At 38.4% G+C, this 57,671-nt stretch carries 61 protein-coding genes and 5 tRNA genes (2 of these 66 only partly in view); 9 read left to right on the forward strand and 57 right to left on the reverse strand.

Annotation, left to right across the window (positions count from 1 at the left end; all coding sequences use genetic code 11):
* The 13 genes from MKY06_RS22990 to MKY06_RS23050 form a co-directional block, all read right to left on the reverse strand.
* Window positions 1–6 carry the beginning of a DUF4912 domain-containing protein gene (locus MKY06_RS22990; protein WP_025601556.1) on the reverse strand. The gene continues 489 nt to the left of window position 1, outside the view, so 6 of the gene's 495 nt are visible here — the first part of the coding sequence; the start codon lies at window positions 4–6; its stop codon lies beyond the left edge, outside the window.
* Window positions 7–199: 193 nt separating this feature from the next.
* Window positions 200–859, reverse strand: a complete 660-nt coding sequence (gene phoU / locus MKY06_RS22995) for a phosphate signaling complex protein PhoU (protein ID WP_013059193.1) — start codon at window positions 857–859, stop codon at window positions 200–202.
* Between the two features lie 22 nt (window positions 860–881).
* A complete protein-coding gene (gene pstB, locus MKY06_RS23000; protein ID WP_370506071.1) occupies window positions 882–1,679 on the reverse strand; it encodes a phosphate ABC transporter ATP-binding protein PstB in 798 nt (265 codons plus the stop codon).
* Window positions 1,680–2,046: 367 nt separating this feature from the next.
* Window positions 2,047–2,169: a hypothetical protein gene (locus MKY06_RS23005; RefSeq protein WP_013059195.1), complete on the reverse strand. Its 123-nt coding sequence runs from the start codon at window positions 2,167–2,169 to the stop codon at window positions 2,047–2,049.
* Between the two features lie 143 nt (window positions 2,170–2,312).
* Window positions 2,313–4,490: a peptidoglycan D,D-transpeptidase FtsI family protein gene (locus MKY06_RS23010; RefSeq protein ID WP_025601560.1), complete on the reverse strand. Its 2,178-nt coding sequence runs from the start codon at window positions 4,488–4,490 to the stop codon at window positions 2,313–2,315.
* A gap of 161 nt (window positions 4,491–4,651) precedes the next feature.
* Window positions 4,652–5,929 (reverse strand): MFS transporter, encoded by a 1,278-nt coding sequence (locus MKY06_RS23015; protein WP_025601562.1) that lies wholly within the window; start codon window positions 5,927–5,929, stop codon window positions 4,652–4,654.
* A 129-nt stretch (window positions 5,930–6,058) separates the two neighbouring features.
* Window positions 6,059–6,667, reverse strand: coding sequence for a superoxide dismutase SodA (sodA, locus tag MKY06_RS23020; RefSeq protein WP_013059198.1), 609 nt, complete (start codon window positions 6,665–6,667; stop codon window positions 6,059–6,061).
* Window positions 6,668–6,864: 197 nt separating this feature from the next.
* Window positions 6,865–6,957 (reverse strand) — tRNA-Ser (locus MKY06_RS23025).
* Between the two features lie 11 nt (window positions 6,958–6,968).
* A tRNA-Ile gene (locus tag MKY06_RS23030) sits at window positions 6,969–7,045 on the reverse strand.
* A gap of 3 nt (window positions 7,046–7,048) precedes the next feature.
* Window positions 7,049–7,123: transfer RNA gene (locus MKY06_RS23035), tRNA-Asn, on the reverse strand.
* A 40-nt stretch (window positions 7,124–7,163) separates the two neighbouring features.
* Window positions 7,164–7,237 (reverse strand) — tRNA-Met (locus tag MKY06_RS23040).
* 1 nt (window position 7,238) lies between these two features.
* A tRNA-Asn gene (locus MKY06_RS23045) sits at window positions 7,239–7,313 on the reverse strand.
* Window positions 7,314–7,375: 62 nt separating this feature from the next.
* Window positions 7,376–7,861 carry a DUF456 domain-containing protein gene (locus MKY06_RS23050; protein WP_013059199.1) on the reverse strand — a complete coding sequence of 162 codons (486 nt, stop codon included), beginning with the start codon at window positions 7,859–7,861 and terminating at the stop codon, window positions 7,376–7,378.
* Window positions 7,862–8,208: 347 nt separating this feature from the next.
* Between MKY06_RS23050 and MKY06_RS23055 the strand changes: the two genes are divergently transcribed.
* Window positions 8,209–9,000: a DUF1189 domain-containing protein gene (locus tag MKY06_RS23055; RefSeq protein ID WP_029320189.1), complete on the forward strand. Its 792-nt coding sequence runs from the start codon at window positions 8,209–8,211 to the stop codon at window positions 8,998–9,000.
* Window positions 9,001–9,147: 147 nt separating this feature from the next.
* Here MKY06_RS23055 and MKY06_RS23060 read toward each other — a convergent pair whose 3' ends face one another.
* A complete protein-coding gene (locus MKY06_RS23060) occupies window positions 9,148–10,359 on the reverse strand; it encodes an MFS transporter (protein WP_029320187.1) in 1,212 nt (403 codons plus the stop codon).
* A gap of 76 nt (window positions 10,360–10,435) precedes the next feature.
* On the opposite strand from MKY06_RS23060, the gene MKY06_RS23065 reads away from it, so the two are divergent.
* Window positions 10,436–10,768 carry a hypothetical protein gene (locus tag MKY06_RS23065; RefSeq protein ID WP_013059203.1) on the forward strand — a complete coding sequence of 111 codons (333 nt, stop codon included), beginning with the start codon at window positions 10,436–10,438 and terminating at the stop codon, window positions 10,766–10,768.
* 151 nt (window positions 10,769–10,919) lie between these two features.
* Window positions 10,920–12,023: a flavodoxin-dependent (E)-4-hydroxy-3-methylbut-2-enyl-diphosphate synthase gene (gene ispG / locus MKY06_RS23070; protein ID WP_201763664.1), complete on the forward strand. Its 1,104-nt coding sequence runs from the start codon at window positions 10,920–10,922 to the stop codon at window positions 12,021–12,023.
* A gap of 38 nt (window positions 12,024–12,061) precedes the next feature.
* Here the strand turns inward: ispG and MKY06_RS23075 are convergent, their stop codons facing one another.
* The gene (locus MKY06_RS23075; protein WP_013059205.1) at window positions 12,062–12,427 is read right to left on the reverse strand and encodes a hypothetical protein; all 366 of its coding nucleotides are present in this window, start codon (window positions 12,425–12,427) and stop codon (window positions 12,062–12,064) included.
* Window positions 12,428–12,686: 259 nt separating this feature from the next.
* On the opposite strand from MKY06_RS23075, the gene MKY06_RS23080 reads away from it, so the two are divergent.
* Window positions 12,687–13,262, forward strand: coding sequence for a 5' nucleotidase, NT5C type (locus tag MKY06_RS23080; protein WP_013085038.1), 576 nt, complete (start codon window positions 12,687–12,689; stop codon window positions 13,260–13,262).
* 30 nt (window positions 13,263–13,292) lie between these two features.
* Here MKY06_RS23080 and MKY06_RS23085 read toward each other — a convergent pair whose 3' ends face one another.
* Genes MKY06_RS23085 through MKY06_RS23095 form a run of 3 tightly spaced genes read right to left on the reverse strand, consistent with a single transcriptional unit; the run spans window position 13,293 to window position 15,321 of the window.
* Window positions 13,293–13,706, reverse strand: coding sequence for a Fur family transcriptional regulator (locus tag MKY06_RS23085; RefSeq protein WP_013059207.1), 414 nt, complete (start codon window positions 13,704–13,706; stop codon window positions 13,293–13,295).
* Window positions 13,703–14,545 carry a metal ABC transporter permease gene (locus MKY06_RS23090; protein WP_013059208.1) on the reverse strand — a complete coding sequence of 281 codons (843 nt, stop codon included), beginning with the start codon at window positions 14,543–14,545 and terminating at the stop codon, window positions 13,703–13,705. The genes MKY06_RS23085 and MKY06_RS23090 overlap by 4 nt, the downstream gene beginning before the upstream one ends.
* Window positions 14,542–15,321 (reverse strand): metal ABC transporter ATP-binding protein, encoded by a 780-nt coding sequence (locus MKY06_RS23095; protein ID WP_013059209.1) that lies wholly within the window; start codon window positions 15,319–15,321, stop codon window positions 14,542–14,544. Before MKY06_RS23095 ends, MKY06_RS23090 begins: the two co-directional genes overlap by 4 nt.
* A 273-nt stretch (window positions 15,322–15,594) precedes the next feature.
* Between MKY06_RS23095 and MKY06_RS23100 the strand changes: the two genes are divergently transcribed.
* Window positions 15,595–15,846, forward strand: coding sequence for a DUF2624 domain-containing protein (locus tag MKY06_RS23100; RefSeq protein WP_013059210.1), 252 nt, complete (start codon window positions 15,595–15,597; stop codon window positions 15,844–15,846).
* Window positions 15,847–15,895: 49 nt separating this feature from the next.
* Here the strand turns inward: MKY06_RS23100 and MKY06_RS23105 are convergent, their stop codons facing one another.
* Entirely contained in the window at window positions 15,896–16,783 is an 888-nt protein-coding gene (locus MKY06_RS23105) for a deoxyribonuclease IV (RefSeq protein ID WP_029320182.1), read from the reverse strand.
* A gap of 28 nt (window positions 16,784–16,811) precedes the next feature.
* Window positions 16,812–18,131 carry a DEAD/DEAH box helicase gene (locus MKY06_RS23110; protein ID WP_013059212.1) on the reverse strand — a complete coding sequence of 440 codons (1,320 nt, stop codon included), beginning with the start codon at window positions 18,129–18,131 and terminating at the stop codon, window positions 16,812–16,814.
* Between the two features lie 176 nt (window positions 18,132–18,307).
* Between MKY06_RS23110 and MKY06_RS23115 the strand changes: the two genes are divergently transcribed.
* Both MKY06_RS23115 and MKY06_RS23120 read left to right on the forward strand, forming a co-directional pair.
* A complete protein-coding gene (locus MKY06_RS23115) occupies window positions 18,308–19,021 on the forward strand; it encodes a YqfQ family protein (RefSeq protein ID WP_223272395.1) in 714 nt (237 codons plus the stop codon).
* A gap of 128 nt (window positions 19,022–19,149) precedes the next feature.
* Complete coding sequence (locus MKY06_RS23120; protein ID WP_013059214.1) at window positions 19,150–20,100, forward strand: 4-hydroxy-3-methylbut-2-enyl diphosphate reductase; 951 nt, start codon at window positions 19,150–19,152, stop codon at window positions 20,098–20,100.
* Between the two features lie 47 nt (window positions 20,101–20,147).
* On the opposite strand, the gene MKY06_RS23125 is transcribed toward MKY06_RS23120, so the two are convergent.
* From MKY06_RS23125 to gpr, 35 genes are all read right to left on the reverse strand, one after another.
* The gene (locus tag MKY06_RS23125; RefSeq protein ID WP_029320177.1) at window positions 20,148–21,269 is read right to left on the reverse strand and encodes a Nif3-like dinuclear metal center hexameric protein; all 1,122 of its coding nucleotides are present in this window, start codon (window positions 21,267–21,269) and stop codon (window positions 20,148–20,150) included.
* Window positions 21,266–21,970, reverse strand: a complete 705-nt coding sequence (locus tag MKY06_RS23130) for a tRNA (adenine(22)-N(1))-methyltransferase (protein WP_029320175.1) — start codon at window positions 21,968–21,970, stop codon at window positions 21,266–21,268. Before MKY06_RS23130 ends, MKY06_RS23125 begins: the two co-directional genes overlap by 4 nt.
* Before the next feature lie 169 nt (window positions 21,971–22,139).
* Window positions 22,140–22,499 (reverse strand): cytochrome c550, encoded by a 360-nt coding sequence (gene cccA, locus MKY06_RS23135; protein ID WP_013059217.1) that lies wholly within the window; start codon window positions 22,497–22,499, stop codon window positions 22,140–22,142.
* Between the two features lie 131 nt (window positions 22,500–22,630).
* The gene (locus MKY06_RS23140; protein ID WP_098449476.1) at window positions 22,631–23,770 is read right to left on the reverse strand and encodes an acyl-CoA dehydrogenase family protein; all 1,140 of its coding nucleotides are present in this window, start codon (window positions 23,768–23,770) and stop codon (window positions 22,631–22,633) included.
* Between the two features lie 382 nt (window positions 23,771–24,152).
* Window positions 24,153–25,286, reverse strand: coding sequence for an RNA polymerase sigma factor RpoD (rpoD, locus tag MKY06_RS23145; protein WP_013059219.1), 1,134 nt, complete (start codon window positions 25,284–25,286; stop codon window positions 24,153–24,155).
* 65 nt (window positions 25,287–25,351) lie between these two features.
* The gene (dnaG, locus tag MKY06_RS23150) at window positions 25,352–27,160 is read right to left on the reverse strand and encodes a DNA primase (RefSeq protein WP_016765586.1); all 1,809 of its coding nucleotides are present in this window, start codon (window positions 27,158–27,160) and stop codon (window positions 25,352–25,354) included.
* 41 nt (window positions 27,161–27,201) lie between these two features.
* A complete protein-coding gene (locus MKY06_RS23155; protein WP_082888776.1) occupies window positions 27,202–27,672 on the reverse strand; it encodes a YaiI/YqxD family protein in 471 nt (156 codons plus the stop codon).
* Window positions 27,673–27,983: 311 nt separating this feature from the next.
* Window positions 27,984–28,787, reverse strand: a complete 804-nt coding sequence (locus tag MKY06_RS23160; protein ID WP_013059222.1) for a pyruvate, water dikinase regulatory protein — start codon at window positions 28,785–28,787, stop codon at window positions 27,984–27,986.
* Between the two features lie 33 nt (window positions 28,788–28,820).
* Window positions 28,821–29,459 carry a helix-turn-helix transcriptional regulator gene (locus MKY06_RS23165; protein WP_025750542.1) on the reverse strand — a complete coding sequence of 213 codons (639 nt, stop codon included), beginning with the start codon at window positions 29,457–29,459 and terminating at the stop codon, window positions 28,821–28,823.
* Window positions 29,460–29,717: 258 nt separating this feature from the next.
* On the reverse strand, window positions 29,718–30,482 hold the full coding sequence (recO, locus tag MKY06_RS23170; RefSeq protein ID WP_289919374.1) for a DNA repair protein RecO: 765 nt from the start codon (window positions 30,480–30,482) through the stop codon (window positions 29,718–29,720).
* Between the two features lie 27 nt (window positions 30,483–30,509).
* On the reverse strand, window positions 30,510–30,653 hold the full coding sequence (locus MKY06_RS23175) for a YqzL family protein (RefSeq protein ID WP_014458193.1): 144 nt from the start codon (window positions 30,651–30,653) through the stop codon (window positions 30,510–30,512).
* A 155-nt stretch (window positions 30,654–30,808) separates the two neighbouring features.
* A complete protein-coding gene (gene era, locus MKY06_RS23180; RefSeq protein ID WP_013059225.1) occupies window positions 30,809–31,714 on the reverse strand; it encodes a GTPase Era in 906 nt (301 codons plus the stop codon).
* The gene (locus MKY06_RS23185; protein ID WP_013059226.1) at window positions 31,707–32,105 is read right to left on the reverse strand and encodes a cytidine deaminase; all 399 of its coding nucleotides are present in this window, start codon (window positions 32,103–32,105) and stop codon (window positions 31,707–31,709) included. Before MKY06_RS23185 ends, era begins: the two co-directional genes overlap by 8 nt.
* Window positions 32,106–32,196: 91 nt before the next feature.
* Window positions 32,197–32,568, reverse strand: coding sequence for a diacylglycerol kinase family protein (locus tag MKY06_RS23190; protein WP_029320167.1), 372 nt, complete (start codon window positions 32,566–32,568; stop codon window positions 32,197–32,199).
* The gene (gene ybeY / locus MKY06_RS23195; protein WP_029320165.1) at window positions 32,552–33,022 is read right to left on the reverse strand and encodes an rRNA maturation RNase YbeY; all 471 of its coding nucleotides are present in this window, start codon (window positions 33,020–33,022) and stop codon (window positions 32,552–32,554) included. Before ybeY ends, MKY06_RS23190 begins: the two co-directional genes overlap by 17 nt.
* Entirely contained in the window at window positions 33,019–35,127 is a 2,109-nt protein-coding gene (locus MKY06_RS23200) for an HD family phosphohydrolase (RefSeq protein ID WP_035335158.1), read from the reverse strand. The genes ybeY and MKY06_RS23200 overlap by 4 nt, the downstream gene beginning before the upstream one ends.
* Before the next feature lie 63 nt (window positions 35,128–35,190).
* Window positions 35,191–36,165, reverse strand: coding sequence for a PhoH family protein (locus MKY06_RS23205; RefSeq protein WP_013059230.1), 975 nt, complete (start codon window positions 36,163–36,165; stop codon window positions 35,191–35,193).
* A 3-nt stretch (window positions 36,166–36,168) separates the two neighbouring features.
* Window positions 36,169–37,356, reverse strand: coding sequence for a sporulation protein YqfD (gene yqfD, locus MKY06_RS23210; RefSeq protein WP_013059231.1), 1,188 nt, complete (start codon window positions 37,354–37,356; stop codon window positions 36,169–36,171).
* A gap of 16 nt (window positions 37,357–37,372) precedes the next feature.
* Complete coding sequence (yqfC, locus tag MKY06_RS23215; RefSeq protein ID WP_013059232.1) at window positions 37,373–37,657, reverse strand: sporulation protein YqfC; 285 nt, start codon at window positions 37,655–37,657, stop codon at window positions 37,373–37,375.
* Window positions 37,658–37,716: 59 nt separating this feature from the next.
* Window positions 37,717–38,178 carry a hypothetical protein gene (locus tag MKY06_RS23220; protein WP_013059233.1) on the reverse strand — a complete coding sequence of 154 codons (462 nt, stop codon included), beginning with the start codon at window positions 38,176–38,178 and terminating at the stop codon, window positions 37,717–37,719.
* A 31-nt stretch (window positions 38,179–38,209) separates the two neighbouring features.
* Window positions 38,210–39,193, reverse strand: coding sequence for a flotillin-like protein FloA (gene floA / locus MKY06_RS23225; RefSeq protein ID WP_013059234.1), 984 nt, complete (start codon window positions 39,191–39,193; stop codon window positions 38,210–38,212).
* On the reverse strand, window positions 39,193–40,524 hold the full coding sequence (locus MKY06_RS23230; protein ID WP_057274040.1) for an NfeD family protein: 1,332 nt from the start codon (window positions 40,522–40,524) through the stop codon (window positions 39,193–39,195). Before MKY06_RS23230 ends, floA begins: the two co-directional genes overlap by 1 nt.
* A 178-nt stretch (window positions 40,525–40,702) precedes the next feature.
* The gene (locus tag MKY06_RS23235) at window positions 40,703–41,146 is read right to left on the reverse strand and encodes a GatB/YqeY domain-containing protein (RefSeq protein WP_013059236.1); all 444 of its coding nucleotides are present in this window, start codon (window positions 41,144–41,146) and stop codon (window positions 40,703–40,705) included.
* Between the two features lie 15 nt (window positions 41,147–41,161).
* Complete coding sequence (gene rpsU / locus MKY06_RS23240; RefSeq protein ID WP_013059237.1) at window positions 41,162–41,335, reverse strand: 30S ribosomal protein S21; 174 nt, start codon at window positions 41,333–41,335, stop codon at window positions 41,162–41,164.
* A 226-nt stretch (window positions 41,336–41,561) separates the two neighbouring features.
* The gene (gene mtaB / locus MKY06_RS23245; protein WP_013059238.1) at window positions 41,562–42,920 is read right to left on the reverse strand and encodes a tRNA (N(6)-L-threonylcarbamoyladenosine(37)-C(2))-methylthiotransferase MtaB; all 1,359 of its coding nucleotides are present in this window, start codon (window positions 42,918–42,920) and stop codon (window positions 41,562–41,564) included.
* Window positions 42,921–42,925: 5 nt separating this feature from the next.
* Complete coding sequence (locus tag MKY06_RS23250) at window positions 42,926–43,678, reverse strand: 16S rRNA (uracil(1498)-N(3))-methyltransferase (RefSeq protein ID WP_289919402.1); 753 nt, start codon at window positions 43,676–43,678, stop codon at window positions 42,926–42,928.
* Window positions 43,679–43,697: 19 nt separating this feature from the next.
* The gene (gene prmA, locus MKY06_RS23255) at window positions 43,698–44,639 is read right to left on the reverse strand and encodes a 50S ribosomal protein L11 methyltransferase (protein ID WP_013059240.1); all 942 of its coding nucleotides are present in this window, start codon (window positions 44,637–44,639) and stop codon (window positions 43,698–43,700) included.
* 117 nt (window positions 44,640–44,756) lie between these two features.
* Entirely contained in the window at window positions 44,757–45,887 is a 1,131-nt protein-coding gene (gene dnaJ, locus MKY06_RS23260; RefSeq protein WP_013059241.1) for a molecular chaperone DnaJ, read from the reverse strand.
* A 235-nt stretch (window positions 45,888–46,122) separates the two neighbouring features.
* The gene (gene dnaK / locus MKY06_RS23265; protein WP_013059242.1) at window positions 46,123–47,940 is read right to left on the reverse strand and encodes a molecular chaperone DnaK; all 1,818 of its coding nucleotides are present in this window, start codon (window positions 47,938–47,940) and stop codon (window positions 46,123–46,125) included.
* Between the two features lie 30 nt (window positions 47,941–47,970).
* Window positions 47,971–48,531 carry a nucleotide exchange factor GrpE gene (gene grpE / locus MKY06_RS23270; RefSeq protein ID WP_013059243.1) on the reverse strand — a complete coding sequence of 187 codons (561 nt, stop codon included), beginning with the start codon at window positions 48,529–48,531 and terminating at the stop codon, window positions 47,971–47,973.
* A 105-nt stretch (window positions 48,532–48,636) separates the two neighbouring features.
* Complete coding sequence (hrcA, locus tag MKY06_RS23275) at window positions 48,637–49,665, reverse strand: heat-inducible transcriptional repressor HrcA (RefSeq protein ID WP_013059244.1); 1,029 nt, start codon at window positions 49,663–49,665, stop codon at window positions 48,637–48,639.
* 91 nt (window positions 49,666–49,756) lie between these two features.
* Window positions 49,757–50,896, reverse strand: a complete 1,140-nt coding sequence (gene hemW / locus MKY06_RS23280) for a radical SAM family heme chaperone HemW (protein ID WP_013059245.1) — start codon at window positions 50,894–50,896, stop codon at window positions 49,757–49,759.
* Window positions 50,897–51,071: 175 nt separating this feature from the next.
* Entirely contained in the window at window positions 51,072–52,895 is a 1,824-nt protein-coding gene (gene lepA, locus MKY06_RS23285; RefSeq protein WP_013059246.1) for a translation elongation factor 4, read from the reverse strand.
* A 128-nt stretch (window positions 52,896–53,023) separates the two neighbouring features.
* Window positions 53,024–53,359 carry a DUF3679 domain-containing protein gene (locus MKY06_RS23290; RefSeq protein WP_014458177.1) on the reverse strand — a complete coding sequence of 112 codons (336 nt, stop codon included), beginning with the start codon at window positions 53,357–53,359 and terminating at the stop codon, window positions 53,024–53,026.
* 84 nt (window positions 53,360–53,443) lie between these two features.
* On the reverse strand, window positions 53,444–54,556 hold the full coding sequence (gpr, locus tag MKY06_RS23295) for a GPR endopeptidase (RefSeq protein ID WP_013059248.1): 1,113 nt from the start codon (window positions 54,554–54,556) through the stop codon (window positions 53,444–53,446).
* Window positions 54,557–54,812: 256 nt separating this feature from the next.
* Here gpr and rpsT point away from each other — a divergent pair, with 256 nt between their 5' ends.
* Complete coding sequence (gene rpsT, locus MKY06_RS23300; protein ID WP_013059249.1) at window positions 54,813–55,079, forward strand: 30S ribosomal protein S20; 267 nt, start codon at window positions 54,813–54,815, stop codon at window positions 55,077–55,079.
* A gap of 34 nt (window positions 55,080–55,113) precedes the next feature.
* On the opposite strand, the gene holA is transcribed toward rpsT, so the two are convergent.
* Window positions 55,114–56,130: a DNA polymerase III subunit delta gene (holA, locus tag MKY06_RS23305; protein WP_013059250.1), complete on the reverse strand. Its 1,017-nt coding sequence runs from the start codon at window positions 56,128–56,130 to the stop codon at window positions 55,114–55,116.
* 326 nt (window positions 56,131–56,456) lie between these two features.
* Here holA and MKY06_RS23310 point away from each other — a divergent pair, with 326 nt between their 5' ends.
* Window positions 56,457–56,591, forward strand: a complete 135-nt coding sequence (locus MKY06_RS23310) for a YqzM family protein (protein ID WP_013059251.1) — start codon at window positions 56,457–56,459, stop codon at window positions 56,589–56,591.
* 57 nt (window positions 56,592–56,648) lie between these two features.
* Here MKY06_RS23310 and MKY06_RS23315 read toward each other — a convergent pair whose 3' ends face one another.
* Window positions 56,649–57,671, reverse strand: partial view of a DNA internalization-related competence protein ComEC/Rec2 gene (locus MKY06_RS23315; RefSeq protein WP_098476289.1) — the 3' portion only. It continues 1,269 nt past the right edge of the window; the window shows 1,023 of its 2,292 coding nt (coding positions 1,270–2,292); the start codon falls outside the window, past its right edge; it ends in the stop codon at window positions 56,649–56,651.

Genomic DNA, 57,671 nt, shown 5'->3' on the forward strand with positions numbered 1-57,671 from the left:
AGCCACTGTTTTATCACTTCGTTTCTTAGAATGTTTTTTCTACATATAAATGCCGTATAAACTTATTAACATCTTACCATTCAGAAAAAGTTGCCACAATAAACGCAATTTGTCGATTTGTGTTAAAAATTCAGGTTAACATAGTAATTATAATTTACTAACAAAAAAACCTCTTCGCTTATTAGAAGAGGTTTTTCTACTATTCGTTTAAGTCGTAGCGTTTGCCTTTTACAAGGTAAAATACGCTTTCTGCTACGTTAGTGGTATGATCAGCCATACGCTCTAAATAGCGGGCTACAAATAAAAGCTGCGTAATTTGGTTCATAGCCTCCTGCTTTTCTTTAGCAAGACTTAAAAGTTCTTTGATTGTTATTCCGTAAAGTTCATCCACTTGATCGTCCATTTCCGCTACTTTTTTAGCCAGCACAAGATCTTCCTCGTGATAAGCTTTTAACGAAAGGCTCAACATTTCAATCGAAATATCGTGCATTTTCTTTACGTGTTCTAACGGCTTAATTAATTCTTCGTTTCCAATTCGTATAGCTGATTTTGCTACGTTAACCGCAAAATCTGCCATACGCTCAACATCCGAAGCAATTTTAATTGCCACAATGATACGTCTTAAATCGATAGCCACCGGCTGCTGCTTTGCGATCAGTAAGATAGCTAGGTCATTAATTTCTTCTTCTAAGTCATCCACGTATGAATCGCCGTCGATAATTTCTAGCGCCAGCTCAACGTTGCTTGTTTGCAACGCTTCAATTGATTTTGATAGCGCCTCATGCGTTAAGCGCCCTATTTCTAATAATTTTTCACGTAATATCTTTAAATCACCATGAAACTTTTCGCGTACAACCACTCATCCCATCTCCTTGTATGTCTTAACCGAAACGACCTGTAATATAATCTTCTGTGCGTTTATCAGATGGCATTGAGAAGATTTTATCTGTTTCTGCGTACTCTACCACTTCTCCATTTAAGAAAAATGCTGTTTTATCTGAAATACGTGCCGCTTGCTGCATATTGTGGGTAACAATAATAATGCTGAAGTCTTTCTTTAATTCTTGTACTAACTCTTCTACTTTTAATGTTGAAATTGGATCGAGCGCAGAAGTAGGCTCATCCATTAAAATAACGTCAGGTTCAATTGCCAAGCAGCGCGCAATACAGATACGCTGCTGTTGTCCACCTGACAACCCATTTGCATTTTGATTCAAACGATCTTTAACTTCGTCCCAAATAGCTGCTCCTCGTAAACTTTTTTCAACAATTTCATCTAGTTTTTTCTTGTTGCGAACGCCATGAATTCTTGGACCGTACGCAATATTATCATAAATAGATTTCGGGAACGGATTTGGCTTTTGGAAAACCATTCCTACTTGCGTGCGCAGCTCTTCCACGTGGTACGATTTATCAAAAATATTTTTCCCTCTATACTCAATCTCACCTGATGTACGGACAATTGGAGTCATTTCTACCATACGATTTAACGTTTTAATATATGTTGATTTTCCGCAGCCTGATGGACCGATGATCGCGGTAACTTCGTTAGCATGAATGTCTAAATCAATATTTTTCAAGGCATGTGTGTTGCCATACCATAAATTCAAACCTTTTGTTTTATATACAATTTCTTTTGTTTGCGGAGTATTTACTTTTTCTTTGTTAGTCAATTCCATTGTTATTGCCATTGGATAATCCTCCTTCATCGTCTTTAACCGTTTTGAGCACAATAAAAGTCTCTCTATGTCTATTTAATATCTATTGTTTACTATCAGTGTAAATAAATACGAGAAGCCGAAACGCTTCCCCTTATTTTGATCATTTCTATTAATCCTTACACTTACAGAATAATAGCCGACTATTAATTGTGTTTTAACTCAATGTAAAGCTTTTGTAAACGAAGGTCTATCTGCGTGTTTTTTAGGTAAAAAACTAGTTCTTACGACCCTTAAATTCAATAAAAAACCATATATGTAAAGATTTTTAACAAAAAAAGAAGAGGTAGAGACATAACTAAATCAACTCAATCTAAAGATGGATAAATTAGATAAATAAGCCAGTATGAATTACTTCCGACACCACTGTTGATTTTCGTGCAAGACTTCGCTTTCCACGAACGGCCGGTGAGTCTCCTCGTCGCTTCGCTTTTCCTGCAGGAGTCTTCACCTTGCCCTCCAATCAACCGCTAAAAGCACCTACATACACGAAATCTACGTTCACCCTACAAATAAAAAATCTGAACAAAGTTGATTCTTAACCAACTTTGTTCGGATCTTAACTTCAATTAATATGTTTTTGTTCCAGCCTCTTTAATTGGCGTCGTTTGCAATGACAGCCTGTTGATTCTCTTCTTGGTCTTTTACTTCTTGTTCACCTTTTTTCTTTAAATCAAAATACGTATCGAGCGCAGAACGAGCAAGCTCTTTTGTAATGGTATTTGGTGCACTTGGCACAAATGCCGATGGTACCACCACAGCTACTGCAATTTCAGGATTATTTGCCGGAGCAAAGGCCACAAAGTTTGAATTATTAACTTTAATAGGGTCCCCTCCGCTTGGGTTTTTCTCATAGGCTTGTGCCGTTCCTGATTTACCAGCAGGATTATAGTTCGCTGTATGGAAAGCTGCATACCCTGTACCGCCTTGTTCTTGCGTAACGCGCTTAAAGCCACTTTGAACATCTTTAATGTATTCTTCTTTCATCGTGATACGATTTAACACATCAGGCTCAAATGAATGCTGCGTACCGCCAATTTCATCGGTTTTAATCGTTGGTTTTCGGATTTCTTTTACTAGCTGCGGCTTAATGCGATACCCTCCATTAGCTATTGCAGAAGTATATTGAACAAGCTGCAGCGGCGTGTACGTATCATACTGACCAATTCCTAAATCAAGCGCCGTACCTGGAACATCGCTTCCACCTTGGACACCTGTTGATTCGTTATCAAGGTCTATGCCTGTTGATACGCCTAAGCCGAACTGACTGTAGTAAGAACGCAGTTCGCTGAATGTATCAGGTTTAATCGGTAAAGTCATGTTTTTATGATACTGTAACCCAGCCATAGCCATTACCGTTTTAAACATAAATACGTTGGATGAATATTTTAACGCAGATGAATACGTTAAGGGTCCTAGCCCTTCAGCCTCAGCTGATTTTTTAACCGGTGTTCCTTTAATTTTTAACGGTTCATCAACGAACACTGTGTTTGGCTTAATAGCTCCTGAATCTAAGCCGGCTAAAACCGTTGCTCCTTTTACAACAGAGCCCATTGTATAAGATGTTGAAATATTTCCCAATGAAAAATCTTCTATTTTAGGCGCTCCAGTCTTCTTATCAATGGTGTATTTTTTACCTGCCATTGTTAAAATTTCTCCTGTGTGAGGATCCATCATAATAACAAAAGCACGGTCTAAAAATTGCGTTCCTTTCATTTGCTTTTTAGCTAAAAGCTGGTCCGTAATTTGTTTTTCTACTGCTTTTTGAAGCTCCATATCAATAGTTAAAACCAAATCACTGCCGCGTTCACCTTTAGACACTTGAATTGTATCAAGGAGATTTCCTTTTTTATCTGTTACATATTGAACTTTTTCTTTTTGACCGCTGAGCTGGGCTTCGTATTGCTTCTCTAAATAGCTCGTCCCAACTTGGTCATTTCGGCTATAGCCTCTTGACAAGTAATACTGTACTTTATCTTTGGGCAGTCCTTCGTTGGCAGATGATACATTTCCAAGCAAAGTACGGAGAGTACTGTTTTCTGGGTATGAGCGATCCCAATACGTTGTTGTATCAACACCTGGAAGTTCATCTAAGTGCTCACTTACAACGGCATACTCTTCATTTGTCACACCGCTCTTAACAATTTGCGGGGTGTTAGAGTAACCTGCCTCCATTTGGCGCTTAATAGCGAGAACTTCTAAATCACTCTTTAGACTTTCTAAATCTTTTTTAGAGATGCGGTCTAACTGATGTTGATACAGTTCGTCATCAGTCATTTCACCATCTTGAACTTTTTTGCGATCAGCTTGCGTAATTTTCTGTTCCGCTTCTTTAGGGTGAAGCATAATCCAATAATCCTTCATATCGCGTTCTGTAATTTTTACCACATTTTTAGCATCTTTATTCTTTTTATTTTCTGGAATATCAATCACATTTGTGGTGTAAGGAACATCGATCATAGTGGCTAACTTTTTAGCGATGCGCAGCCTTTCTTCAGCTGTATTTCCTTGAAAACGAGTATATGTAATCGTATTTAAAGAGGTATTATCTACAATTACGCGGTTATAACGATCGTACATTTTCCCTCGAGGAACAGGCGTACTGACCGTAACGTCCTGTGTTTTTTCGACTTCTCGTTCGTAATTCTCACCGTACACAATTTGAACAAGTCCCAACCGCAAAATTAATACGGAAAATAGGGCAAATACGGTCAAGAAAAGTAAGTTCACACGAAAAGGCACGTGACTTTTTCTTCTTTTTTTCTTTTTCATACCAACACCTACACTTTATAAAACATATATACCATAACACCATAAAATCAGACATTTAGCAAATAAATAGACACCTGGCAGGTGCCTATTTACACAACGTATTTATTCTAAAAGAAAAGCGAAGCATTTTCCATAGTACAAATGAAGGAGCTGACAACACTCTAAGCTGGAGACTCTCCGTCTCCTTCATTTAATACCGGAGGAGTAACAGTCGTTTCTTTTTTGTGCAGAGGCTGTGAGATATGTCTCACACAAAAATAAATGATCGTATGCCCTGCTCCAACAATAGCTAATAAAATGGGAATACTTTTTGCTTCATCAAAAATTAGTACAGCTATTAAAAATAAAGATATGGAAACGACGCGCCCGATATTCAGAAATACTTCTCTGACAACAATGTATTCAATTCTTTTTGAAACAACGTCTTTTGCTCGTCCAATCACATCGTACGTTAGAGAAATGAATGGAACCAACAAAATAGGATAGGCAATGGCAATACAAACAGCATATATAATTAACTTTGGATACGATAAGTTAAAGATAAGCAAAAAGACTGCTCCATAGAGAAGGAGGCCTCCTGTGAAGATAAACCGAAGGCGATTTTTTTGCTTAATAAACCTTGAGGCAACATAGTATCCTACAAACGCAACCGCTGAATTCACCAGTCCATATGTTCCTAAAGCTAATTCACTTCCCGTCGTAATAAATACCATGACGGATACAACAAAAATGAACGTACCTTCACGCAACCCTTGAAAGAAATGAGCCTGCAATATTCGATTCCAGTCTTTATTGACTTTTCGTTCAGCCCATACTTCTTTAAATTTGTATACTCCTTCCGCTGCGCGTCTTGTAATAAAAAAACTAAGCACAACGGCACCGATAAACAATAGCAGCGATACACCAAACACAATTTTATACCCAAGTGATTCATACAAAGCGGAAATAACAAAGCCCGCTCCTAAAGGACCAATCATCCCTGCAAAAGAGTTTAAGATCCCTAAAAATCCGTTGAAAAAGTCTCTTGTATCAGGTTCTGTAATTTCAAAAGTTAGCACATTAAAAGCTAGCCAATAAAAGCCGTATCCTATACCCAGCAGTCCACCAAGCAATACTAAATACTCGGCTGCGTTAGCTCCACTGACTAATACAGCGATATAAAAAACAGCTAAAAAAGATACACCTAACCTTAAAACCACAACCCGGTCAATTCGTTTGGCCCATTTACCTGCTAAAATAAACGTAAGCGGCTGAAGCACCACTACCGCTAAATTATAAATAGCGAGATCCGAAAATTCGCCTGATTGTTTCCACAGATAAATGTTAACAAACGAATTGGAAATTGAAATAGCCAAGGCATAAAGACCGCCTATAATTAAAAGCAAAAGTAAATCTTTACTAACTTCTACATCTCCAACTACTTTTTTTAATAAAGGCATATCAAAAAACTCCTTTTCTCTTCTACACCTAGTGTGTGAAAAAGAAAAGGAGATATGTAAAAGAATTGGAAAACAAAAAAGCCAGTAAAGGTAATAATTACTTTACTGGCTCTTAAATACGTCTTCAGCTTATTTTGCAGCGTCGTAACGCTTAGCAACTTCGTCCCATTTTACAACATTAAAGAATGCTGAAATGTAATCTGGACGGCGGTTTTGGTAATTTAAGTAGTAAGCGTGCTCCCAAACGTCTAGACCAAGAATTGGCGTTTTGCCTTCCATTAATGGGCTATCTTGGTTTGGTGTGCTTGTTACTTCTAATTCGCCGTTGTTTACAACTAACCAAGCCCAGCCAGAACCGAAGCGAGTTTTAGCTGCATTTGCAAATTCTTCTTTGAATTGATCAAAGCTGCCGAATTTGCTAGCGATAGCGTCTGCTAATTCACCAGTTGGAGCACCGCCGCCGTTAGGGCAAAGGATTGTCCAAAATAATGAGTGGTTCGCATGACCGCCACCGTTATTGCGTACTGCTGTACGGATATCTTCAGGAACAGCATCTAAGTTTGAAATTAACTCTTCAATACTTTTGCTTTCTAAATCCGCTTTGCCTTCAACAGCAGCGTTTAGATTTGTAACATATGTGTTGTGATGTTTTGTGTGGTGAATATTCATTGTTTCTTTGTCGATATGTGGTTCCAGTGCATCGTATGCATAAGGTAGTTCTGGTAATTTGTAAGCCATGAATAATTCCTCCTTCAAAATATGTAAGCATTTTGGCGCAAAAGCACCATATACGTTTAGATTAGCAAATTTACCCTACTGTTTCAAATAAAAAGTTCCTAATCCATGATTTATATTTACCTAATTCCCATTCGCTATTCTTTTAAACATAAAAAAAGCTTCTTTTTCTCAAAAGAAGCTTTGAATAGACAATAGTATGGCGGAGGAAGAGGGATTCGAACCCCCGCGGGCTTTAACACCCCTGTCGGTTTTCAAGACCGATCCCTTCAGCCGGACTTGGGTATTCCTCCAACCCTATAAATGGTGGACCCTGCAGGACTCGAACCTGCGACCGGACGGTTATGAGCCGTCTGCTCTAACCAGCTGAGCTAAGGGTCCACATGGCTCCACAGGTAGGACTCGAACCTACGACCGATCGGTTAACAGCCGATAGCTCTACCACTGAGCTACTGTGGAACAATATGAATTATGTATGTCACAAACGCAAATTGGAAAATAGCGGCGGAGGGGATCGAACCCCCGACCTCACGGGTATGAACCGTACGCTCTAGCCAGCTGAGCTACACCGCCATGGCTCCACAGGTAGGACTCGAACCTACGACCGATCGGTTAACAGCCGATAGCTCTACCACTGAGCTACTGTGGAACAATATAACATTTACTAGCGACATTAAAAATTTAACATGTTTCTAGCCTAAAGTCAATATATTATTTTAAAACAGCGTATAAAAAATAGGCAATCATCAGCAGTTGAATAAATCCTTTTGAAATAGCGCCACTAAAAAAGCCAATAACCGAACCTACTCCAATTTTTACTGCGTTGCTAATTGTGGTCCGATGAACAATCAGTTCTCCTACAATCGCTCCGATAAACGGCCCTAAAATAATTCCAAATCCCGGAATGACAAACGGACCCACAAGTAGCCCAACTGTACTTCCCCAAACACCTGCTTTAGTGCCTCCGAATTTTTTCACACCAATAATATTAGCTATATAGTCTGCTAAAAAAAGTGCGACAACTAACAATCCTTGTATCACCCAAAATAACCAGCTATAGGAGCTAAAATCATAAAATAAACCGTATATAACAAATCCTAGAGCTACAAATAGCACGCTTGGGATGATAGGATAAACCAACCCAACAAACGATACAACAAAGCTAATGATAATTAATGCCCAACATAAAATAGCCATGCCCGCACCTATCCTTTTTATTATTACTATTTATCATACAATAATCACTCCTATAAAGAAAGACCTTGCACGACGAGTCCTTCCTTTATTTTACTTTCGAATACCTCTTCAAATAATGATTTTCGAGTGTACCTCTGCAATATTAACAGCACGGTCCTCAAGCTGCCCGTAATATCCTCAAAAACAATGACGGCAAAACCTGTACATATACGCATAAGATGTGCTTGTGACAAAACGCTCCACCGCATCATTGTAATTGGTAACGGTTTCTAAAATCTATTGTAAACCTTAAATTTTCGCTATAAAATAAGGTATAATCAGAATCTTCAATAAGAGGAGGCTTTACAATGAGCATGCTGAAAAAGATGGCATGGAGTTTTACTTCCTTCAAAAAAATAAGGTCGCTTCGCTTTGAGCATACGAATAAAACAATTGGCTTTGTGCTGTTTTTAACATTTATTTCTTTGCTGCCTACATTTTTCTTTATGACTTTGACGATTGTAAACGGCTATCATATCGCTACTACAGATCTTCCGAAATCTGTTCCTTCTTTTTCTATTTCAAACTCACAGCTTACGTCAAGTCAACCTTTCACAAAAAAAGCAAACGGTACCGCTTTTATCTTAAACCCCTCACAGTCTATTGAACGGTTTCATTCCCCTGCTCATGCAATTGGTTTTTTAAAGGATGGAATTTACATCACGACTAATTCACAAACACAAACGTATTCATATGAGTTGCTAAACTGGCATCATAAAGATAAAAATGAACTGCTAAACTTGCTTCACGAACAAAAATTTTCTTTATACATACTTGTCCCTATCGCTATGCTTTTACTGTACGTATTAACATCTGGACTAAACTTCCTTTCTATTACCTGCCTTGCTTATCTTGGAAAACTGATTGGACTCATTACTAAAAAGCAGCTTCCTTTCAAGCAGCTATGGGCACTGAGCGCTTATAGTACGGTAGCCTTCACGCTGCTTTATACGCTTTTTGAAGCTTTTTCTTTGTCTCTAGCACTACATAGCTCTCTTTACTGGATAGGAACATTCTTCATTTACTTGTTGCTCGTCACAAGGGTTCCTATAAGAAAAAAGGTAAAACCTAATAAAGATGCTGGGACAAACATATTTTAGTTGAAGGAAAATCCAAACGAGGAATCTAGATTCTTGATAGAGAATCCAACTCGTTCGGATTTTTTTATTGATATGGTGAACGCAGGTTTCATGTATGCGGCTGCTTCTAGGTGGTGATTGGAGTGATTTAGTTAAGTCTCAGCCTCTTTATTTCGGTACAACTTTTCTTCTTCCCATTGCAGAAGAAAGAATTTTCAACTGATACAAAACCCACAAACCTCCTGCTGTGAGCAGAATAAAGCTATAAACAAACATCAGCCTTTCAGCATGCATCCACACTTCAAAAACAACAGGTCCCAACGCTACTCCTAAAAATCTCACCGTTCCATAAATGGATACAATAAACCCTCTTTCTTCGTCTGAAGCCGCTGAAGTAATCATCATATTAATACACGGAAGAACAAATCCTAAGCCGCCAAAGGCGACTGTCAAACAAAACATCAGCACAGGAAGCGTATAAATAATCGTTAATACTCCAAACATTAGGAATAAAAGAGTTATCCCTACTATCATTAATTTTTTCATGAGCTCTAGATCTGTTTTGATGCGTTGACCGGTCCAGTAAGAAACGAGCGTCATCGCACCAAGAGGAAATAAAAAAGCGGTTCCTTTAAAAAAACCGTCTATATGATACGTTTCCTCTATTAGAAAAGATAAGTAATATAAAATGCCAAATAATAAAAACAACCCTAATCCCCCGACAAAGAATAAAGGAAAAAGCGATTTTCTTTTATCATAGACAATCCCAATAGCTTTCTTTAAATATTCTTGAACAGATACTGAATCCGAACCTGTTTTCCCTTCTCTCACATACATCACTATACCTACTAAAGCAGCACCTGCAGCTAAAGGATAGACAAAAAACGCGGCATACCATACGACGAGTGCTGCCGATGCTCCAATTATCGGTGCAACCACTTTTCCAACTCCGTTATACACTTCTAAAATCCCGAGGACTTTTGCTCTTTTTTCCCCTGTAAATACATCTCCAGTTAATGCCATTGCCAACGTTGTAGTACCTGCAGCTCCAATCCCTTGAATGACTCTGCCTGCCATCAACACAGCAAAGCTTCCAGAAGAGAATGAAGCACTACTAGCAGCGATGATACTACCTATTATCATCATGACGAGTGAATATATGATTAACTTTTTACGCCCATACCGGTCTGATAAAATCCCTACAGCAGGGATACACAATGCGGCTGGAATCGAAAATGCACTCAGTATCAAACTGGTTTGAACTCCGCTTAAATGAAGTGACTTTTGAATGCTTGGCAGCAGAGGAATGAGCATGGAATTTCCCAGCACCATGATTAAAGGCAATAAGCCTAATGAAACAATCATTAATTTTTCTTTCAATTTTCGTTCTCCAATCATATTTAAGTAAGACAAGCATAGGCTTTACACATAAGCAAAAGAATGAAGGAGGAGCATAATGAAAAAGCTATGTGCATTAGCCGCTTTCGCTTTTATCGGATATATTTGTCACTACGACATTAAATACGGGACCATTCCCACTGCTACTGAAGCAGTTCAAGTCAGCAAAGCGCAGCCTGCAGAAACAAAAGCCGCCAGCTCTTCTTCCACCTATACAAAAATAAAAATTAAGCCAGGCGATACAGTTTTGTCCGTCATTGAGGAGCTTACAAAAAAATCGATACCGGTTTCTATGAACCAAATGATTACAGACTTCAAAAAGTTAAATAACGGTACAGCGCCTGAGGATATTCAAATTGGAAAAACGTATAAGTTCCCTATTTACAAGTAATGACAGCATTCTTCTTGTCAAGATGGGATAGTCATTGTTAAAATAGCTAAGGTAGTACTTTCTACTAGTTATTTTGTTCATAAAGAGTTATTCTATTAATGAATTCAAATTCTTGATTTCATTTTGAAGGAGAGATTATCACGTGAGTGAAATTATACATCGTACAAAAACACGCCCGGTTAAAGTTGGAGATTTAACAATCGGAGGCAGCAACGAGTTAGTTATTCAAAGTATGACAACCACTAAGACACATGATGTTGAAGCAACGGTTGCAGAAATTAAACGTTTAGAAGAAGCAGGATGCCAAGTTGTTCGTGTTGCTTGTCCAGACGAGCGCGCAGCAGATGCAATCCCTGAAATTAAAAAACGCATTAACATTCCATTAGTTGTGGATATTCATTTTGACTACCGCTTAGCATTAAAAGCAATTGAAGGCGGAGCGGATAAAATCCGTATCAACCCTGGTAATATAGGTCGCCGTGAAAAAGTGGAAGCTGTTGTAAATGCTGCAAAAGCTAAAAATATTCCAATTCGTATTGGAGTTAACGCTGGTTCACTTGAAAAACGTATTTTAGATAAATACGGCTATCCGACAGCAGATGGCATGGTAGAAAGTGCACTTCATCACATTAAAATTTTAGAAGACCTTGATTTCCATGACATCATCGTGTCAATGAAAGCATCGGATGTTAACTTGGCAATTGAAGCTTATGAAAAAGCTGCTCAAGCATTTGACTACCCTCTTCACTTAGGAATTACAGAATCAGGTACATTATTTGCAGGAACTGTAAAAAGTGCAGCAGGTCTTGGCGCTATTTTATCTAAAGGAATCGGAAATACATTACGTATTTCTTTAAGTGCGGATCCTGTAGAAGAAGTAAAAGTTGCGCGCGAATTGCTAAAATCATTCGGTTTAGCTTCCAATGCTGCAACTCTTATTTCTTGCCCAACTTGCGGACGTATTGAAATTGATTTAATTAGCATTGCTAATGAAGTTGAAGAGTATATTTCAACTGTAAAAGCACCGATTAAAGTAGCAGTACTTGGCTGCGCTGTAAACGGTCCTGGTGAAGCTCGTGAAGCTGATATCGGGATTGCAGGAGCACGCGGTGAAGGTCTACTATTCCGCAAAGGCGAAATCGTACGCAAAGTTCCTGAAGAAACAATGGTTGAGGAACTTAAAAAAGAAATTGATAAAATTGCTGCTGAATATCACGCAAAGCAAGAAGCTGAAAAAGCTGCAGCTAAATCATAACCCAAAAAAAGCGAGGCGCATATGCGCCTCGCTTTTTTTTATGAAAAGAACGGTAATATAAACGTACCGACAATAATCGATACAACTCCGATCCCTATTGCCCATGCTCCTAGCGTAAGTGCTCCTTTTCTGCGTGCGATAAACCCTAGAATAATCCCAGCGGCACCAAGAATAATTGGTAAAAAGAATAGTGAAAGAATCGAAAGCACGAGTGCGAAACGACCGTATCCCGTTCCTTCTCCTCGTCCAGCGACTTCATGATTGCGATTGCGATCAATATCTATAACTTCACGCTCTGCATGAGGCTCTCCTACTCGGTAAGGAACGCCCACTTCAGCTGCAGTTTCTTCCATGAAATCAGCTTCATATACATCTTTTCTACGCCTTTGTTCTTCATTCTCCATGCTTAATCCCTCGCTTTCGTAAATAAGGAGCATTTATAGTATCTGAATGCGAGGGAAAATTATAAGTGTCAATCTTATACAGCTGCTCACTCTCTTACAAGAAATAGGTACAGACGCAATCACCAGGCCATGCAGTGATCATTACGTTTTGCCAAAGGCGTATAAAAAGTATTACTGTTTCTGTTTGGGCTTTATGTTACACTAGACAAGAATAATCAAGCACCTAAGTAGAATAAACGTATTAAAGGAGTGCACGTAGTTGACGAAAAAGTTTGGAATTGACATTGATGGAACTGTTACTTCTCCTGAAACTTTTGTTCCTCATTTAAATAAAGCCTTTAACTTAAATTTAACACTTGAAGACATTACAGAATATGATTTCAGCCCTTTTGTAAATGTATCACCTGCTGAACTCGGGAAATGGTTTAAAGCAAATGAACGCTCTATTTACGAAACCTCTCCACTTGCAGACGATGCAAAAGCGGTTTTGCAAAAATGGCATCAAAAGCACGAATTATTCTTTATTAGTGCAAGGCACGATAAGCTATTGGACGTCACGGAAGAATGGTTTCAAAAAAATGAACTATCGTTTCATCACATTGAGTTAGTCGGATCTCATTTTAAAGTTGAGACAGCAAAACGATATGATGTTGATATCTTTTTTGAAGACAAACATGATAATGCTTGTGAAATCAGTGAAGAATGCAATATCCCCGTTATCTTATTTGATACTCCTTATAATCGCTTACCTGTTCCAAAAGGAGTGGTTCGCGTATACAATTGGCTAGAAGCAGATCAGTGGGTAGCCAGCTGGTTAAAAGAACAGCAAAAATAAAAAAGAGAGGTGCATAACGCCCTCTCTTTTTTATTGATTACATTCTATACATTGACCGTAAATTTCAAATTTATGGCCTGTAATATTGTATCCTCGCAAATCCTCGTCTACATACTCCATCGGACAAGCTTCAATTTCTTTTGTTTTTCCACAATCTAAACAAATGAAGTGGTGATGATGATGGGCGGTTGCACATTTAAATCGAAAGTGCTTTTCGCTCGAAAGCTCTGTCATTTCAAGTACGCCTAACTCCACAAACAATGATAAATTACGGTAGATTGTATCAAAACTCAGACCAGGATAATCAGGCTTCATGTATTCTAATACATCTTTTGCCGTTAAGTACTTATTTGATTTTGAAAACAGGGCAAGCATTTCTTCACGTTTTCCTGTATGTTTATATCCTTGATCTTTTAATAAATGAATGGCTTCAGTTAAATTCATTTTTGTTTCCCCTTCCGTCCTTTATTAATCATAATAGATATGATTAAAATAACAACAGCAATGACAACAATTGTACCGCCTGGTGCTAAATCCAAGTAGTACGCTGAAAATAATCCGCCTAAAACAGATATTTCACCAAAAATCACCGAAAGCAAAATCGTTTGTTTAAAGCCTCTAGCTAAGCGAATGCTTGCTGCTACAGGAAGAGTCATAAGAGATGACACTAATAAGATACCGACGATACGCATCGATACAGCAATGACAAGAGCAACCATCACAATAAATAAAAAGTGCATCCACTTCGATTTAATCCCAGAAGCAGAAGCGTGCTCCTCGTCAAAAGATAAAATAAACAATTCTTTATATAAGAAAAAGACAATAGCTATAACAAATACGGCTATAACAACAACTGTCCAAAGATCCGAACGACTCACCGCACTTACGCTTCCAAACAAATAATTCATTAAATCATTATTAAAACCGTCCGCTAGCGAGATACAAATTGCACTAATACCAATTCCGCCCGATAAAATAATCGGAATGGCCAGCTCTTGGTAATGCTTGTAGACGCTTCGAAGTTTTTCAATGAAAAGAGCGCCTGTAACGGAAGATACCATCCCTAAATAGACGGGGTTCACTCCTTGCATAAACCCTATTTTCTGACTAAGAAGCAAGCTCGCAGAAATCCCCGCTAGCGTCACGTGACTTAACGCGTCTGCAATTAAAGAAAGACGTCTTACTACGATGAACGTGCCCAATAAAGGAGCTAAGACGCCAATAATCATACCGGTTAAAAATGCATTTCGTAAAAACTCAAATTGAAATAAACTGCTTATCATACGTGCTGCCCTCCATGATGATGATCATGGGTTAACACATGAACATTATGACCATAAAACATAGATACGTCATGTTCACAAAGCTGTTCGAATTCTTTGGCATTCCCATGAAAGTGTAGAAATTTATTTAAACAAGCAACGTGGGTTACTTTTTCTGAGACAGTGCCAATATCGTGAGTGACAAGCACGAGCGTAATTCCTTTTTCCTTATTTAACTTTTCAAGAAGCTCATAAAAAGTGTACACATTTTGTGCATCCACTCCGACTGTTGGCTCATCTAAAATTAACAGCTCGGGTTCACTTACAAGCGCGCGTGCAATAAAAATTCGCTGCTGCTGACCACCGGATAGTTCTCCTATGTTTCGATTTAAAAATTCGCTCATCCCCACTGCTTCTACCGCTTCTTTCACTTTTTGTTTATGAGAAGCATTCATAAAGCGAAACAAACCTAATTTTGAAGTAAGACCCGTGGAAACCACTTCAAAAACGGTAGCAGGAAAGCCGCTGTTGAAACTATTCGCTTTTTGCGATACATATCCAATTTTACTTCGTTCTTTAAACCTTCTCTGATCTTTTCCAAATAAACGAATTGCACCTTGAGATGGTTTTTGCAAACCAAGCAAACATTTGATTAGCGTTGATTTCCCAGAACCATTTGGACCAACGAGACCCAAAAAAGCTCCTTTCGGAATTGAAAAACTTATATCTTCTAATACATTCACTCCATCATATTGAAATGATAAATGATCAATTTCAATGATATCAGGTGTATTCATATGCGCCTCACCATTCTTTTTTTATATTTCTCCATACAAAAGAGGGCACGGTTTCTATCGTATACTCCGTTACCCATTTACTTTCTCAGAATCATTACGATTTAGTCATTAATGTAGTATACAGGATTGTCTTTTATTTGTAAACTAAGCCGTTTCACTCCTTCGCTTTCTTGCCTCTGTAAGTTCGTCCGACTCAAAATGTTGTTTTATTACACAATATAGTCACATCTTTCTTTTTTATTCATAAACTGTATATGACGAGGAGGTAATCATATGAAAATTGTACAGCAGATTGTCAATAAGAAAGTAAACAACATTACCCCGAAAGAGCTTTTAAAGTATAGCAAACAATACAACATCCCCATTACAGATCAGCAGGCACATACCCTTGTATCCGTCATTAGACAGCAGCCCGTAAATATTTATAACCTTGAAGAGCGCCGAAATTTAATCAAACAAATTGCTCAAGTAACAGATCGTGAAACTGCCAGACGAGTGAATGAATTATTTCAGCAGTTGATGTAAAAGAAGAGGTCATGTCTATAGACATGACCTCTTTCAACCACATATGAAATTACATAAGCTTTTGTTTTACCTCTGAATCAAAGCTTTGTGCACGAATCATATCAATTTCCAACTGATATGGCGCTTTTTTATTTTTCTTATCTTCTCCTACATAAGGAGTTTCTAGAATTTTAGGAACTTCTGTAAACGCTGGGTGATGAACAATATAATTCAGTGAACCAAATCCGATTTCACCAAATCCAATATTTTCATGGCGGTCTTTTCGAGCACCGCATACATTTTTACTATCATTGATGTGAAGCACTTTAATTCGCTGTATTCCTACGGTTTTGTCAAATTCATTTAATACACCGTCAAAGTCTTGAACGATATCATAACCAGCATCATGTACGTGACATGTGTCAAAACAAACAGAGAGCTTTTCATTGTGCGTCACGCCATCAATAATTTGGGCAATTTCTTCAAAGCTTCTTCCACACTCTGTTCCTTTTCCAGCCATTGTCTCAAGCGCAATTTGAACTTCTTGATCAGCTGTCAACACTTCGTTTAGACCTTTGATAATTTGCTGAATACCGGCATCTGCTCCAGCACCCACGTGAGCTCCTGGGTGAAGAACAATTTGCTTTGCGCCAAGAGCATGGGTGCGCTGAATTTCAGACGTTAAGAAATCTACTCCAAGCTCAAATGTTTCGGGCTTTGTTGTATTTCCTAGATTAATGATATAGGGAGCATGTACAACAATATCTGTCATTCCATGCTCTTTCATATGCAAAAGACCAGCTTCAATATTAAGCTCTTCAATCTTTTTGCGACGAGTATTTTGTGGAGCGCCTGTATAGATCATAAACGTATTTGCTCCGTAAGAAGCTGCCTCTTCACTTGCTCCTAAAAGCATCTTTTTGCCGCTCATCGATACGTGAGAACCAATTTTCAACATTCCTTTTTACACCTCTAACCTATTGCGATTAACGATTGTTGCGTCTTTCACTACGCTTTTTCTTTTGCACATACTTTGTAATTTCACGAGCACGTTTTTTCTTGTAGCCAGGCTTTACTTTCTTCGGCTTTTGAATAAAGCGATGTGCCTCTTCTCCCACTTCATCCGCTTTCTTCACACGCTTTTTACGGCGGTTACGGTCATCGATGGAAACCCATTCTTGCTTTTGAAGATCTTTGTTTACAAACTCGATTCCCATTTTCTCCAGCTTATTTACTGCATCTTCATCTTCCACATCGAAGATTGTAGCAGCAATGCCAGAATGACCGGCACGAGCTGTACGTCCTACGCGGTGAATGTAGAAATCTAGATCTGAAGGAAGCTCAAAGTTAATGACGTGTGAAATTCCTTCAATATCAATACCGCGAGCTGCTAAATCTGTCGCTACTACGTATTGAAATTCTAAATTATTAATTTGCTTCATCATTTTCTTACGGTCACGAGGAGATAAGTCTCCGTGAATTCTTCCTACCTTTAAGCCTTTAGACAGTAGGTCATCTGCTACTTCGTCCGCCATTTTCTTTGTATTTGTAAAGACGATAGCTAAATAAGGATTATACGAAATAAGCATATCATGCAGCAGCTTAAACTTGTTACGATGACGCAGTGGAACTAATACATGCTCTAATTTAGCTGCTGCTGCTTGCTTCGGCGAAACATGCGTAAATTTTGGATTTTCCATGTATTTTTTTAAGAATGGCTTTAATTTTTCAGGAATAGTTGCCGAAAAAACAAGCATCTGTAATTTTTCAGGCATGTTGCTTGCCAAACGGTCCACATCTTCTAAAAATCCCATATCAAGCATTAAATCAGCTTCGTCTACTACTAACGCCTTTGTTGTATACACAACTAACGCTTTTTCATTTACTAAATCAAACAAACGAGCAGGTGTTCCTACAACAACTTGAGGCTGCTTCTTTAATTTGTCGATTGTACGCTGCTTATCTGTACCGCCGATAAAACATTTTGCTGAAATTTCCTCTCCTTCAGCACTGTGTTTTGTTAGCTTTAATACTTCTTGATAAATTTGAGAAGCAAGCTCACGAGTTGGAGCGGTGATCACAACTTGTACTTCTTCTTTTTTAGGGTCTACCTTTTCAAGTAAAGGCAATAAATAAGCGTGTGTTTTGCCGGTCCCTGTTTGCGACTGACCAATTACACTTTCCCCTTTTAAAACGGAAGGAATTAAGCGCTCCTGAATCTCTGTAGGCTGATAAAAACCTAATTGTTTAATTGCTTCTATTAAAAATGGTTGAAACTCAAAACGTTCAAAGTTTGTTTTTTCCATAATAGTCTCCTTTTTTACATTCACGTTCATCTTTTAAGGCACAATATATGATTATAATCGATTTTTCCTTCTGTGACTACTTCTCATTCATATTACTAAAACTTATTACCTGTTTCAAAAACATTTTATCGCGAGTTGCATACGATAGTAAAAGAAAATCTACTTTACTAAAGGAGGTGCGTCCTTTGCTACAGCGAAGACCACCATTTCCACCCGGTATGCAAAGAAGAATGATGCCAGGAATGCCACCACAAAACGGCTTTGGGCAACAACCTGGTAACTTTGGCCAATTTAATCCATTACAGCAGTTTCGTAACTTTGCCCAGCAAACAAATGCTCAACAATCATTTTACCCGAATCAGCAAGGCCTGAACCGTGGAGGAGGTAACTTCTTAACTCGCCTATTCCGAAGAGGCGGAAATAGAAACATACCATTTCAACAAGCGGCTGCAGCTGCTCCTCGAGGTTCTTTGTTTTCTGGACTTTCAGGAGCCCAAGGTGCTGCAGGAGCGACTAACTCTTCTTCCCTGCTTGGAGGTTTGCAAGGATTAACGAACCCTGCTAACTTGAGCTCCATGATGGGGAATGTTCAGCGAGTACTAAAAGCAGCGGAAACGATGGGACCTATGATTCAACAATACGGACCTCTTGTCAAAAATGCTCCTTCTCTATGGAAAATCTATCAGGCCTTGCGCTCAAGTGATGACACAGATGAAGTACTCGAAGCAGAAGGAACAGAGGTTTCTGAAACGGATGAAAGTAAAGACAGTAAGGTTTTATCAGCAGGCGCAGAAAGCACGGATTCATCCGATGATGAGCTGGATTTCTTTGAAGAAGAAATTGAACATTCATCCAGAGATCGGGTGTCTAAACCAAAACTTTATATTTGATAAATCTGCTGATTCCTTAAGGAAATACAGTGAGCAAAAAAAGAATATCTTTGTATTCTTCCTTCCTCTTTTATATAATAGAAGCGAGTTGAATTGCTCGTCAGGATTATGATGAGGAGGAAATTGAAATGAAAGTTATTAAAATTGCACCGCGCGGCTATTGTTATGGTGTAGTAGACGCAATGGTCATTGCACGAAACGCCGCTTTAGATAAATCATTGCCTCGGCCAATCTATATCTTAGGAATGATTGTTCATAATAAACACGTTACAGATGCGTTTGAAGAGGACGGCATTATCACACTGGACGGTGCTAATCGCCTGGAAATCTTAGACCAAATAAATGAAGGAACCGTTATTTTTACTGCGCACGGAGTATCTCCAGAAGTAAAAGAACGAGCAAAAGAAAAAGGCTTAACAACAATCGATGCTACATGTCCGGATGTTACAAAAACCCATGACCTTATTCGCCAAAAAGAAAAAGAAGGCTATGACGTTATTTATATCGGAAAACGAAATCATCCTGAGCCAGAAGGTGCACTTGGTATCGCGCCAGATATCGTTCATTTAATTGAAAAAGCAGAAGACGTAGCCCATTTAAATATTCAACGTGAGAAAATCATTGTAACAAATCAGACAACAATGAGTCAGTGGGACGTTGCAGAAGTAATGGAAAAGGTAAAAGAAAAATATCCGCACGCTGAAGTTCACAAGGAAATTTGTTTAGCTACACAAGTTCGCCAAGAAGCTGTAGCCGAGCAAGCAGGTGAAGCAGATGTTACAATTGTAGTAGGAGATCCTAAAAGTAACAATTCAAACCGTTTAGCTCAAGTATCAATGGAGATTGCCGGCACTGAGGCATATCGTATCGGTGACATCTCAGAACTTCAGATCGAATGGTTGATGAACGCGAAAACCGTAGCTGTTACGGCAGGCGCATCTACCCCTACTCCAATCACAAAAGAGGTCATCAATTTTCTAGATCAGTTTGATCCGGAAGATGAAACAACATGGACACGTGAAAAAAGCGTGCCTCTTTCAAAGATTTTACCAAAAGTTCGAACAAAAAAATCGTCTTAATAGACGCAAAAGAAGGTGTTGACATTCGTCAACACCTTCTTTTTTTGTTACATAAACGTAAATGGGTTTGTGTCTACTTTTGAATCAAATACTTCACACTCAAAGTTTTTCGCATCAAAAAGACTGTTTAATACACGCGTTACACCTTGTCTCATAACTTTTTCAACATGATGACCAGGATCTACAACGTTTAAGCCCATTGCCATTGCATCATGCGCAACGTGGAAATACAAATCACCTGTTACATAGGCATCTGCTCCGCTAAATTTTGCGTTTGTAATATATTTGTTTCCATCTCCACCAAGAACAGCTACTTTTTTCACTGTGGCATCCATAGCCCCTACTACTCTAACACCGTCCACATCCAATGCTTGTTTAACATGAGCGGCAAACTGTTTTAACGTCATCTCTTCTTTTAACTTACCAATTCGTCCAAGTCCAAGCGGCTCGCCCGTTTGTTCCACTGGATAAATGTCATAGGCTACTTCTTCGTAAGGATGAGCACTGAGCATGGCACGAATAATTTTATTTTGTTGACCCGCTTCAAAAATAGTTTCAACTTTTGTTTCATTTACACGTTCTAACTCTCCTTTTGAACCAATGTATGGATTGGCTTCTGAAGAAGGTTTAAATGTGCCTTCCCCTTCAGTTGAAAACGTACAGTCGCTGTAAAGACCCACATGTCCAGCTCCCGCATTACAAATAGCTGTGCGCACTGCTTCAGCATGATTTGAAGGAACAAATACAGCAAGCTTTTTCAGCTGAATAGACGTTGTTGGAACCAGCACTTTTGTCTCTTGTAGCCCCAATGCTTCGGCCAACAAGTCATTTACTCCACCTTTAGCTATATCTAAGTTTGTATGAGCAGCATATACAGCAATATCATGTTTGATGCATTTCTCTAAAATACGCCCTTCAGGACGATCTGTAACCACTTGTTTTAGAGGTCTAAAAATAGGAGGATGATGAGCAATAATTAAATCCACTTGTTTTTCAATCGCTTCGTCTACGACCGTTTCAAGAACATCTAACGTTACCATTACTTTTTTTACAGGCTTGTTTAACGTTCCAATCTGTAAACCAATTTTATCTCCTTCAACCGCTAAATGCTTGGGAGAAAATGATTCAAATGCTTCAATTACTTGAAATCCGTTAGGGATTTTACTCATTTTAACGCCTCCTCAATTAATGAGATGTCTTGGGTAAGTTTTTGAAGTTTTGCTTTGCTTTCCTCGGACTGAGCCTGCTCCATTTGGCTGACAATTTGTTTAAGATGATTTAGTTCATACGTCCACTTTGCCGTAAAAGCAGAAGAGCGCTTTTCTTTTAAAATAGGGCCCATTAACACACCGGCTTCCACTTCACCGTTATAAGGAGCTAAGGCGTTTCCAGGTTCAGCGACGATGACTTCATACATACGACCGTCTTCTTCGATGATTTTTTCATCAATGATTTCCCAGTTGTGTTGAATCAGCCAGCTGCGAATATGATGTGAACCAATATTCGGCTGAAGTACAAGTCTTTTTACTCCTTCTAGTTTCGCCTTTCCTTCTTCTAAAATCATCGTAATAAGCGTTCCGCCCATTCCGCAGATTGTAATACAGTCTACTTCATTCGGTGATATTACTTCTAGGCCGTTTCCTTTTCGAACGTCAATAACGTCCGTTAAGCTTGTTTTTTTCACCTGCTGAATAGCAGATTGAAGAGGACCTTCTGTAATTTCTCCTGCTACGGCACCGCTAATATATCCGTTTAAATAAGCAAAACACGGCAAGTATGCATGATCTGAGCCAATGTCTGCTATCTTTGCTCCCAAAGGAATCGACTTTACTACTTCTTCAAGTCTTATTGATAAGTTTAATTCATTCATTTTGTCACCTATTCTCTATGTGATTACTGTTCATTATTTTAACATAGATAGCTGCATGATTCCTATTTCTCTTCATGTTTTCCTTTTAGCCGAATGCTTATAAAAAAACCATAAAAAAAAAGCCTGCTTTATAAATGAGCGGCTTTCCAGAAAATCATGTTTCTGAACTCTATTTAATTTCTGATACCCATTTAGCCATTTCCTTCGCTTTTTCCGGAGGAACCAGCCCAGGCGGCATGTTTCCTTTACCGTTTACAACAATATCTGCAATTTCGTCTTGAGAAACTTTTTTCCCAATTCCTTTTAACGAAGGACCTACTCCACCTTGATACTGATCACCGTGACAACCAATACAAGTTTTTTGATAAATTTCTTCTGGTTTAGCTGAAGCCTGCTGTTCCGCGCCACCGCCTTCTTTTTCAGCCGCGATTTCTTTTGCATTGTTCAATCCGTTGAACGAAAGCGTTAACATTAAAGCAATCCCAATTACCGCAATTAATAAAAATGGTATTAGCGGATTTCGCTTCACTCACTATACCCCCTTTATGTATTCCCATCCCTAGAAATAACAAAATAGTATAAGCACTTTTATTTTACTTGAAAATGCTCATAAGTGAAAGGGTTTTATTTACATAATTAACTAATTTCTTATTGCGTATCTTAACAGCCAATTTGCCTTGCAATAACCGAGCGCTGAATTTCTGAAGTTCCTTCTCCAATTTCTAAAAGCTTGGCATCTCGTAAATACCGCTCCACGTGATACTCCTTCATGTAGCCGTATCCTCCATGAATCTGAACAGCTTGACTGGCTACTTCCATACAAATTTCAGAAGCATACAGTTTACACATAGCAGCTTCTTTCGTAAATGGCTTTCCTTGGTCTTTTAACCACGCTGCTTTATACACCATATTTCTTGCTAACTCAATTTTCATGGCCATATCAGCTAATTTAAACTGAATCGCTTGAAACGATGAAATAGCTTTCCCAAATTGCTTTCTTTCCTGCGCATATGACAGTGCTTTTTCATAAGCCGCTTGAGCGATTCCAACGGCCATTGCTCCAATTCCAATTCTTCCCCCGTCAAGCGTCATTAGAAATTGTTTAAAGCCTTCTCCTCTTACACCGAGTAAATTCTCTTCAGGCACTTCAACATCCTCTAAAACGAGTTCAGTTGTATTTGAAGCATGTAGACCCATTTTCTCGTAATTGTCTATTACAGTAAAACCTCGAGCTTCTGTAGGCACGATAATAGCTGAAATTTCTTTTTTACCTTCTGTACGATTTGTAACAGCCGTTAAAGCTAAAAACTTTGCATAGCTGGCATTCGTAATATAGCATTTACTTCCATTAATCATAAATGTTCCATCCTTCAACACTGCTTCGGTCTCCGTTCCCCCCGCGTCACTTCCTGCGTTCGGTTCGGTTAAACCAAACGCTCCAAAAGATTCCCCAGAGCATAAAGCAGGTAGGTACTGTTCTTTTTGCTCCTTTGTTCCGAATAAATAAATAGGTGCCCCCCCCAGCGAAACATGAGCTGAGTATGTAATTCCTGTAGAGCCACAAGCTTTACTTAATTCCTCTACGACAATAGCAAAACTAACCGTATCTGCTCCTCCGCCTCCATACTCTTCAGGAAAAGGAAGACCCATTACACCAAGCTCACTTAACTTTTTAAAAACATCAAGCGGAAATTGCTTACTTCGATCGCGCTCTAGTGCATTCGGTGCTACTTCCGCTTCTGAAAACTCTCTGAGCGTCCGTTGAATCATCTTTTGTTCATTGGTTAATTCAAAATTCATTTTTATTCCCCCTAAAAAAATGTATACGCTTACATTATTTAATTATAATTCATTTTTGTAAATTTTCTCAACTTTTAAAACGTTTTAATTTTTTCATGTTATAATAGAGAAGTACTAATCAAAGCATGAATAAAATGATAGCGATTCCATTTTTCGGATGTTTAAAAGGAATTTGAACAGCTTATGCTCTGTAACAAAAGAATATAAAGGAGCATTTGCAAAACGAAGGACAATTCAGTAAAATATATGAAAGAAGAAAAGTTGGTAAAAAAATCAATATACTTCTTCAAAATGCGTTTTTATGAAATTTATTCCATAAAAAATAGATAGCCCCTTTCCTCTAGGAAAGAAGCTATCTCATAAGCGTTATTTACGCTTTTATCTATTCTAAGAAATCTTTTAAACGTTTGCTTCGGCTAGGGTGACGAAGCTTACGAAGCGCTTTAGCTTCAATTTGACGAATACGCTCACGCGTTACGCCAAATACTTTCCCTACTTCTTCAAGCGTACGCGTACGTCCATCGTCCAGACCAAAGCGGAGTCTAAGAACATTTTCTTCGCGATCTGTTAACGTATCAAGGACGTCTTCTAACTGCTCTTTTAATAATTCATATGCAGCATGTTCAGAAGGTGATGTTGCATCCTGGTCTTCAATGAAGTCACCTAAATGTGAATCATCTTCCTCACCAATTGGTGTTTCAAGGGAAACCGGCTCTTGAGCAATTTTTAAGATTTCACGAACTTTTTCTGGTGTTAAGTCCATATCTTCTGCAATTTCTTCAGGAGATGGTTCGCGACCTAAATCTTGTAGAAGCTGACGTTGAACACGAATTAGCTTGTTAATCGTTTCAACCATATGAACGGGAATACGAATCGTTCTTGCTTGGTCAGCAATTGCACGAGTAATAGCTTGACGAATCCACCATGTCGCATACGTACTGAATTTATAACCTTTGCGATAATCAAATTTTTCTACCGCTTTAATAAGACCCATGTTTCCTTCTTGAATTAAATCAAGAAACAGCATACCGCGCCCGACATAGCGTTTAGCGATACTTACAACAAGACGTAAGTTTGCTTCAGCAAGACGACGTTTCGCTTCTTCATCGCCTTCTTCAATACGTTTTGCTAAATTGATTTCTTCCTCTGCTGACAATAAGTCAACGCGTCCGATTTCTTTTAAGTACATACGAACTGGATCATTAATTTTCACACCAGGAGGTACACTTAAATCATTTAAATCAAACTCTTCTTCTTTTGACAGTTCTTGAATATCGGGATCGGCATCGTCATCATTTGCTTCAGATTCACTCATTACTTCAACACCTTGTTCTCCAAGGTATTCATAATATTCATCCATTTGATCGGATTCAATTTCGAAGTTCGCCATACGCTCTGCAATTTCTTCGTATGTGAGCACACCACGTTTTTTTCCGATTTCGGTCAATTGATCTTTTACTTGTTCAATTGTTAAATCTGAATCAAGTTGTTTTGATTGAGCTGATTTTTCAGCCATCAGATCCCCTCCTTCCAAAATTTTAAGGAAAACCTTCTAAAAGTGGGACTAATACGCAATATCGTTTATTTTAACGTTTTTTTTAACTGTAAAATTTCCATTGCTATTGTCGCAGCTTTTAAATAATCTTTTTGACGCTCTGCTTCTTGCTTTTCTGCTTCTTTTTTTTCTATCGCTACCCTTTGTGGGTAAATCAATATCGTTTGGATATAATCATTCAAAGCTTGCTCCGACAATTCATCATTGATTGACATCATCGCCAATTCTGAAGCTAGACTAGACAACGAAGACTCGGGCAACCGTTCGATAAATCCGCTCGGATTAGGCTCGTGTCCTTCCTCGTAATAAGCATACAAATATAGAACAAGCGCACGATGTTCCTCGACATTGAACTGACCTTGAAGTCGGTCTTGAATTCTAAATGCTACATCCTTATCTTTCAACATATGAGCGATCAAAAAACGTTCTGCATTTTGATAAGCCGGTAATAAGCTTCTCTTTACGACTGGTTGTCTATTTATATTATTTCGATTTGGAGAATCATTATCCTTTTTCTTTTTTTCAGTTCGATACACTTGATACTGCTGTTCTTTAAGCGCATCTAATGAAATGGAAAACTCTTGTGCCAATTGGCGTAAATAATGATCTCGCTCTACAGCTTTCGTAAGGAGGCTTATTTCTTTCAAAACGTCTTCAATGTATTGCATACGTTCAGATTCATTTTGTAGATTTCGTTTTCGGCGGAGATACCTCATTTGAAATGCCATAAAGGTCAAGCTGCTATTAATAACATCATTTTGAAACTTCTCTGCCCCGTATTCTTTAATATAATCATCCGGGTCATAACCATCCGGCATCACAGCAATCTTAACGGTACAACCCACATTTGTTAAGATAGCAGTTGCTTTGTGCGCTGCTTCAATTCCAGCAGAATCTGCATCATAGCAAATGATAACGGACTCTACATTTCGGCGAATAATCTTGGCTTGTTCTTCTGTTAAGGCAGTTCCCATTGTTGCAATTGCGTTCGGGCACCCCGCTTTAACAGCCGAAATAACATCTGCAAATCCTTCAAATAAAATAACCTGCTGATTTTTGCGTATATGTTTTTTAGCGCGGTGAAAGTTGTAGAGTGTGCGACTTTTGTTAAAAATAGAAGTTTCGGGACTGTTTAAATATTTAGGCTGCCCTTTTATCTCTTTTAGTAGACGCCCTGAAAATGCAATTGTTTTGCCTTGCAAGTCAGCAATAGGAAACATAATTCGATCACGAAAACGATCAAAGTACGTTTCATCTTGGTTGCGTTTAATGATTAAACCTGCATGTTCCATCTCTTGCGGATTAAACCCACGTTTTGTTAAGAACTTACTTACAAATTCCCACGAATCTAAAGCAAAACCTATCTCAAATTCATCGATAATTTCTCGTGAAAACCCTCGATTTATTAAATAATCATAAGCATCTTGGCCTTCTTTTGTATTTACCAATAAATGATGGTAAAATTTCTTTAAAAGCTCGTGTGCTTCAATCATTTTATTGCTAGGCTTTTGATTATCTTCTTCATGAGGATGTATCTCATGTTCGAAAGGAATATCTCCTTTTTCAGCAAGCTGCTGAGCTGCTTCCGTGAAGGACAGTCCTTCTAATTCCATTATGAATGAAAATGAATTCCCTCCTGCACCGCATCCAAAGCAATGATAAATTTGTTTATCAGGCGATACTGAAAAAGACGGTGTGCTTTCCCCATGAAACGGACAGAGTCCAAAATAATTGCGCCCTTGTTTTTTTAGTTGTACATAATCGCTTATGACGTCGACAATATCTACTGAATGCCGAATACGGTCGATTACTTCATCAGGAATTCGATTTGCCATAGTAACAGCTCCGTATTTCATATAATATTCTTCACTAAGTGCTAAATTCCTGCAAGTTTCGACAACATTTTTTCAAAAGCTTGAATGAAATGCTGGCGATCTTCTTCACTAAATGCCTTTGGGCCTTTAGTATGCCGGACTGACCGTCGCTCTTTTGCAGAAACATAACGAAAGAAAAGCACCGTATTCATTTCGTCGTCATTATAGTACTTTCCACGAGGAGACAGTGCGTAAACCCCTCGACTTACTAACATGCTTGCTAAGCCAGTATCTTGAGTTACGACAATATCCTGCTTGACTGCGTGATTTAAAATATTTAAATCTGCGGCTTCCTTTTCTGCATCCACATAGACCCATTTTCCTGGTGTAGGATTTGTTTGCATGTGAGCATAGGAAGCAACAAACACAAGATCGATGTCATATGTATGTGTAAGTTCAACGATTTCTGCTTTAACAGGGCATGCATCAGCATCGACAAAAACTTTACTTTTTCTTTTGCTATAACTCTGTATTCTACATCCCTCCAGAGATTCCTTCTAACAATTTGTTATTTCCTGTAGATGGCATTTGTCGAATACTTTTTTCGATTTTGACTTGACTTTTATATAAATAGTTTATTCGTTCTTAACAAAGTCTAAACCTAAAACTATTCTTTTTTATCACAATTTTTTATTATAATATAAACAACCTATATTTTCTATACCAAAGTCACTTGTTTTTAAAAGTTCTGTCATATTCATCTTTGGGATATTTTCTTAGGCTTACAGCATACAAACATAAGAAAGCAATCTCCTTTATGTCACGCACAGAGGAGATCCATCGTTTATTTCTTTTTGATGGTATTGAGAATGATACCAGCTGTTTCTTCTACGGCTCTGTTGGATACGTCCACCACTTCACAGCCAATCTTATCTACAATCCCTTGGAAAAATTCAAGTTCTTCTTTAATACGGCCAATATTAGCATAAATTGCTTTATCGTTTAGCCCAAGAGACTTTAAACGCTCTTTACGAATATCGTTTAACTTTTCAGGACTAATAGTAAGTCCTATACACTTCTCAGGTGATACGTGAAACAGCTCTTCTGGTGGATCTACCTCAGGTACAATCGGAACATTGGCTACTTTCAAACGCTTGTGTGCTAAAAATTGAGAAAGAGGTGTTTTAGATGTTCTTGATACACCGATTAATACAATATCCGCTCTAAGAATGCCTCTCGGGTCACGCCCATCATCATATTTCACTGCAAATTCAATCGCTTCTACTTTCTTAAAATAATCTTCGTCTAATTTTCTAGCCATTCCAGGCTCATAGCGAGGAGAAAGTTGATAAGAAGATTGAATTTTATCAATTAAAGGTCCAATAATATCAAATACCTCTACCCCGTTCTTGGACGCTTCTTGAATTAAAAATTCTCTCATTTCGGGCTTTACTAGCGTAAAGCCAATAATAGCGTTGTTCATCTTCGCTACTGAAACCACTTCTGAAAGTGTTGCGATGTCCTCTACGTAAGGTACTCTTTTAATTACAAAGTCTGTCATATTGAACTGACTTGATGCAGCCTTTACAACTAGTTCAGCTGTCTCACCTACAGAATCCGAAATGACATAAAGACATGGGTTGTTCATATTTTGTGCATCCCCTTTTTAATCCTTTTTCACTTATAATACTTCATCATTTGCTAATGCTACTAGTAATTTTGTAATATTTGTTTTGGTAATGCGTCCCACCACTTCAAAATTGCCGTCTCCCTCTTTAATAACGGGCATAGCATCAATCTGTTTTTCAATTAAGATCTTAGCAATATCAATTAACAAATCTTCGCGATAGCAATATGTAATGTTGGGCATTCTCGTCATGATAATATGAACAGGAATAGATGTGAGCTCTTGCTTTCCGATACTCGCGCGCAATAAATCTTTACGCGACAGTACCCCCACTAGCTGGGATTTCTCATCCACTACAAAAAGGGTCCCCACGTCTTCTAGAAACATTGTACAAATAGCATCATATACCGACACATTTTCGTTCACAACCACCGGGATAGACTGATATTCTTGCACCTGTATTTTTTTTATTTTATCTGTAAGAAGCTGTGCTCCTGTTTTACCTGTGTAAAAGTAACCTACGCGCGGTCGCGCTTCTAAATAACCAGCCATTGTTAAAATAGCCAAGTCCGGTCTTAGTGTTGCCCGCGTAAGGCTAAGCTGATCTGCAATATGCTCGCCTGTAATAGGGCCTTCGTCTTTGACAATTTGCAAAATTTGTTCTTGTCGTTTGTTCAGTTCGATTGTACTCACCACCTAATCATTAAATGTGACATACTATTTATAAAACATTATATACTTTTTAAGCAAAAGTAAAAGCTATAACTTATTAATTTTAGCATTTTATCTTTTTAGAATGCCGTTTATTTTACCACGGCTTCTCAAAAAAAGCAGGCATTACGCTTACAATAAGCGAAGCTACCCCTTCGCTCCACAGTAAAAAGGGTGTCCCCTACACACTACGAGGCACCCTAGCGACAGCAATTCCTTGCATATCACTGATTATCTTTTCTATTTCTCATCAGACAGCGATTGTTTTAAAGACTCCATCTGATTCAAAAACCGCTTTGTTTTTAAAAACAATCCTGAATATTCTTCGTAATATTGATCAATTACGAACTTTAATTGTTTTTTTGTTTCGGGCTTAACAGAAATAGAACCTAATCGCTTTAAATCAATGTAATAAAATAGCCTTAATAGTTTAACCGTCATCGGACTAATTTTCAAATGATAAGGATCTTTTTCTAAGCATCGATGACAAATAAACCCGCCTTCTCGAATGGAAAAATGAAATGTTCCTTCACCTTGGTGGCAGACTGCGCATTCATTTAATGTAGGATGAAGACCTAGTACGTTTAACATTTTCATTTCATAAATAAATGTTAAGATCTCTGCATCATACTCTTCGTTCATATAATGAATGGTTTGGTGCAGCAGTTCAAATAGAAATGGATTTGGTTTATTGTTCTCAGTAGCTTTATCTGTTAATTCAAGAATATAAGAAGCATACGCTGTTGTGAAGATATCTTCGCGTATGCTTCTCATAGATGAGATAACTTCTCCTTGATGGAGAGTACCCATTCCTGAACCTGTTTGTATAAAAAAGTATCCATACGTAAATAATTGTGTGACGGAAGCTAAGCGACTACTGGGCTTTTTTGCCCCTCTTGCCATGAGACCCACTTTTCCGAGTTCACGTGAATAAATGGTGACAATTTTATTTGATTCACCGTAATCATTCGTTCGAATGACAATTCCTTCACACTTTTTAAACAATCATCATCACCGCCATCTTACAGAAGGCTAAGACAAGGGAGAATTGAGACTTTCGCTGTTGTCCTCATATGTTTCGGGTCTTTCTTTCACTTCATTTTCAAGTTCCTTAAAAATGAGATAAGTATCAATGCTACCTGTTTGTGAAAAAATGTTCCAAGTAAAATTCAACATAGAACTCCCACCTTTCTAACCATAAAGATCAGATACATATTTCAATTCCTTATGTTTAGAATAGCCTTCCGACGTAAAATCATGTAACACAATTTTTTACAAATTACCTTCTTTTATGAAGGGATATAAATCGACGCAAACAAGAACTCAAATGATTAATATTCGTCTTCTCTAAATCCAAAGTCACGGAGATGCGACGCTCGGTTTCGCCAATCTTTTTGCACTTTTACCCATAGTTCTAAAAATACTTTTGAACCTAAAAGGGCTTCAATGTCTGCTCTTGCTTTTCTTCCTACCTCTTTTAACATCTTTCCTTGCTTTCCAATTACGATGCCTTTTTGTGAATCTCTTTCGACGATAATTGTAGCGCCCACGTAAACAGCACCATTATCTCGTCTTTGCATAGAATCCATCACAACGGCAATAGAATGAGGTATTTCTTCCCTCGTTGCATGCAGTACTTTTTCACGAATTAATTCCGTAATAATAAAGCGCTCTGGGTGATCTGTTACTTGATCTGCCGGATAATATTGCGGACCTTCCGGCAATCGCTGCTTAATTTGATCAAGCAAACGCTCCACGTTATTTCCTTGTAAAGCTGAAATTGGCACAATTTCAGCAAAAGGATATAAGTCTTTATAATTCGTGATAATTGAAAACAATTCGTCTGGATGAATTTCATCAATTTTATTAATCACAAGGAAAACAGGCGTTTTTGTATCCTTTAAACGCTCGATAATAAATTCATCGCCTCGACCTAAGCCTTCTGTTGCGTTAATCATAAATAAAATTAAATCTACTTCTTTAAGCGTATTTTGCGCTACCTTCATCATAAAGTCGCCTAATTTATGCTTAGGTTTATGAATTCCTGGTGTATCAATAAACACAATCTGCGCCTGATCTTCCGTGTACACACCCTGAATTTTATTTCTAGTTGTTTGCGGTTTGTCACTCATAATCGCAATTTTTTGACCAATTACTCGGTTCAAAAAAGTTGATTTCCCTACGTTTGGTCTTCCAATAATTGAAACAAAACCTGACTTAAATTCATTATTACTCATGTAAATCCTCCGATGAAAATGCTCCTGGAAGTAATTCTTCCACAGTTAATTCTTGTATGTCATTTTTTAAATTGGTTAATATAACTTTCATTTCTTTTGGACAAAGCTCAGAGATTACTTGTCTGCATGCTCCACACGGAGAAACAGGACGATCAGTATCAGCTACTACAGCAAGTGCTGCATACTCTTTATCTCCTTCTGAATAGGCTTTAAATAAAGCCGTACGCTCAGCACAATTGCACATGCTATAAGCTGCATTTTCAATATTGCAGCCGCGATAAACCTTTCCATCTTTCGTCAATAAAGCTGCACCAACTTTAAATTTTGAATACGGTACATAAGCCATTTCACGAGCTTTTTTTGCCTCATCAATCAGTCCGGTCTTATCCATTTATCCGCTCTCCTTTTGCGCTTCTACATGTCTTTTAACTTGTCCTTTTTTATTATACCACGGGGGTGTAAAGAACCAAAAAGAATCCTTTTTAAAACAAATACTTTAAGAAAATAATTCCTCCTATAAGGACAGCAAAACACGCATAGACCAACACCGCGGCTGCGGCTGCATCTTTTGCGTGTTTTGCTAGTATGTGATATTCAGGAGAAACTAAATCGACAACTTTTTCAACTGCTGTATTCATTAACTCCAAGCTGAACATGCCTGCAATCAGAAGCAGCACAACCATCCATTCACCAGATGTAATTGACAGCACGGCGCCTAAGAAAAGGACGATGAAAGAAGCTACTACGTGAATTTGCATATTTCTCTGTGTTTTACACACATAGATAAACCCTTCTATTGCATAACCAAAGCTACTGACAACTTTAGCTATCCACTTTTTATCGCGAGAGTCCATATTGTTCTAAAATATCTTTTTGACGTGTAAACATCTCTTTTTCATCTTCTGATGTTTCATGGTCATATCCAAGCAAGTGCAAGAAACCGTGAACCGTTAAGAATCCTAGCTCCCTCATAAACGAGTGATTGTATTCTTCTGCTTGCTCATGAGCTTTTGGAATCGAAATGACAATGTCCCCTAGGACTCTTGGCAACTCATCTCCGATAATTTGCATTTCATCTTCGCCCATTTCTTCTAGCGCAAACGATATTACATCCGTTGGCTGATTTTTATGGCGGTATTGATGATTGATTTCTTGAATTCGATCATTATCCACAAATGTAACGGACACTTCTGCATCCTCTTGCAGATTTTCATATATAGCAGCGGCTTCAAGCAGCTTTTCAAGCTCTTTTTGCTGTTCTTCACTTACTTCGTTTGTTTCATCAATAAAATCAATAACTAAACTCATACCTTCACCTTCTCTTTTTTTATCTCTGGATATTCGATTCGGGAATGAAAAATCCCATTTAAAGTTTCACATAGTGCTTGGCGAATTAACTCTAGCTCCTTGAGCGTTACGTTACACTCGCTAAGCTGCTCATCCTGCAAGCGATCTTTAATAATATTTCGCACCAAGTTCTCAATTTTTTCAGGAGTCGGATTGGACATTGACCTTACGGCTGCTTCTACACTATCAGCTATGCAAATAACCGCTGCTTCTTTCGACTGAGGCTTTGGTCCAGGATAGCGATATTCTTTTTCATCAATTTTTTCTTCTGTTTGTTCAAGTGCCTTATGATAGAAAAACTTAAGCAGAGTCGTTCCGTGATGCTGCTCTGCAATATCTACAATCTCTTTTGGAAACTTGTGATTTCGCAAAATGGTAGCTCCATCTGTAGCATGTGCGATTATAATATTTTTACTAGTCTTAGGACTTAGTTTATCATGCGGATTAGTAATATTCATTTGATTTTCAATAAAATACTGCGGTCGCTTCGTTTTACCAATATCGTGGTAATAAGCCCCGACTCTCGCTAATAAACCGTTAGCTCCTATCGTTTCGCACGCCGCTTCAGATAAGTTTGCCACCATTACGCTGTGATGGTATGTTCCAGGTGTTTCGGTTAAGATTTTGCGTAATAGCGGATGATTAGGACTCGATAATTCAATCAGCTTCATCGTAGATAAAATGCCAAATCCACTTTCAAAAAACGGAAGCAAACCTATAGTTAAAACGGAAGCGATAACACCAGATGCAATTGACATCATGCTGTAATAGCCAAGCTCTACAGTGCCGATTTGGCCATTTTTAATAAAAATAATAGCAAAGCTGATAATTACGTTTACCATAGCCACAAATAGACCTGCCTGCAAAATCCGTGAACGTCTGTGCTGCCTGCTTAAAAATAAAATAGCAGCAATATTGCTAATTAAAAAGTAGATCCCAATGTTCATATTAAACGAGGTTGTCAATTCACCATTAAAAATAATGCTTCCACAAATAGCAAATACAATGCTTGATAAAATAGCAATGCGTTCATCCATTAAAATTCGAATCAGCAAACCTCCCACCGCAACAGGAGCTAAGAAACCAATTTCCGATAAATCAATTTGCTGAAACAAGCTTAAGATTTTCATGAGGCCAATCGTAATGGTTGCTACCAATACATACAACAGCAAGGGCTGATATGTCTTGGTGTGAAATTCACGCAAATAGTAAATGAGGCCCGCTATCATCATTACAATCAGCAAAGCTAACCCCGCAAAAGGCTGAATAGATCCTTTATTATTCAACAATCCCGCGAGCTGGAGCTGACGATATATATCAGGATTAATAAGCTGATTTTCTTCTACAATAATCTGGCCTTGTTTGATTCGGACAGGCTCCACTTTTTCCACAGCTGCTTGACGGTTTTCAGCTGTTTTTTGTGGATCATAAATCACATTTGGAATGATAGCGAATTTAGCAATTGCATTCATTGAATCCTTTAGGGAATTGCTGACATTGGTGTAAACAAGCTGACTTTCTACTTGATCTTTTTTCTCTTCTACATCGCTAATCTTCACTTGATCTTTCATCACATGATGAACGGCCGTGACTACAGCATCTTTCGCAATCGATAAATCACTGTTAGAAGACTGAAGCAGCTGCTTAATGGTATCCTTTGGCAAGTTTTTTTGAATGTCTTCAGGAAGCTTGTCCTCTAGCATTTTTTGTTTGGTTTTTAATACAGCATCGATACTGTCATCTTCATGATCTTCTTTTTCATATTCTGTATTAACTTCCATCATCGCATCAAAAATAGATGCAACAAGATCGACTTGGTTCTGTGCGTATTCTGTTTTTTGTGTATACACATCTTCAACGGCTTGTTCTGCCTCTGCCCGTTTTTTCTCTGTGCTCTCTTTATCTTCAATGGTAACGGGTGAGTAAATGGTTTGCGGGGAAATAGATAGTAATCTGAGATCTAATTCCTGCGGCTTTACATTGCTATACATAGACGCAAACATCATTACACCTAACAAGGCATATAACCCAATTTGAATTAACCGTAATCGCTCGATCTGTGCCATTGTTTGCTTGATTATCCGAAACGTTGACACAAACGTACCCCCTTTTACAAAAAATAGACCCTATTAAGAAAGGGTCTTTTGGTCAGCTTGTTCGTACGCTTGAATGATGCGTCCCACAAGTGGATGGCGCACAACATCTGACTGTTCTAGGTGAACAAACGAAATACCTTTAACATTGGTCAGGATTTTCGAGACAGCCGCTAGACCAGACTGAGCTCCTTTTGGTAAATCAATTTGTGAAATATCTCCTGTAATCACCATTTTAGACCCAAATCCTAGTCGTGTTAAAAACATCTTCATTTGCGCCATCGTGGTGTTTTGCGCTTCGTCTAAGATAACAAACGCATCATCTAGTGTACGACCTCGCATATAAGCAAGGGGTGCTATTTCAATAACTCCGCGTTCGATTAGGCGTTGCGTATGTTCTGTTCCTAATACATCATGTAATGCATCGTACAGAGGCCGCAAGTACGGATCTACTTTTTCTTTCAAATCTCCTGGCAAGAAGCCAAGACTTTCACCTGCTTCAACAGCAGGACGTGTTAAAATAATACGCTGTACGTGACCATTTTTAAGAGCATTAACGGCCATGACAACGGCTAAATACGTTTTACCGGTACCAGCAGGCCCAATTCCAAATACCAAATCATTTTTCTTAATAGCCGAAATGTATTGACTTTGTCCTAATGTCTTAACACGAATAGTCTTACCTTTTACATTTTTACCAATCTCTTCTTCATATACATCTTCAAAAAACTCGAGAGAATTTTTCTTAGCTAATTGAACCGCATACACAACATCTCGTTCAGATATGGAAATATTTTTTCGGATAATGTTCAGTAACTTTTTAAGCATTTCTTCCACTAGCTGAACATTTTCTGTACTTCCGGAGACTACAACAGTCTCACCTCTTGAAATGATAGAGACCTGCATTTCTTCTTCAATTCGCTTTAAATTCGCATCTTGTACGCCAAATAATGAAATGGCTTCGTTTGAATCATCAAGTTGTACGTTAATTGTTACTAGCTGTTCTGACATTCATCAATCTCCTTGAATAATTGGTTGAGTGTTCGCAATATTTTCTATAACTTGGTAATGTATTGATAATCTAACTTTACCATTGTCCTGTTCTTGGTGCAAAACTTTTTCACCTTTTATTTTAGCATCCTCACCTAAAGTCGATAGTAATTTTTTTCGACCAATTTCCAAAGCTTTTTCCACCGCCTCTTGTTTAGAATAGACGCGCTGCGAGTTCTGTTCTTCTCGTACAGCAACTTTCTCATACGACAGAGGTAATTTCCATTTTAAAAAATAGAGTGGATGCTCCACTTTTTCTGTCACCTTTGAGCCGTATTTTTCTTTGTTAAAAGCCCAAAGAGGCATTTTAAAAGCTTGAAAATCTAAATAGTGCTTCGTATATCCATTACCCGTTAATACCTGAAAATCAGTTTTTAAAGGCACTTCCACCTCAGACTTATACCATGTTTCACCATAGACTTTCCCTTTAGCAGCTACTACTTTTTTATTTTTTTCGTTTCCAATAATACCGGAAACTAGGACCTCGCCTTCATTGACAAAATCATTAACCTTGACTAAAGGTTGTCCTTTTTCGACAAACAAATTCGTAATAATGGCTTTCTTTTTAGCAATTAAATGTTGGTAAGGTGTTTTTTGCTGAGGCTTGGGCTCATTTTTTTCAACCACTTGGAAGTGATAAGAAGTGCCGCGCACTTCTACTCCCACCCAGGTAATATTGTTCATATTATCCGTTAAATAGCGCTGAATTTTTTCAGGACTCTCTAACAGAAATTGAAACTCCCCTCTTTTTACACCTATTTTGGCAAGCTGCTTAGTCATTTGATGTTCTGTTTGTGGTTCTGCACCGCTAATTTCCACTTTCCACACCATGTTGGAAAGCAAACCAAGAATAATAAAAAAAGAAAGAAAGCCCAAAGCAAACCCACTATTTTTGATCACTCGTTTTGTTAAAAAAGGAAAACCTCTGCCTCTTATAAAATAAATTTTACAATCTGCGTTGCGAATTAGTATACGAATTTTCTTTACATCTTTCAATAATATCGTTGCTGTGGCTAGCTGACCGTCAACTTTATGGACATTCGAAATCATAATCTGTTGTCTCACACAATTATTTAAAAAACGTTCAATTCCTTTTCCAACAATTCGAATACGTACGGTACCAATAACAAAGTTTGTCCATCCATTCTTCATTTTTTTCCTCCTTGTGTTATTGTTCTAAATAAAGAACTTGATTGATTTTACCTTCTAAAACCAGTTCTTCTGGCAGTATTACTTTAATGACCAGTCCTTCACCTCGAATTAACATTTGTCCCTGTTTTAGTAACACGCGTATTTCAGTATCAGAAAAGGCTAATAAACCTTTATGATTTTCAATATAAATGTGTATTTGTCCAACTAACGTAATACGGGGAAGATCCATTAATACATCAGCGGGTAGTTCCATTGTTTTTGTCATCCATCTTTTCATTTGGTGTCTCCACTTTTTGCTCATAAAAAGAACCCCCTTTCATCTCATGTTTATGAGAAAGGGGGTTAATGTATCACATCTATTTATCGTTTATATTTACGTTGTTTCGATTTTGGCGGCCCTAGAATTTCGGACCATATCACTCCTTGAACAGCTTCTTTACGAGAAATGGGCTTGAAAACGTTTTTCTCACCCGTAATTTTTGGTTTGTCAACTGTGATTTTCTTTTGAATAGACGGTTCATGATACGAACGATTTTTTAGCTCTTCCAATTTTTCTTGCAAAGGATTTGTTTCTGCTGAAGGAACAGTTTCTGGCTCCATACGAGCTGTTTTCGGCTCTTCTTTGACAGGTCGATATCTAGGTCTTTCCCGCCTTGAAGGATTGTTTACAGGAGGCATAGGAGCTCTTTTAGAACGCTGCTGTTCTTCCTCTTTTGACTGAGCCATAAAACGCTGCACAACGTTAAAAATAATCCCTCCAATGATGACAAAAATGAAAGCATTATTAATAATTAGTTTAATAAGCGTTTCAACGATATTCATTAGGAGAAAACCTCCTTGTTAAGCTGATTCATTATTTCTCATCGTCTTCTTTAGACATTTTTCCAATTGAATCACGCATATCCGTATCAGCAGTCAAGTTTTGAATATTCATATAATCCATGACGCCAATATTGCCAGAGCGCAGTGCTTCTGCCATCGCTAACGGTACTTCTGCTTCTGCTTCTACTACTTTTGCGCGCATTTCTTCTACTTTTGCACGCATTTCTTGTTCTTGAGCAACGGCCATAGCACGACGTTCTTCGGCTTTTGCTTGCGCAATATTTTTATCTGCTTCCGCTTGGTCTGTTTGAAGAACTGCCCCAATATTTTTACCAATATCGATGTCAGCAATATCAATGGATAAGATTTCAAACGCTGTTCCTGAATCCAGTCCTTTTCCTAACACCGTTTGAGAAATCATATCGGGATTTTCCAATACTTTTTTGTGATCTTTTTGCGAACCGATTGTAGAAACAATCCCCTCGCCAACACGGGCAATAATCGTTTCTTCTCCAGCTCCCCCTACTAGTCGATCAATGTTTGCACGAACAGTAATTCGAGCTTTTGCTTTGACTTCGATTCCATCCATAGCCACCCCTGCAATAAAAGGTGTTTCAATAACTTTTGGATTAACGCTCATTTGTACAGCTTCTAGCACATCACGGCCCGCTAAGTCGATAGCTGCTCCGCGCTCAAATGTTAACTCAATATTTGCTCGGTGCGCTGCAATCAACGCATTTACCACGCGGTCAACGTTACCGCCTGCTAAATAGTGGCTTTCTAATTGATTAATGGTAATACCTAAACCTGCTTTACTTGCTTTAATTAACGGGTTCACAACGCGAGATGGTATCACTCGACGAAGTCTCATTCCGACCAGTGTGAAAATACTAATACGAACGCCTGCTGCTAATGCTGAAATCCATAGCATAATCGGTACAAAAGTGAAAAAAACAGCTAAAGCAATAATTGCTAGACCAATAACTACAAAAAACAATACGCTACCTACTTCCATTAATTAAGGTCCTCCTTTTTCAAAGGCTCTGTAAGCTTCCGCACCACAACCCTTGATCCCTCTACTTTTATAATATTTACTAACACATCTTTGTCTAAATATCCGCCTTCAGTGACTACATCCACATACTCTTCATCGATGAGCACGGTACCTGAAGGACGCAGCGGTGTTGTTGTTTTACCTTGTTTTCCTATTAATTCATAACGATTTTGATTCGACACGTATCCAGATTCAGTATTAAGTGAATCATTAAGCACCATTTTTTTGAAAGGTGTAAGCTTTCTTTTAAAAAATTTCATCATCACAAACGCACCTCCCAGTGCCACCACTATTGCAATTACAAGAGAAATTCCCATTTCGACATTATTATCTGTTGACATAAAAAAACTTAAAATGATAGCTCCAAGTCCTAGTAGTCCTAAAACTCCGCCTGGTACTACAATCTCTAACAGAAGCAATATAATTCCTGCTATAAATAAAACGAGCGCTTCCATGCCAGCTAATCCTGCTACCATATGACCATAGAAAAATAAAAGAAGTGAAGCTATTCCAATAGAGCCCGCAATACCAAATGAAGGCGTAAACAATTCAATTACAATTCCTAAAGCACCAATGGATAATAAAATGGGAACAACAAGCGGATGGGTAAGAAAACGAGCAATTTGTTCACTTACACTCATTTTTGCATACGTCAGTTTAGCATCTTCATAGCCAAGTACGCTTAGGAGATCGTCTAAATTTTTTACAGTCCCTTCTGAATAACCAACTTGCTCGGCTTGCTTCGGAGTGAGCGTCAACAATTCGTTTCCTTTTAAGTTGAGCTCAGGTATTACCATCTTGGTATTTGCCATCGCTTCTGCATATTTAGGGTTTCGGTTATTTTGTTCTGCTGCGCTCTTCATAGCCGATAACCAGTAGGACTGAGCTTTTTTTCCTGCGGCATTTCCGTGTTGGTCAATCACTGCTGCCGATCCCATTGTAGAACCGGGTGTCATATAAATTTGATCCGCGTTAAGTGCAATATACGCTCCGGCTGATAATGCTTTTTTATCGACAAAAGCAGCGGTAGGGATAGGTGTTGAGGTTAAACTTTTAGCTATTTCAGAAGCTGCATCTACAGCTCCTCCAGGAGTATCTATGTCCAATATAATCAAATCTGCACCGTCATTTTCCGCATCTTCAATGGATCTGTTTAGAAAAGAAAGCAGTCCATTTTCTACCGTTTTATTTACAGGAATAACGTGTACGCGCTTCACGTCAGCGGTGCTAATAGTGGGGAATAACCCAGTGGCTAAGATAAGAAAGCACACGAAAGAAAATAAGGTTTTCACCGAATACACTTCCCTCCTTCCATAGATAGTATGAGCATGTATCTGTATATACGAATAACTTTAACAATAGTTTCAAATTTTTTAAAATTTATCTATTTTATACTTCGCACCAGAAAAACAAAACATACGTTCGATTATTATCCATATAAAAAACACCTTACACAAGGTAAGGTGTTTTTTATGATAAGTGTTGAAGGACAAGCTTATTAACAAGAGAGCCATCCGCTTTGCCTTTTACTTTCGGCATAAGCGCTCCCATAACTTTCCCCATATCAGCTTTAGAGGAAGACTGCGTTTCTTCAATCGTCGTTTTAATAATTTCAGATAACTCTTCTTCAGTTAGCTGTTTAGGAGCGTAAACTTCTAAAACCGCTAATTCAGAATGAATTTTATCAACAAGATCTTGACGACCTGCTTTCTCAAATTCATGGAGGGAGTCTTTACGTTGTTTGAATTCGCGAGAAATAACCGTCAACTCGTCTGCTTCAGTTAGGTCGGTTCCTAACTTAATGGCTTCGTTTTGAAGAGATGCTTTGACCATACGAATGACCCCAAGCTTCTCTTTCTCTTTGTTTTTCATCGCTTGTTTCATATCACTATTTAAACGCTCGAGAAGACTCATAAATCCACCCTCTTATTAGAACTTGCGTTTTCTAGCAGCTTCAGATTTCTTCTTACGCTTTACGCTAGGCTTTTCATAGAATTCGCGCTTTCTTGCTTCTTGTAACGTACCAGTTTTTGAAACTGAACGTTTGAAGCGACGAAGAGCATCTTCAAGCGATTCGTTTTTACGAACAACTGTTCTTGACATTCTAATTCCCTCCCTCCGAACAAAACCACTAACATCATAATGAAATGACATGTTAGACATGTCTTTTGCAATTATAATATAATGATTCCTTAAGGTCAACCGCTTTACATAAAGTAATGCAGTTATTCCCCCTTTATTTTATGAACTTTCTTGATAAAACATTACTCGTTCAGCTTTTTTACACGTATGAAAAAAGCTGCGTATACACGCAGCTTTCCAATAAGTGTTATGAACTCATTTTCACCTGATCTTGAAGATGAACCTCATCTAGCACGCGAACAAACTCACCTTCATTATAAGGATATCCAGCTTTTGAAATTTTCACTTTTACAAGCTTTCCAACCATTTCTTCAGACGCTTTAAACACAACCTTTAAGTAGTTATCAGTATATCCTACATATAAACCACTTTCAGGATCTTCTTTATATTTTTCTTCCGGAATTACTTCTAGTACTTCTCCTTCAAACGTTGAAGCATATTCTTTTGCCAATTGATTTGAAAGTTCGATTAAACGATGCACACGTTCATTTTTCACTTCTTCATCAATTTGGTCGGTCATACGAGCTGCTGGCGTACCTGTACGTTTAGAATACGGGAATACGTGAAGCTCTGAAAAACCGTGCTCTTTAATAAAGTTGTACGTCTCCATAAACTCTTCTTCTGTTTCACCTGGGAAGCCAACAATAACATCTGATGTAATCGCTAATCCAGGAAGAGCTTCTTTCAGACGGTTTAAGCGCTCACCAAAGAACTCCATTGTATACTTACGACGCATGCGCTTCAATACCGTATTTGAACCTGATTGAAGAGGAATATGCAAATGACGTACAACCATTTCTGATTGATCTAGTACCTCAATCACTTCGTCTGTAATTTGACTTGCTTCAATTGACGAAATACGAATGCGTTTTAATCCTTTTACTTGAGACTCTAAATCACGAAGAAGCTGGGCAAGATTGTAATCTTTCATGTCTTCTCCGTATCCGCCAGTGTGAATACCTGTTAACACGATTTCTTTATAGCCCGCATCCACTAGCTGCTGTGCTTGTGCTACTACTTCTTTAGGATCACGAGATCGCATTAAACCGCGCGCCCATGGAATAATACAGAATGTACAGAAGTTGTTACAGCCTTCTTGAATCTTTAACGAAGCACGCGTACGGTCTGTAAAAGCCGGTACATCTAGCTCTTCATATACGCGTGTTTTCATAATGTTTCCTACGCCGTTAATCGGTTGACGCTCTTTTTTAAATTGTTCAATATAATCAAGCATCTTAACGCGATCTTGTGTACCTACTACGATATCAACACCAGGAATGGCCATAATTTCAGCTGGCGAAGTTTGAGCATAACACCCAGTTACACAAATAACCGCATCTGGATTTTTTCGCACAGCTCTGCGAATAACTTGACGGCTTTTTTTATCTCCTGTATTTGTTACCGTACATGTATTAATTACATATACATCGGCAGTTTGTTCATATTCAACACGCTCATAGCCTTGGCCTTTGAACAATTGCCAAATTGCTTCTGTTTCATAGTGATTTACTTTACACCCTAGCGTGTGAAAAGCAACTGTTGACATAATCGTCACCTCATTAACTCAGTTTGATAAGATATAGCAGACAGCGCATATAAAGGAGCTGTTTCTGCCCGTAAAATTCGCGGACCAAATCCGCTTATTGTAAATTCATTTTCTTCTAATACTTCTACTTCCTGCTCGCTCAAACCACCCTCTGGACCTACAACCACAAGCACGGAATTACCGGGTTTTAAAGCCGAAAGAACAGCGTGCAGATGAGATGTTTCTCCTTGCTTTGCTCTTTCTTCATAGGCTACAACTTTATGAGTATAGTCACCGCTAATTTCTACTAGTTTTTTAAAAGAAATTGGGGCTTCTACTGCTGGTACAATCGTACGATGAGATTGTTCTGCAGCCTCTTTAGCAATCTTGTTCCAGCGATCTAATTTTTTTTGACTCTTTTTATCATCCCATTTAACAACTGAACGAGCCGCAATAAAAGGGATAAACTTATATGCCCCAAGTTCTGTCCCTTTTTGGATAATAAGCTCGAGCTTATCCCCTTTAGGCAGACCGTTCACAATTGTAACATGGACTGGAAGCTCTTTTTCTTCGCTTATCCATTCTATAATAGATGCTTTCACTTCGTTAGCGGAAATATTTTCAATTTCACACAAAGCAGCTTGCCCCTGTTCATTACAGGCAATAAACTGTGATCCTTCATTCATTCTCATGACGCGTGAGATATGATGGGCATCATCCTGGGTCACTATGACACTTTGCTCTTGAAATTGATCATTTGGCAGAAAATAACGTTGCATCTTGACACCTTCTCACTTGTTAAGCTTGTTTTTGCGCAATAATTGCTACCCAGTCTTCCATAAGCGTTACTTCTTGAATAACAAAGCCCGCTCCCGTTAACGCTTTTTTGACATCTTCTTTTTTCGCACTAATAATACCTGATGTAATGAACATGCCTCCTGGCTTTAATACCTTTGCAGCATCGTCTACAAAACGTACGATTACTTCAGCTAGAATATTCGCCACAACAATGTCAACCGGTCCTTCTATACCTTGCAACAAGTTGTTTTGACCTACTGTTACGACGTTCCCAACTTGATTCAGTTCAATATTTTCGCCAGCAGAACGTACGGCTACTTCATCAAGGTCTAGAGCTTGTACATTACTTGCTCCTAACAGAGCTGCGCCAATGCTTAGCACTCCTGAACCTGTACCCACGTCAATAACAGTATCTCCTGCTTTCACTGTTCTTTCCAATGCTTGAAGAGACATAACCGTCGTTGGATGCGTACCTGTCCCAAAAGCCATTCCGGGATCAAGCTCGATAATCAATTCATCTGTGCTTACTTTTTCATAGTTTTCCCAAGTTGGTACAATCGTAAAACGCTCTGAAATTTTCACGGGATGGTAATATTTTTTCCAAGCAGTGGCCCACTCTTCCTCGTTCACTTCACTGATCGTAACTTTGTTAGCTCCTAAATCAAAGTCGTAAACAAGCAGTCCATTAATTTCTTTTTTGATACCATCCACAGTTTCTGCTAAAAAGCTGTTAACTGGAAGATATGCTTTAATCACTACACCTTCTTCTGGGTAGTCTTCTACGTTTAAATCGTAGATTTCACCAAAAGTTGTATCTCTGTCCTTCACTAAATCAGCAGGGTCTTCAATGACTACCCCGCTAGCTCCTGATTCATGTAAAATATGAGAGATAGGTTCAATTGCTTCTTGCGCTGTATGAATACAAATTTCAGACCATTTCATTGCTACCAACTTCATCCTTTCTGCCTTCAGTAATATAGGATTTTAAATATGAACATGACAGATGACAGGTTGGCAAAGTACCTTTACCAACCTGTCTCTGTTTACTATGAAAGACAATTATTCTCCTTTAATTGCTCGTTTTACTTTTGCAAAAAAGGAATCATGCTGCTCATCAACGGCTTCTTGACCGCTCAGTTCAGCGAACTCACGCAATAATTGTTTTTGTTTTTCTGATATTTTTGTTGGAGTTACAACTCGAACGTGAATATGCTGATCTCCTTGACCATATCCTCGTACGTTTGCCACACCTTTTCCTTTTAAACGGAATTTCGTTCCCGTTTGTGTACCAGCAGGAATCTTCAGCTTCACCTTGCCGTGTAGAGTTGGTACTTCTACTTCATCACCTAGCGCTGCCTGAGCAAACGTTAAAGGCATTTCGCAGTAGATATCGTCTCCATCACGTTCAAAGAATTCATGAGTGCGCACGTGGAACACTACGTATAAATCTCCCGGAGGACCACCATTTACCCCTGGTTCTCCTTGAGCACTTACGCGCAGCTGTTGACCATCATCTACACCAGCTGGAATTTTAACATTAATTTTACGTCGTTTTGTTACTTTACCGTCACCGTGGCACGTTGCACATTTGTCTTTAATGATTTTTCCCGTACCATTACAATGATGACACGCACGTCGATTTACCACGCGGCCAAACGGCGTGTTTTGTTCAACGTTTAACTGACCTGAACCATTACAGTGCGAACATGTATCGACTTTTGTTCCAGGTTTTGCACCTGAACCGTGACATGTCTCACACGTTTCTTCACGTGGAATTTCAATTGTTGTTTCTTTTCCGAAAACAGCTTCTTCAAAAGAAAGTGTCATCGTGTATTGTAAATCGGCACCTTGTCTCGGAGCATTAGGGTCACGTCTGCGACCACCACCACCAAAGATCGAGCTGAAAATATCTTCAAAGCCGAAGCCGCCAAAGTCTGAGCCGCCTCCACCAAAGCCGCCAAAGCCTTGATTTGGATCAGTATGACCAAATTGATCGTATTGTGCTTTTTTTTGGTCATCACTCAATACTTCATATGCTTCTTTTACTTCTTTAAATTTGTCAGCAGCATCTTCCGCTTTGTTAATATCTGGATGATATTGTTTAGAAAGCTTGCGGTATGCTTTTTTTATTTCATCTTTTGTAGCGCTCTTACTGATACCGAGTACTTCATAGTAATCTCGCTTACTCATCAATACTCACTCCCGAATCGTTTCACATAAACGTAATTGTATCATTATTAATAATTCCATAGCAACATAAAAGTTACTTTCTATTGCTCTCGTGCACGCAGAGAGCCAAGTGAAAAACTTTCCTTTTCGCTTTTCCACGTTAAAAAAGTCAAAGCCAAGAAATAAGCTTGACTTTGACTTTTTAAAAAGATGTGAATCGCACCATGGCGTCATTCACGTTAGTCGTCAAGATGCATTATTTTTTGTCGTCGTTTACTTCTTCAAACTCTGCATCTACAACATCATCATTTTGAGCGCCTTGTTCACCTGCTTGCTGAGCTTGTTGAGCTTGCTCATACAATTTTACAGTTAACGCTTGAACGATTTCTTGAAGTTCATCTTTTTTCGCTTTGATTTCTTCAAGGTCATTCTTTTCAATCGCTGCTTTTAAAGCATCTTTTGCTTCGTTAGCTTTTGTTACTTCAGCTTCTTCTACTTTTCCTTCAAGATCTTTTAATGTTTTTTCAGTTGTAAACACTAATTGATCTGCTTCATTGCGTAGTTCCACTTCTTCTTTACGTTGCTTATCAGCATCTGCGTTTTCTTCCGCTTCTTTTACCATGCGATCGATTTCATCATCTGATAAACCTGTTGAAGATTTAATTGTAATAGCTTGCTCTTTGTTTGTACCTAAATCTTTTGCACGAACGTTTACGATACCATTTTTGTCAATATCGAATGACACTTCGATTTGAGGTACTCCGCGTGGTGCAGGTGGAATATCAGTTAACTGGAAACGACCTAGCGTTTTGTTGTCTGCAGACATTGGACGCTCACCTTGAAGAACATGAATATCTACAGCTGTTTGGCTATCTGCAGCCGTTGAGAATACTTGTGATTTACTTGTTGGAATCGTCGTATTACGCTCAATTAGCTTTGTAAATACGCCACCCATTGTTTCGATACCTAGTGATAAAGGCGTTACGTCTAGTAATACAACGTCTTTTACATCACCAGTTAATACGCCACCTTGAATTGCTGCACCAAGTGCAACTACTTCATCAGGGTTTACACCTTTGTGAGGATCTTGACCAGTTTCTTTTTTGATTGCATCTTGTACCGCTGGGATACGAGTTGAACCACCAACTAAGATTACTTTATCAAGTTCGCTTGCAGAAAGGCCTGCATCTTTTAAAGCTTGACGCACAGGAGCCATTGTACGCTCTACAAGGCCTGCTGATAACTCGTCAAATTTAGCACGTGATAAAGATACCTCTAAGTGAAGAGGACCAGCTTCTCCAGCAGTGATAAATGGTAAAGAAATTTGTGTAGATGTTACGCCTGATAAATCTTTTTTCGCTTTTTCAGCCGCATCTTTTAAACGTTGAAGCGCCATTTTATCTTTGCTTAAATCCACGCCGTTTTCTTTTTTGAATTCAGCGACTAAATAGTCGATGATTACTTGGTCAAAGTCGTCACCACCAAGGCGGTTGTCACCTGCAGTTGCGCGAACTTCAAATACGCCGTCGCCAAGTTCTAGAATAGATACGTCAAACGTACCGCCACCAAGGTCATAAACTAAAACTGTTTGATCTTCATCTGTTTTTTCTAATCCGTATGCAAGTGCTGCTGCAGTAGGCTCGTTAATAATACGCTCTACTTCTAAACCAGCAATTTTACCAGCATCTTTTGTTGCTTGACGCTCAGCATCATTAAAGTAAGCAGGAACTGTGATAACAGCTTTTGTTACAGGCTCACCTAAATACTCTTCAGCATAACCTTTTAAATGTTGAAGAATGATAGCTGACATTTCTTGAGGCGTGTATTGCTTGCCTTCAGCTTCAACCTTATGGTCTGTACCCATATGACGTTTAACTGAAATAATTGTGTTAGGGTTTGTAATAGCTTGACGTTTCGCTACTTCCCCAACTTGACGCTCACCGTTTTTGAATGCCACAACTGATGGCGTTGTACGGTTTCCTTCTGGATTTGGAATTACTTTTGGTTCGCCGCCTTCTAATACAGCGACACAAGAGTTAGTTGTACCTAAATCGATACCAATGATCTTACTCATTGACAATGACCTCCTTCATAATATGTAGTGTTATTGATTCACTTTAACCATCGCAGGGCGGATGATTTTATCTTTTAATTTGTAACCTTTTTGAAGCTCCTCTACTACCGTGTTCGGTTCGTATTCATCGTCTTCTACTTGCATCACTGCTTGATGCTCGTATGGATCGAATGTTTTCCCGACTGATTCAATTGCTTCAACACCTTCTTTTTGAAGTGCCTCTACTAATTGACGGTATACCATTTCTACACCTTGCAGCACAGATTTAGTTTGCTCGTCCGCTGTGTTAACTTGTAATGCACGTTCAAAGTTATCAAGTGCTGGTAAAATATCCGAAACTAATGATTGAGCACGGTATTTTTGAGCAGCTTCTGCATCGAGACGTGAACGACGACGGAAATTATCGAAATCAGCTTGTAGACGTAAGTAGCGATTCTCTTCTTCTTCAAGCTGTTGCTTTAATTGATCATTTTCTTGTTGAAGAGGGTTTACTTCCTCAGACACTTCAGCTTCAGTTGCTTCAGCAGAGTCTGTTTGAACTTCTTCAACCACTTCTTCGTTTTGTTCTTCTACTTGCTTTTCGTTTGACAATTCATTCACCTCCCTTAAATGTTTACACACATTTTCACATTTTAAACAACGTTTTTTATTTTATCACAGGGAAAGGATGGAAGTAATATATTCCACCCGATTCCTTTATTCTTTATACAAGTTTGTTAATACTTGAGACATATCTGATGAAAGCAGTGTAAGCAAACTAATCACACGCGCATATTCCATGCGGGTCGGTCCCAGTATAGCAATTGTGCCAAGCTGTTCGTGACCAAAGGAATAACTAGCTGTAATTAAGCTGCACCCTACCATTTCATTCAATTTATTTTCATGACCAATTTTCACATGTATGCCAGCCTCATTTGGGCTTAACAGCTTATAAAACTGCTGTTCATGTTCAATAATATTAAACAGCCCGCGAATTTTATTAAGGTCATGAAATTCCGGCTGAGCAAACATATTCGTTTTGCCGCCAACTACTAATTTGCCATTCATGTTGAGCTTTAATGCATCATTGAGTATATCCATCGTCTGCTCATACCCTTGAATATGGCTTTTTAAGAGCGTCGCTACTTCTTTGTACATTTTATCATGTAAATCAGTAATGCGAACGCCGATGAGCTTTTCGTTTAAAATGTTAACCATTTTTTCAATATCGGAAGGTTGAATACTGCTCGGCAGCGTAATCGTCCGACTTTCAACGTGTCCTGTATCGGTCACAATAATGGCAACAGCTGACTGAGCCGTTAAAGGTAAAATCTGCAGCTGTTTTAACTTATGGCTGACCGCTTTTGGTCCTAGCACAATAGACGTTAAACTCGTTAAATCAGATAAAATTTGTGCTGACTTTTGAACGAGCTGCTCCAGTTCTACAATGCGTTCAGCGAATACCGAACGTACCGTGGAAACGTCGCTTGCTTTCAAGTGCTGCGGGGACACTAGATGATCAACATAATAACGATAACCTTTCTCAGACGGAACGCGCCCTGAAGAAGTATGAGTTTTTTCAATAAATCCAAGTTCTTCTAGGTCTGACATCTCATTCCGAATCGTAGCCGAACTAAAATTAAACTCTTCTTTCTTAGATAATGTTCGAGAGCCTACCGGCTGCGCAGATCGAATGAAATCATCAATAATGACTTGTAAAATTAATAACTGTCGATCAGTAAGCACGCTTCATCACCTCTGTTAGCACTCTAAAACTCTGAGTGCTAAATCTAATAATAAATTACCAAATCACTATAGCGATGTCAACGATTTGATATTAGATTATCCCAATAAAGGCTTGAAAAACTTCATTCCCCAAAAATCGACCATTGTGTGTTAAAAAGACTGAGCTATTGTCTTCACCCAAAAGTCCTTTCTCTTTGTATTCTTGAATAGGTTCTCCAAATACATCTTTTAATTCTCGATTGAATTTTTTCTTAAACTCCTCTTTTGAGACTCCTTTCGTTTTACGAAGGCCCAAAAACATTTCTTCTTCCATTTTTTCAGCCTCGGTCACGCTCACTTCATTGAGATATGCATTTCCTTTTTGCTCGACTGAATCAATGTACTTTTTTAATGGTCCAATATTTGCTCGTCTTATTCCGTCTATATAGCTATGTGCGCCTGCGCCAATTCCGTAATAATCGTCGTTGTTCCAATATGTTAGATTATGAATACTCTCGTAGCCTGGCTTTGCGAAATTACTGATTTCGTATTGATGAAAACCTTGTTTGTCCATTTCTTTCATAAGCAGCTCATACATAGCTGCTTCTTCTTCTTGAGCAGGCAGGGGTAGCTTTCCTTTATTCATTAAATTATAAAATACCGTTTTAGGTTCAATAATCAACGAATAGGCAGACATATGCTCTACCTCTAATGAAAAAGCCGTTTGAAGCGTAGAAGAAAAATCAGCTACCGTTTGTTCCGGCAGGCTATAAATTAAGTCTAAGCTTATATTCGACATTCCAATCTTTCTCGCTTGTTCAACACAATCAAATACCTGTCTATTTGAATGCACACGTCCAATTTTCTCCAATAATCTTTCATTAAACGTTTGTACACCAATGCTTAAACGATTCACGCCATAGTCATGGAGAAGCTGAAGCTTTTCTTTTGTCAATTCATTCGGATTCGCTTCAAATGTAAACTCACCTTTTTCGTCATAAGGGAGGTACATACGAATGGATTCTAAAAAATACTCTAGCTGCTGTTCATCTAAGGCTGTAGGCGTCCCACCCCCAACGAATATCGTGTTTAAATTGGTCGTTGGATAATGTTCAACTGCTTGTTTCATTTCTTCTCGCATGCTTTCCAAATACGGCATAACAGGCTGATTTTTGAAAAACACTTTATTAAAGTCACAATAGTGACAAATATGATGACAAAACGGGATGTGCAGATATGCTGCCTTCACCATGGACTTCCACCTCAATCACATTTATAAATGATAAAAATACCGCAGAGTCTCTCTGCGGTATTTTTATCTATGTTCGTTCACACTCATTTACAGCGCTCAAAGCTCTTTACTATCGTATCAGATTAGCTTGATTTTCAAAACTAATTTGACATGTTAAATAATAGAATTTCAGCTATTAATCTTCATCCATGCGAAGAACAGCCATGAATGCTTCCTGCGGTACTTCAACAGAACCGACCTGCTTCATACGTTTTTTACCTTCTTTTTGTTTTTCAAGAAGTTTACGTTTACGAGAGATATCTCCTCCGTAACATTTTGCTAAAACGTTTTTACGAATGGCTTTAATTGTTGAACGCGCGACAATTTTTTGACCGATTGCCGCTTGAATCGGCACTTCGAACTGTTGACGTGGAATAAGCTCTTTAAGCTTTTCTACAATGACTTTACCACGATCGTAAGCTGAATCTCTGTGCACGATAAAGGACAGTGCATCGACCGTTTCGCCGTTTAAAAGAATATCCATCTTCACAAGCTTCGAAGGCTGATATCCGATAAGTTCGTAATCAAACGACGCGTAGCCTTTTGTATTTGATTTTAATTGATCAAAGAAATCATATACAATTTCAGCTAGCGGAATTTCGTATACAATACTCACGCGATTAGCATCCAAGTACTGCATATCAATAAAGTTGCCTCGCTTCTTCTGACAAAGCTCCATCACAGCACCAACATAATCGTTTGGTACCATCATCGTTGCTTTCACATACGGTTCTTCTACGCGTTCAATCTTTTGTGGGTCCGGCATATTAGACGGGTTATCTACAGACAGATGAGTCTCGTCTGTTAAATACACGTCATAAATAACGCTTGGAGCTGTTGTAATTAAATCAATTTTAAATTCGCGCTCAATACGCTCTTGGATAATTTCCATGTGAAGCAACCCTAAGAATCCACATCGGAAACCAAACCCTAAGGCCTGAGACGTCTCTGGTTCAAACTGAAGTGCAGAGTCATTTAGCTCTAACTTTTCTAGTGCTTCACGAAGATCGTTATACTTCGCTGTATCAATTGGATACAGTCCGCAGTATACCATTGGATTCAGACGACGATAACCAGGAAGAGGTTCACTGGCTCCATTTTTAGCAAGAGTAATCGTGTCCCCTACTCGCGTATCTCCAACGTTTTTAATAGCTGCTGTTAAAAATCCTACGTCGCCAACAGAAAGTTCATCTTTAGCAACGGCTTTTGGCGTTAACACACCTAGCTCCGTTACCTCAAACTCTTTTCCTGTTGCCATCATTTTAATTTTGTCGCCTACTTTTACTCGTCCTTGTACGATACGAATAGATGCAACTACACCTCGGTATGCATCATAAAATGAATCAAAGATTAGTGCTTGAAGCGGTGCGTCTGGATCCCCTTCAGGAGCAGGAACTTTTTCAACAATTTGTTCTAAAATTTCTTCGATACCAATTCCTGCTTTAGCTGAAGCTAATACAGCTTCCGACGCATCTAACCCAATTACGTCTTCAACTTCTTGACGCACTCGCTCTGGCTCTGCACTCGGCAGGTCAATCTTATTAATGACAGGTAAAATTTCAAGGTTGTTATCAAGCGCTAAATATACGTTTGCTAGTGTTTGAGCTTCAATACCTTGAGCTGCATCTACTACTAGAATAGCACCTTCACACGCGGCTAAACTTCGCGACACTTCATATGTAAAATCGACGTGTCCCGGTGTATCAATTAGATGAAAAGTATACTCTTCTCCATCTTTTGCTTTGTATTGAAGCTGCACAGCATTTAATTTAATGGTAATTCCACGTTCACGTTCTAAATCCATCGAATCTAAAAGCTGAGCTTTCATTTCTCGCTGTGTTAACGCATTTGTTTTTTCTAAAATACGGTCTGCTAATGTTGACTTACCGTGGTCTATATGAGCAATAATCGAAAAGTTTCTGATTTTCGATTGTCGTTTCAATCTTGCTTCTCTATCCATATTTTTTTCACTCCTACTGAAAATCGGCAAAATACACTAAATTAAATTATAACAACACATTCGTCAACATTCAATAAGCATTCCATTGGGGATTTTTCCATACAAAAAAGCAGAAAGAGATTCTGCTTTTAATTAAGAAGATGATGGATAGCCTTAAAAGCTTTTCCTATTGTACTTTTCACGCCTTCCGCTAGACTTTGACCTAGCGAGGAGAAAAAGTTAAAAGCCTTTCGTTTTTCTAGAAACTGCTGTTTTTCATCAATGTTCACGACTTTTTTTGAACCTAAAACAGCAGCTTCCACCTGACCATCTGATGTTTTAGACACATTAATAACATGTTCAATCGAAGGATCATTATATCCCTTCATTTTAATCAACCCTTGCTGAGCCGTCTGCATCCCTAAAAATACGACGCACAGTAAAAAAATGGTTAGCACTACTGATTTTAAAGTAAATTTAATCATATTATTAGGCCCCTTACTTCTTTATCTTCTGTAGTACTAACCATTATGACTATATTGTGAAGAACTCATTCACCTAAAAGCGTATTAATGAGTATATGCCCCAAAGTTCTCTTGATCCACTTCATGATGCAAAGCAGCGTTAAGTCCTCCTGCAACTACATTAGCCATATCTTCAATAAACATATCCACTTCTTTTGGCGTAACCATCAAATTATGGCCTAAAGGTGCAAGCACTTCATGAATAAGACGTCTTTTTTCTTCATCTGGAAGGGTGCCAATCATACCGAGATACGTTTGACGCTGCTCTTCATTGGGTAAGTCATCCTCCGTGAGCTTCTTTTTTTCTCCAAACGTCATACCGGACGGAAGCAGCGACTTAGACGGCTTTCCCTGCTCTTTCATTTCTCGGCCGAAATGTTTTAAGATAAAGTCAATTGTATCGCTTGTAATGGAAACAGCATCCACTACCGTTGGAATACCTATTGCAATAACTGGAATGCCAAGTGTTTCATAACTGATTTCTTTGCGCTTGTTTCCAACCCCAGACCCCGGATGAATACCTGAATCTGAAATTTGAATGGTAGCATTTACCCGTTCAATCGAACGAGCGGCAAGCGCATCGATTGCAATGATAAAATCTGGATTCACTTTCTTTACAACGCCAAAGATAATATCACTTGTCTCAATACCCGTCATTCCCATTACTCCCGGAACAATGGCGCTAACGGGTCTAAAGCCATCTTGCACGCTTTCAGGCTGTAGCTCAAACAAATGTCTTGTAATCAACAAATTATCTACTGCCTTTGGTCCAAGCGCATCTGGTGTAACACTTAAGTTTCCAAGACCCACTACAAGACAGCTAGCATCATCTGGAATGTTGAGGCTTTTAATAAAAAAATTCAGCTCTTTAGCAAATACTTCTTCCATGGCCTCTTGCTTTTCAGTATCCTGCTCGCGAATGCCTACCGATTCAAGGGTTACATATCGGCCTTTTTTCTTACCGATTGCTTCTGCGCCCTCTTCCGTAATTTCTACCATTGAGATTTTGACACCTTGTTCTTCTTTTTCTTTTACAATTACGCCTTTGATTTCTGACTGGTTATTCGGTTTAGGCTGATTTTCTAACGCTATGTCTTTTGCTTCGACAGCTAAATCCGTGCGCACGCTATATTGACTTAAATCAAGTTCTTTTTCCATTTCTTAACCTCCTAGACAATCTTTGTTGAAATTATTGTCACCGAGGACTGGCAGATTCATGCATTTAAGAAATGAAAAGTGGAAGGAAGGGCGCAATATCAGCTACAAGCTTTTAAAGAGAGCTCTGTCATATAAAATTCCTTGTCAAGGCTATTGCATTCTGTCCTTGTGTTTGATAAAATATCTTTTGTTCTTATTGTGAAGAATGTCGAGTTCTATATAATCTCGATTGTTATCATTTCGGGAGGTGAAACGGATGCCAAACATTAAATCAGCTATCAAACGTGTAAAAACTACTGAAGCTCGCCGTGCTCATAACATTCAAGCTAAATCAGCTATGCGTACTGCAATCAAAAACTTTGAAGCTTTAGTTGAAAACAACGATGTAGATAACGCAAAAGCAGCATTTGCTGTTGCTTCTAAAAAATTAGACAAAGCTGCACAATCTGGTATTATCCACAAAAATGCTGCAGCTCGTCAAAAATCTCGCTTAGCAGTAAAACTTAACGGTTTATCTGCATAATTGAGACAAAAACGATCCCATTAGGATCGTTTTTTTATTGCGCTCTTTTTAATAAAAACAGCTGTAAAATAAGCGCTTTATCCATTTTTCCCGTCTTCATTTCATAATCTGCCTCTGCTAAATCCTTTAAAATTTCTTTAAGCTGCTGTTCCTCAAAACTTCTGCTCTGCTGCAAAGCAATTTTCACACGAAACGGATGAACCTTAATCGTTTGAGCAATTTGCTGCTGACCGTACCCTTGACTAGACAGCTGCTTCGTATGATAAATCAAACGAAACTGCGTCGCTAACAAAGATAAAATTTTAATAGGCTCTTCGTTATTACGCAGTAAATCCTGATACATATTTAAAGCAGTAGAAACCTTTCGCTGAATAACAGCGTCAATAAGCGTAAATACATTTTGTTCAAGCGTTTTTGCCACAAGCTTAAGCACAACTTCTTTTGTAATGACTCCGTCTTGTCCAACATATAACACCATTTTTTCAATTTCATTTGTCACAAGTGTTACATTAAGACCCACAAGCTGAATAAGCAGCGTCACAGCATCTTCATCCATATTCACTCCATCTTTTGAAAGTAAATTATGAATCCACTGCTTCATTTCTTTTTCACCAAATTCGTTCGCTTCAATGTAAGCTGCTTGTTTTTTTAATAATTTTGTTATTTTTTTTCTTTCATCCAGCTTTTCATAAGGGGCTAGTAGAATTAACGTTGAAAAAGACGGGGGCTGCTCCACATATTGCTGCAGTTTTGCTAGATCATGCTCTACTTTATCTTTCGATTTTTCAGCCGTTAAAAATGCTGCATTTTTCGCAACCACTACACGCTTGTCTCCTAAAAAAGGAAGCGTTTCAGCATCTTCTAGAACTTGATCAATCGATGTTTCTTCTAAATCGTATAGTGACAAGTTAAATTCTTTATCTTCTTCATTTAACGTATAGTCGACGATTTTATCTCTAATCTTTTTACTCATAAATGCATTGACCCCGTGTATTAAGTAAACGGGGGCTATATTATTTTTGGTAATACTTTTTAAGCTATCAACTGCCAACGTATATACGCTCCTCTTTTTTATTCATCTATATTGATTATGTATAGTTACTGATAAACAAAATACAATTTCTATCGTAAAGGTGTTATGAGTTTTTGGCAACAATACAAAAGGAATTGCCTTAAAACGACAATTCCTCAGTTTATGATAAACATTAACAATATAAGCCCTAGGTTACTTATTTGTTAATGATTAAACCCTTATCTCTATTTTCTCCTCATGTCTATAAAGTATAGTTGTTAACTGTTGTCAGTTTGTGAAAACGCTTTTAAATTGTCTAGATTTTTAAAAAAAGTTAGATTATACTGTAAACAGGAGGGGTGTTAATGAACCAATTTGAAGAAAGTGTCCAAAGTAAACGCAACGACGCTGTCGATTCTGCCGTAGGATTTGGTGTTTCATTTGGCTTTTTCACTGCCTTATTTGTTATTGCAACTGTGATTCACTACTTGGGTTCGTAAAATTGCTTCAAGGCTGCTTCTTAGCAGTCTTTTTTAGTTCGTTTTTCTTACTATAGACTATGGAAGTTGCTGCGAAAACGTTCCTGACTTTTTTGTAAATTCATACATTACCCCACCATCTTCATCCGTTCGATAAATATACACTCCGTAGCTTTTCAGAAGCTCTAATATTTCTTGATGAGGATGACCATAACGATTTTTTTGTCCCGCTGAAACAAGCGCTACTTTAGGATTTAAATGTTGAACAAACTCTTCTGAAGTTGAGGTTTTACTGCCATGATGCCCAACTTTTAATACATCTGCTTTAAGGTTTAGAAAGTCTTTCAATATTCTTTGTTCTCCTTCCTTTTCTAAATCTCCAGTGAATAGCCATCTTAAATTTCCTAACTTAGCGTCTATTACAATTGAGCCGTTGTTGCTCGTTTCTTCGAAACCTGTCGGAGAAATAATCTGAAATAACACACCTCCTTCTTGCCAGCTATCTCCTTGTTGAACAATTTGAACAGGCACTCTTTGTTTTTGAGCAGCGATCACCAAGCCAGTCTCTACGTCATTTAATTCAGCTTTTTTCCCAAGCACCAGCTCTCCGACAGCCACTTGTGAAAATAAATGCTGTGCCGCCCCTGCGTGATCATAATCGCCGTGTGTGATAATCATTTTATCTACCCTTGTTATTCCTTTTGAATGCAAAAAGGGAACAAGTACATCTTCTCCCACGTCAAAAGAAGAACGACGTTTTTGCCATGGTTCTTTTGGAAATGAAACGGTTCCTCCCGTATCGATCATATACACACCTTTTCGATAAGGAAGCTCAATGATAAAGCAGTCTCCTTGTCCTACATCGACCATTGTGACCGTTCCTTTTGGATTCAAATAAGGATACATACATTGTGCGGCTAACAATGCCACGAGAAGAAACATATAGCGAACGAAAAATTCTCCTTCTTCGACCGCCACAAATACAGCATAAATGCATAAGTACATGCCCAAAAACAGCACAATGTGGGGTTTTCCCGTTACAAAATCAGCGGGAATCCAATCAAAAAAGCCAAGCAATTTTTCACAAAAAAGTAAAAGAAC

This window comes from Priestia sp. FSL P4-0332 (assembly GCF_038005845.1).
Classification (GTDB): Bacteria; Bacillota; Bacilli; order Bacillales; family Bacillaceae_H; genus Priestia.

Excerpts from the sequence above, each read along its gene's own strand:
- MKY06_RS23185 (WP_013059226.1), bottom strand. The coding sequence starts at position 32,105 with ATGGATAAGACCGGACTGATTGATGAGGCAAAAAAAGCTCGTGAAATG.
- yqfD (WP_013059231.1), bottom strand. The coding sequence starts at position 37,356 with ATGAAGAATGGATGGACAAACTTTGTTATTGGTACCGTACGTATTCGA.
- MKY06_RS23055 (WP_029320189.1), top strand. The coding sequence starts at position 8,209 with ATGAGCATGCTGAAAAAGATGGCATGGAGTTTTACTTCCTTCAAAAAA.
- MKY06_RS23010 (WP_025601560.1), bottom strand. The coding sequence starts at position 4,490 with ATGAAAAAGAAAAAAAGAAGAAAAAGTCACGTGCCTTTTCGTGTGAAC.
- MKY06_RS23140 (WP_098449476.1), bottom strand. The coding sequence starts at position 23,770 with ATGAATTTTGAATTAACCAATGAACAAAAGATGATTCAACGGACGCTC.
- hemW (WP_013059245.1), bottom strand. The coding sequence starts at position 50,896 with ATGGTGAAGGCAGCATATCTGCACATCCCGTTTTGTCATCATATTTGT.
- MKY06_RS23310 (WP_013059251.1), top strand. The coding sequence starts at position 56,457 with ATGAACCAATTTGAAGAAAGTGTCCAAAGTAAACGCAACGACGCTGTC.
- rpoD (WP_013059219.1), bottom strand. The coding sequence starts at position 25,286 with ATGGCTGAAAAATCAGCTCAATCAAAACAACTTGATTCAGATTTAACA.
- ybeY (WP_029320165.1), bottom strand. The coding sequence starts at position 33,022 with ATGAGTTTAGTTATTGATTTTATTGATGAAACAAACGAAGTAAGTGAA.
- MKY06_RS23120 (WP_013059214.1), top strand. The coding sequence starts at position 19,150 with ATGAAAGTTATTAAAATTGCACCGCGCGGCTATTGTTATGGTGTAGTA.
- rpsU (WP_013059237.1), bottom strand. The coding sequence starts at position 41,335 with ATGTCAAGAACAGTTGTTCGTAAAAACGAATCGCTTGAAGATGCTCTT.
- MKY06_RS23050 (WP_013059199.1), bottom strand. The coding sequence starts at position 7,861 with ATGGCTATTTTATGTTGGGCATTAATTATCATTAGCTTTGTTGTATCG.
- gpr (WP_013059248.1), bottom strand. The coding sequence starts at position 54,556 with ATGGAAAAAGAACTTGATTTAAGTCAATATAGCGTGCGCACGGATTTA.
- MKY06_RS23200 (WP_035335158.1), bottom strand. The coding sequence starts at position 35,127 with ATGGCACAGATCGAGCGATTACGGTTAATTCAAATTGGGTTATATGCC.
- MKY06_RS23090 (WP_013059208.1), bottom strand. The coding sequence starts at position 14,545 with ATGATAAGCAGTTTATTTCAATTTGAGTTTTTACGAAATGCATTTTTA.
- dnaG (WP_016765586.1), bottom strand. The coding sequence starts at position 27,160 with ATGGCAAATCGAATTCCTGATGAAGTAATCGACCGTATTCGGCATTCA.
- MKY06_RS23100 (WP_013059210.1), top strand. The coding sequence starts at position 15,595 with ATGAAAATTGTACAGCAGATTGTCAATAAGAAAGTAAACAACATTACC.
- MKY06_RS23130 (WP_029320175.1), bottom strand. The coding sequence starts at position 21,970 with ATGAATGAATTAAACTTATCAATAAGACTTGAAGAAGTAGTAAAGTCG.
- MKY06_RS23065 (WP_013059203.1), top strand. The coding sequence starts at position 10,436 with ATGAAAAAGCTATGTGCATTAGCCGCTTTCGCTTTTATCGGATATATT.
- mtaB (WP_013059238.1), bottom strand. The coding sequence starts at position 42,920 with ATGTCAACAGTTGCTTTTCACACGCTAGGGTGTAAAGTAAATCACTAT.
- MKY06_RS23105 (WP_029320182.1), bottom strand. The coding sequence starts at position 16,783 with ATGTTGAAAATTGGTTCTCACGTATCGATGAGCGGCAAAAAGATGCTT.
- era (WP_013059225.1), bottom strand. The coding sequence starts at position 31,714 with ATGAGTAATAATGAATTTAAGTCAGGTTTTGTTTCAATTATTGGAAGA.
- MKY06_RS23160 (WP_013059222.1), bottom strand. The coding sequence starts at position 28,787 with ATGAACAACCCATGTCTTTATGTCATTTCGGATTCTGTAGGTGAGACA.
- MKY06_RS23190 (WP_029320167.1), bottom strand. The coding sequence starts at position 32,568 with ATGGACTCTCGCGATAAAAAGTGGATAGCTAAAGTTGTCAGTAGCTTT.
- MKY06_RS23290 (WP_014458177.1), bottom strand. The coding sequence starts at position 53,359 with ATGATTAAATTTACTTTAAAATCAGTAGTGCTAACCATTTTTTTACTG.
- dnaK (WP_013059242.1), bottom strand. The coding sequence starts at position 47,940 with ATGAGTAAGATCATTGGTATCGATTTAGGTACAACTAACTCTTGTGTC.
- MKY06_RS23175 (WP_014458193.1), bottom strand. The coding sequence starts at position 30,653 with ATGTTGAATTTTACTTGGAACATTTTTTCACAAACAGGTAGCATTGAT.
- MKY06_RS23250 (WP_289919402.1), bottom strand. The coding sequence starts at position 43,678 with ATGCAACGTTATTTTCTGCCAAATGATCAATTTCAAGAGCAAAGTGTC.
- MKY06_RS23075 (WP_013059205.1), bottom strand. The coding sequence starts at position 12,427 with ATGGAGAATGAAGAACAAAGGCGTAGAAAAGATGTATATGAAGCTGAT.
- prmA (WP_013059240.1), bottom strand. The coding sequence starts at position 44,639 with ATGAAATGGTCTGAAATTTGTATTCATACAGCGCAAGAAGCAATTGAA.
- MKY06_RS23235 (WP_013059236.1), bottom strand. The coding sequence starts at position 41,146 with ATGAGTCTTCTCGAGCGTTTAAATAGTGATATGAAACAAGCGATGAAA.
- MKY06_RS23110 (WP_013059212.1), bottom strand. The coding sequence starts at position 18,131 with ATGGAAAAAACAAACTTTGAACGTTTTGAGTTTCAACCATTTTTAATA.
- MKY06_RS23015 (WP_025601562.1), bottom strand. The coding sequence starts at position 5,929 with ATGCCTTTATTAAAAAAAGTAGTTGGAGATGTAGAAGTTAGTAAAGAT.
- sodA (WP_013059198.1), bottom strand. The coding sequence starts at position 6,667 with ATGGCTTACAAATTACCAGAACTACCTTATGCATACGATGCACTGGAA.
- rpsT (WP_013059249.1), top strand. The coding sequence starts at position 54,813 with ATGCCAAACATTAAATCAGCTATCAAACGTGTAAAAACTACTGAAGCT.
- MKY06_RS23205 (WP_013059230.1), bottom strand. The coding sequence starts at position 36,165 with ATGTCAGAACAGCTAGTAACAATTAACGTACAACTTGATGATTCAAAC.
- pstB (WP_370506071.1), bottom strand. The coding sequence starts at position 1,679 with ATGGAATTGACTAACAAAGAAAAAGTAAATACTCCGCAAACAAAAGAA.
- yqfC (WP_013059232.1), bottom strand. The coding sequence starts at position 37,657 with ATGAGCAAAAAGTGGAGACACCAAATGAAAAGATGGATGACAAAAACA.
- floA (WP_013059234.1), bottom strand. The coding sequence starts at position 39,193 with ATGGAAGTAGGTAGCGTATTGTTTTTTGTAGTTATTGGTCTAGCAATT.
- MKY06_RS23095 (WP_013059209.1), bottom strand. The coding sequence starts at position 15,321 with ATGAATACACCTGATATCATTGAAATTGATCATTTATCATTTCAATAT.
- lepA (WP_013059246.1), bottom strand. The coding sequence starts at position 52,895 with ATGGATAGAGAAGCAAGATTGAAACGACAATCGAAAATCAGAAACTTT.
- MKY06_RS23125 (WP_029320177.1), bottom strand. The coding sequence starts at position 21,269 with ATGAGTAAAATCCCTAACGGATTTCAAGTAATTGAAGCATTTGAATCA.
- MKY06_RS23220 (WP_013059233.1), bottom strand. The coding sequence starts at position 38,178 with ATGAATATCGTTGAAACGCTTATTAAACTAATTATTAATAATGCTTTC.
- dnaJ (WP_013059241.1), bottom strand. The coding sequence starts at position 45,887 with ATGAGTAAGCGAGATTACTATGAAGTACTCGGTATCAGTAAGAGCGCT.
- MKY06_RS23085 (WP_013059207.1), bottom strand. The coding sequence starts at position 13,706 with ATGAATTTAACTGAAGCCATTCATTTATTAAAAGATCAAGGATATAAA.